Genomic DNA, 55,631 nt, shown 5'->3' on the forward strand with positions numbered 1-55,631 from the left:
GGGGGCGGCCGGGGGGGGTGGGGTCCCCCCCCCCCCCCGCCGACCCCCCGGTGGGGGGGGGGGGGGGGGGGGGCCCCCCCCCCCCCACCCCCGGAGTATTTCCGGAACGATGAAGGAGGGCGGGGCATGACTTTTTCGCTGGTGGCGCGGTGTAGCGCCACGGGAATGTTCGGGGTGGCGATCTCGTCGTCGTCGCCTGCGGTGGCGGCGCGGTGCGCCCATGCGCGGGCGGGGGTGGGCGCGGTGGCCTCGCAGAACGTGACCGATCCGAGGCTCGGGCCGCGCACGCTCGATTCGATGGAAAAGGGTCTGACGGCGGCGGAGGCGGTGGCAGACGTGGTGCGAACGGGGGCGTTCATGGACTACCGGCAGGTGTTGGCGGTGGATGCGGCCGGGGTCACGGCGATCCATTCGGGGGCGAATGCGTTGGGGATCTGGACACAGGCCGAGGGGCGCGACGTGGCGGCAGGGGGAAATCTTCTGGCCAATGACGACGTGCCGGGGGCGATGGTGGCGGCGTTCGAGGTTGCAAGGGGGCATCTGGGCGACCGGCTTCTTGCTGCCCTCAAGGCAGGGCTGGCGGCGGGGGGCGAGGCCGGGCCGGTGCATTCGGCGGGCATGATTCTGGTGGACAAGGCAAGCTGGCCGGTGGCCGATCTGCGCTGCGACTGGACCGAGGACTGTCCCATTGCCGCGCTGGCCACGGCCTGGGATGTCTACAAGCCACAGCTTGACGCCTATGTGCAGCGCGCCCTCGATCCGCGCACGGCCCCGTCCTATGGTGTGCCCGGCGACATGTGAGGCCGCTTTGACAACCGCGGCCCTTGCGCCCAGTCTGGAGCGTGGATGATCCGGGAGAGCGGGATGCTGCGCTACACGCTTCGGCAACTTGAATATTTCGTGGCCGTGGGCGAGGCGGGCAGCATCGCGCGCGCCGCAGAGCGCATCAACGTCTCCTCGCCCTCGATTTCGGCGGCGATTGCACAGCTTGAGGCAGAATTCGGTCTGGCGCTCTTTGTCCGGCAGCACGCGCAGGGGCTGTCGCTGACCCAAGCGGGGCGGCAGATGCTGGAACAGGCGCAAATCGTGCTGCGGGAGGCGGGGGCGCTTTGCGATATTGCCGGCGATATTTCCGGGGTGGCGCGCGGGCCGCTGGCGCTTGGGTGTCTTTTGACCTTCGCGCAACTGGTGGTGCCGATGATGCGCCGCGCCTTCGAGGCGGCGTATCCCGAGGTGCGGCTGCGGCAGGTCGAGATGAACCAGCTCGAGCTTTTCAGCGCGCTGCGCCGGTCCGAGATCGACCTGGCGCTGACCTATGATCTTGCCCTGCCTGCCGATCTGCAATTCACCGCTATTGCCAAACTCATGCCGATTGCCCTGATGGGGGCGGCGCATCCGCTGGCGGAGCGCGCCTCGGTCACGCTCGACGATCTGAAGGATCACCCGATGGTGCTGCTCGATCTGCCGCTGAGTGCGGAATATTTCCTGTCCTTCTTCGAGGTGATCGGTGCCCGCCCCCTGATTGCCGAGCGCACGCGCGACATGGCGGTGATGCGCTCGCTGGTTGCCAACGGCTTTGGCTACTCCATCGCCAATGTGCGCCCGCTCTCGGATGTCTCGCCCGATGGCAACCCGGTGCGCACTGTGCCCATCGAGGGCCATGTGCGGGCGCTGCGCATGGGGTTTCTCACGGCGCAGGATGTGGGGCGCTCGAATGCCGTGCGCGCGCTGATCGAGTTCGGCCGGGGGCTGGCGGCGCGCGGCGCGCTGGCGCGGATCGGTGCCATGCCGCTGGTCGACGGAGGGGGGGAATGAGCCGGACGCTGGCAATCCTCGAGCGGCTGATCGGATTCGATACGGTGAGCGCGCGGTCCAATCTCGACCTGATCGGCTATGTCGAGGACCTGTTGCGCGGGGCCGGCTTTGCCGTAACGCTCCTGCGCGACCCGGAGGCGGCCAAGGCGGGGCTTTTCGCCCGGATCGGGCCGGAGGGGGCGGGGGTGCTTCTGTCGGCGCATAGCGATGTGGTGCCGGTCGAGGGGCAGCGCTGGACGCGCGATCCGTTCCGCCTGAGCGACGAGGGTGGGCGGCTCTACGGGCGCGGGTCGACCGACATGAAGGGGTTTCTGGCGGCGATGCTGGCCATGGCCGAGGCGGCGGCGGCACGGCCTCTGCGCGAGCCGCTGAAGCTGTCGATTTCCTATGACGAGGAGGTGGGGTGCCTTGGACTGGCGCGGATGATCGGCGCGCTGCCGCGCGTTCTGGGCAGGCCGCGCGCGGCCATCGTGGGCGAGCCCACGCAGATGCGGGTGGCCATCGGGCACAAGGGCAAGCAGACGCTGCGTGCGGTCTGTCAGGGGGAGGCGGGACATTCCGCCCTGGCGCCGCGCTTTGTCAACGCGCTGCATGGCGCGGCCGAATTCGTCATGGGGCTGCGGCGGATTCAGGCGGAGCTGGCGGCCACCGGCGCGCGCGATCCGGCCTATGACATCCCCTATTCCACCGTGCATGTGGGGCGGATGAGCGGCGGCACCGCGCTCAATATCGTGCCGGACCGGGCCGAAATCCTGTTCGAGATCAGGCATCTTGCCGCAGAGGCCCCAGAGGCGCTTGTCGCGCGGACCCGTGCCGTGGCCGCCGGTATCGCGGGTGTCGGGATCGAGACCCTCAACCGCTATCCCGGCCTTGACACCGACCCGCAGGCCGGGGTCGTGGAGATGGTGCGCGCGCTTTCGGGCGATGCGCCGGTGACCAAGGTGGCCTTCGGCACCGAGGCGGGATTTTTTGCGGGCCTCGGTATTCCGACCGTCGTCTGCGGTCCGGGCTCCATGGAGGGGCAGGGGCACAAGGCGGACGAATATATCGACCGCGACCAGCTTGACGTCTGCGACCGGATGCTGGCTGCGCTGCTGGACACGCTGTGCTGAGGGGGACGCTCAGCTGATGAGTTTCTTGAACCAACCCTTCTTCTGGTCCTCGGGCTTCTGGTCCTCGGGCGCGCCCTCGTCCGGGCCCTCCGCCGCAGCCCCTTGCGCTTGCGGGCCTTCGATCACCTCCTCGAGCCGGACGAAGAACTGATCGGCCATCTTCTTGGCAAAGCCGTCGACGATGCGGCTGCCAAGCTGCGCGAGCTTGCCGCCGACATTGGCCTCCACGTCGTAATGCAGCCGTGTGCCGCCCTCGATCTCTTCGAGCCGGACATCGGCGGCACCCTTGGCAAAGCCGGCAGCACCGCCCTTGCCCTCGCCGCTGAGCGTCAGGCTCTCGGGCTCGTTCATGTTGGAGATTGTCACGGCCCCCTTGAACGTTGCCTTCACCGGGCCGACCTTTTGCACCACGGTGGCCTCGAAGCCGTCTTCGGGCGTGCCCGTCACCTCCTGCGCGCCGGGCACGCAGTCCTTGAGCACTTCGGGGCTGAGCAGGGCGGCCCAGACCGTTGCGCGGTCTGCCTTGATCTCGCGGCTGTCAGACATTTTCATCGGCGTGGCCCTCCTTCTGCTGTGGGGAACAGGCTAGACCAGAGAAAGCCCCGTGCAAAGCGGTCCTTAAGTCGGAGAGGGGCTGTTGTCGGGCGTGGCGCGGGGCTAGGCTCGGGGCCGGAGAACGGACGGGGGCAGGGAATGCTGCAAGGCACGCGCGTGGTGGAATTCGAGGGGCTGGGGCCTGCGCCCTTTGCCGCGATGATGCTGGCAGAGATGGGGGCCGAGGTTGTGGTGATCCACCGTCCCGGCGCGGCCAACCCGGTCGCGGGGGCGCGCAACCTGCTCGACCGGGGCAAACGCTCGATCGTGCTCGACCTGAAAACCCCCGCGGATATCGCCGTGGCACGCGCGCTTGTTGCCCGCGCCGATGCGCTCATCGAGGGGCTGCGCCCCGGCGTGATGGAGCGATTGGGCCTCGGGCCGGAGGAGATGCGCGCCGCCAATCCGCGCCTTGTCTATGGCCGGATGACCGGCTGGGGGCAGGACGGGCCGCGCAGCCTTGAGGCTGGCCATGACCTTAATTACATCGCCACCTCGGGCGCGCTCTGGTATGCGGGCGCGCCCGGCACCCCGCCGGTCACCCCGCCGACGCTGCTGGGCGATGTGGGCGGTGGCGCGCTTTATCTGGTGGCGGGTGTCCTCGCGGGGCTGATCCGTGCCGCGCGCACCGGGCAGGGCACGGTGGTGGATGCGGCGATTGTCGATGGATCGGCGCATATGATGGCGCTGCTCATGTCGATGCGGCCTTCGGGCAACCTGTCGATGGCGCGCGGCCAGAGTCTGCTCGACGGGCCGCACTGGTCCCGCGTCTATGGCTGCGCCTGTGGTGGCTGGCTCTCGGTGCAATGCCTCGAGCCGCAATTCTATGCCGTGTTTCTGGACCGGCTCGGTCTGCCGGACGATCCCCGCTTTGCCGCCCAGTATGACCCCGCGCAATGGCCAGCGCAGACCGAGGCACTGGCCGAGATCATCGCCGCGAAACCGCGCGCGCATTGGGAAGGGCTCTTTGCCGGGTCCGATGCCTGTGTGGCCCCGGTGTTGCGCCCCGACGAGGCCGCAGCCGATCCGCATATGGTGGCGCGGGGCGTTTGGGGCGCGGGCCTCGTGCCTGCGCCAGCGCCGCGGTTTGACGGGGGCGTGCGGGAGGTGAGCGCATCGCCGGAACGCGGCGCGGACGGGGCGGCGATCCGGGCGGAACTCGGGCTGTGACGGGGGGCGAGCGGCCCGAAGCTGGCTCCGAGCGACGGAATTTTGAAAAAATTCCTGTCAAGAAAGTTTTGAACTTTCTTGGTCCTGCCCGTCGGCAGGGACCGCAAGAGCGCGGCGGCGCAAGACAGCTTCAGGCCGACGCTCCGCCTCAATCCACCCGTCGCACCAGAAGTTGATTGCCTGAGCCCGGCTTGGTCTCGAACACTTTCAACTCGGCAATGAGGTCGCTCAGCTTTTTCTTGCCATAGCTGCGCGTGTCGAAATCGGGCTTGTCGGCCTGGATTTGCTGGCCGATCCGTCCCAGCGGATACCACTCGTCCTCGCTGTCGATCTTTTCCATCGCGTCAAAGATCAGGCGGCGCGCATCGGCCACCCGTGCGCTGTCGAGCCGCGCCTTGGGCGCGCTTGCAGGCGTATCGCCCGCCTCCTCATAGATGTTCTCGATGGCGACAAAGCGGTTGCACGCGTTCTTGAGCGCGTCGGGTGCCTTGGCCTCGCCGATGCCGATGACGGTCAGCCCCTGTTCGCGGATGCGGCTGGCCAGCCGGGTGAAATCGCTGTCCGACGAGACCAGAACGAAGCCGTCGAAATGGCCCGCATGGAGGATGTCCATGGCGTCGATCACGAGGCCAATATCGGAGGCGTTCTTGCCCTTGGTGTTCGCCGTCTGCTGGTGCTGGACGAGGCCCAGCTTCTGCGCCGTCCTGGTCCAGCCGGCAAGCTGCTGGCTCGACCAGTCGCCGTAGACGCGGCGCAGCCCCGGCTCGCCATAGCTCGTGACCTCGCGCAGGATCGCGTCGGCGAATTTCGCGGGCACGTTGTCGGCGTCGATCAGAACGGCCAGAAGAGGGGTGTCGCGGCTGGGCATGAAGGGGCTCCTTTTGCCCCATTCATGCCCGATCCCGCGCGCGGGCGAAAGCGGTTAGGCGCTCTCGCCGATCTTGTCCTGGGTTTTCGTGTCGAAATCCTCGGCCGAATGGCGCTCGTGAAGCTGCATATGCGGTTCGCCAAAGCTGCGGTTGACCATGCGGCCGCGCTGCACGGCGGCCCGCGCGTCGATTTTCTCGGCCCATTTCATCACATGCGTGTAGCTGGCGACGTCGAGGAAGGTCGCGGCACTGTAAAGCCGCCCGAGGCAAAGCTGTCCGTACCAGGGCCAGATCGCCATGTCGGCGATGGAATAGTCCTCACCGGCGATGAAGGGCCGCTCCGCCAATTGCCGGTCGAGCACGTCAAGCTGGCGCTTGGCCTCCATGGCGAAACGGTCGATCGGGTATTGCCATTTCTCGGGCGCATAGGCGTAAAAATGGCCAAATCCGCCGCCGAGATAGGGCGCGCTGCCCATCTGCCACATGAGCCAGTTGAGGGTTTCGGTGCGCGCGAGGCCCGAGGCAGGCAGGAAGGCACCGAATTTCTCGGCCAGATGCATCAGGATCGAGCCGCTCTCGAACACGCGCAGAGGCGCCTCGCCGCTCCGATCCAGCAGCGCGGGGATCTTGGAATTGGGGTTGACCGCCACGAAACCCGAGCCGAATTGATCGCCCTCGCCGATGTCGATCTTCCAGGCGTCGTATTCGGCGTCATGGCCCGCCGCCAACAATTCCTCGAACATCACGGTGACCTTGACGCCATTGGGCGTGGCCAGCGAATAGAGCTGGAACGGATGATCGCCCACGGGGAGATCCTTGTCATGGGTCGCGCCTGCAACGGGGCGGTTGATCGAGGCGAACTTGCCGCCCGAGGGCTGTTGCCAGGTCCAGACGTCGGGGGGGGTATAGCTGTCGTCGCTCATGCTGTCGGTCCTCTCATCGGTTGGACGCAAGGTATATGTGTGCGCGAGCGCCGCAAGGGGGCGGGCCGCACAAGGCGGTGTGCAGCGCCGCGCGACTCGACTCCGGCAATCCTGCATCCTATTCTGGAACAAACAAGGAACATATCTGCTGCCACCATGCCCGCCCGTCGTATCCTGTCCATCTGGTTTCCCCGGCTGGGGGCCGAGCGCCTCATGCGGCGGCGGGGCATTTGCGGTCCGTTCGCGGTGGTTGCCGAGAGGGGGCAGCGGCAGGTGCTCGTCTCGCTCTCGCCCGGGGCCGAGGCGGCGGGGCTCTGCTGCGGTCAGCCGCTGCGCGAAGCGCAGGCGCTTTGCCCCGATCTGGTCACCGCGCCGCAGCATCCCGCCGCCGAGGTGGCCTTTCTGTGCGCGCTGGCGCGCTGGGCGGACCGGTTCTCGCCGCTGGTAGCCTCCGAGGGAGCGGCGGGGCTGATGCTCGATATCACCGGTTGCGCACATCTTTTCGGCGGCGAGGCGGCGCTGGCCGGGAACGTGATCGCCGAGGCGGCAGCCCTTGGCCTTTCGGCGCGCTCTGCCATCGCCGACACGCCCGGTGCGGCCTGGGCGCTGGCGCGCTTCGCGGCGGGGGCGGGGGCTGTGCGGGGCAGCGGCGATGCCATCGAGCAGGAGGCCCGCGCCACCCGTGCCCGCGCGGCAAGGCGTCCGGCACGGCCTCAGGCCCCGCCGCCTGCACAGCCGGTGATGATCGCCCCGCCGGGGCAGGTGCATGGCGCGCTTGCCCCCCTGCCGGTGGCGGCGCTGCGCCTGCCCGAGGGCATGGCCGGGGATCTGGCGCGGCTCGGGCTGCGGCGGATCGGCGATCTGGCCGGGCAGCCGCGCGCGGCGCTCGGGCGGCGCTTTGGCCCGGTGCTGATGCGGCGGCTCGATCAGGCGCTCGGGCAGGTGCCCGAGCCGCTCTCGCCCGCCGGTGCCACGGCCCCGCTTGCCGTCCGGCTGAGCTTGCCCGAACCGATCGGCCATCTCGACGATCTGCGCGCGGGCACGGCGCGGCTGCTGGCGCGGCTTTGCGAGACGTTGCGCATGCGCGGTCTCGGGGCGCGCGCGCTGCGGCTCGAGGCGTTTCGCGCCGATGGCGAGGTCTCAACGCTCGATCTGCGGCTGGCGCGCCCGATGCGCGATGCGGGCGCGATGCTGGCGCTTCTGGCGATGCGGCTGGAGCGGATCGAGGCGGGGTTCGGCATCGACATGCTGCGCCTCGACGCGCCCGAGACCGAGCCGGTGCAGCCTGAGCAACTCACCGGCCCCGAGGGCACGGCGCGCGACGGGCTGGCGGACCTCATCACCCGGCTGGGCGCGCGCATCGGGCTCGAGGCGATCACCCGTCCCCACCCCGCCGAGAGCCGGATTCCGGGCAAGACCGCGCTCACCCTCGCCGCAGCCTGGTCGGCACCCGCGCCCGCGCCCTGGCCCTGGCCCGAGGCCCCGCGCCCGCTGATGCTCTGGCCGCCCGAGCCGGTCACGCCGCGCGCGGGCGGGCGGCCCTGCGCCGCGTTCCGCTGGCGCGGGCGCGAACACGCGGTGGCCGAGGCGCAAGGCCCCGAGCGGATCGCGCCGGAATGGTGGCTCGATGACCCCGACTGGCGCACGGGGCTGCGCGATTACTGGCAAGTGCTGACCACGCGGGGCGAGCGGCTCTGGCTCTATCAGGCGCATGGCGCGGCGCTCTCGGGGGGCTGGTTCTGCCACGGGCGCTTTGCCTGAGCCTTCCTCCTCCTGTGAATTCGCTTGATTTGCGGGGCATTTGGCGCAACTCTTGGCCCATGAACGCGCAACCGCCGATCCCGTTCACACAGACCCGAGGGGCCGAGCAGGTCGCCTTTCAGCGTGACGAGCTGGGTGCGATCCTGTCGCTTTACGGGCGCATGGTGGCGGCGGGCGAGTGGCGCGATTACGGCATTTCCTGCCTGCGCGAGGTCGCCGTGTTCTCGATCTTCCGCCGCACCGCCGAGCAGCCGCTCTACCGGGTCGAGAAGCGGCCCAAATTGCAGGGCAAGCAGGGGCAATACGCGGTCATCGGGCTTGACGGGCGGATATTGAAGCGCGGGCACGACCTGCGCATGGTGCTGCGCGTGCTCGAACGCAAGCTTATCCGCGCGGTGGAGTGACGCCCGCCATCACGCAAAGCGGCTTGAACAGGATCGACGCCCCGCGAAACGCCGCGCCGCCGGAAAGATTGAAGCGCGGCGAGATATTGGCCGGATCGGCCCCGACGATGGTGACGTGATGCACCGAGATGGGGGACACCAATATCGGCCCTGTGGCCTTTACAGAACCAATGAAAGACTGACCGCACCCTGTTGCCCTATGCTTCGCGGCGAACGTTCTTGGCCTGAAGGGGACGTCCGTCGCCTAGCCCCCGCGCGGATTCAAGGCGTGCTTGCACGCCGCCGCGCGAGCGCCCGACCGCCCCCCGGGCGGGCGCTTTTTCAACGTTGAAACCCCCTACAATCGTTCCAGTATTTGGCACCATAAATCGCCCGCCAAGACCGGTGCAGCGCCCACCCGCGGTCGGGCCCTCGCGCGGCTCCACCAACGTCCCCTTCAGGCCATTCACGACGTCTCCCGCACCGCGCTTCGCAGCATGGCGGGCATAATCATCATCGGGCGACAAAGGGCAGATGTTGAACAATAGCGTGATCAATTTCCCTTGAATCGCCTGCGCGCCGTCACTGGCCCGCCGCCTTGCGCCGTGATGCGGGTGATGGCCTGCGATACGGGCTCGTAGGCCACCGCCATGTGATGCGCGTTGGCATGGAGGAGCGTGCCGGGCTCGGACACCCAGGCCACATGGCCGCGCCAGAACAGCAGATCGCCGCGCCGGAGGGGTGCATCTTCGGGCAGGGGATGGCCAAGGGCCGCCTCCTGCGGGCCGCTGTCGCCGGGGCAGGGGATGGCGCAGGCCAGACACCCCGCCTGCACCAGCCCCGAACAGTCGATCCCCAAGCTGGAATTGCCGCCCCAGAGATAGGGCGTGCCGAGCAGGCGTTCGGCCACCGCGACGGGATCGCTCTCGGGGGCGTCGAGCGGTGCGAGATGGGCAAGGGGGACAAAGCCCTGTGGCGTTTCGGCGAAAATGCCGTTTTGCCCGATGACCTCCAGCCGCGCGCCGAGGCTGAGCATCGCACGCTCGCGCGCCTTGATGTCGGGCGCGGGGTAGAGATGGGTGGCGCGGGCGGCGACGCGGTGGGTCACGCGGCCGGTGGTCAGGGCGGCCTCGGGGACGAAGCCCTCATAGCCGTCGCGTGCGGCGCGGACCGCGGTCCAGCCGGACGAGGATCCTCGGGTCAGGCCCGAGGATGACGGCGCGAGGATCTCGACCGCCTCGCCCATCAGCAATTGCCGGTCGCGCGCCCCGTCCGGTGTGCGGCAGAGATCCACCAGCGGCCAGGCGATGAGGCGCGCGTCGCTCACAGCCCCAGCACCTCGGGCAGGGCGGCGAGCAGCGCGCGCGCGCCCATGCCCACCCCGCCTTTGGGGCGCGCGGGCGCGGCCACGGGCTGCCAGGCGTAGATGTCGAAATGCGCATAGGGCAGGCCACCCGCGAAGCGGCGCAGGAACAGCGCGGCGGTGATCGAGCCTGCAAACCCGCCCGAGGGCGCGTTGTCGAGATCGGCGATGCCCGGCTCGATCATCGCCTCGTAGGGCGTGTGAAACGGCATCCGCCAGACCGGATCGGCCACGCGCGCGGCAGCGGTGTCGAGCGCCTGCGCCAGCCCGGCCTCATCGGTGTAATAGGGTGCCAGATCAGGCCCAAGCGCCACCCGCGCCGCGCCCGTGAGCGTGGCCATCGAGATCATCAGATCGGGCGCGCCCTCGGCCCCGAGGCTCAGCGCATCCGCGAGCACCAGCCGCCCCTCGGCATCGGTATTGTTGACCTCGACCGTCAGCCCGTTGCGCGCGGTCAGGATGTCGCCAGGGCGGAACGCGCCTGCGCTGACCGAGTTTTCCACCGCCGGAATGAGCACGCGCAGGCGCAGCCTGAGCCCAAGCGCCATGATCATATGCGCCAGCCCCAAGACGGTCGCGGCGCCGCCCATATCCTTTTTCATCAACCCCATGCTGCTGCCGGGCTTGAGGTTGAGGCCGCCGGTGTCGAAACACACGCCCTTGCCGACGAGGGTGAGGGTCGGCCCCGCGTCGCCCCACGTCATGTCGATCAGACGGGGGGCCTCGGCAGCGGCGCGCCCGACGGTGTGGATGAGCGGCAGGTTCCGCGCCAGAAGCGCCTCGCCTGTGATCACGTTGATCGTCGCTCCATGCTCTTCGGCCAACGCGCGGCAGGCGGCCTCGAGCGCTTCCGGCCCCATGTCATTGGCAGGCGTATTGACCAGATCGCGGGTCAGACATTCGCCCGCCGCGATGATCTCCAGCCGCGCGGCGTCAGTCCCCTCGGGGGCAATGAGGCGCGCCTTGGCGGGGCTTTGTGCGCGGTAGCGGTCAAAGGCGTAGTGCGCGAGCAGCCAGCCGAGCGCCTCGGTCTCGCGCGCCTCGGGCGTCAGCCCCTCAAGCCGGTAAGTGCCCTCGGGCATGGCACCCGCCACCCCGGCAAGGTGAAAGCGACCGCGCGCACGCCCCGCCTCGGTGCCATAGCCCGCCACGGCGAGCGCGATCCCGCCCGCGTCATCCGGCACCAGCGCGACCTTGCCGAGTGCTGCGGCAAAGCCCGTGGCGCGCAGCCAGCCCGCGACGCGGGGCGGTTGTGTCTCATACCAGCCCTCGAGTGCGCCCTCCTCCACCACATGCAGGGGGATGGCGGGCAGGCCGGGGGCGGCGAAACTTGGGCGCATGGCGGGTCTCCTCTGATTTCGGCCCAAGCCTAACGGAGAATGCGCGGCCTGCAAGGCTCAGAACGGGCCTTCGGCCATGTCCCAGATCTCGCAGAGCGAGCGGTCGGCGATCCGCAGAAGCCGCGCGAAGGTGGCGGCGAGCGCCGTGCCGTTGCCCGCGTCGATGCAGCCCGTCACATCGCCCGCCACCCGCGCCAGCATCGCCATGCCGACCTGATCGGCCATGGCAATCAGGCTGCGGCAGCCCTTGCGCATCTCGGGGAACCGCGCGGCTTGATAATCGCGCTCGGCCTGCGCGAGCCGCGCGGCGATTTCTTCCAGTGCGCGGCAGACCACATCCTCGGCCCCCCGGTCGCCCAATTGCCGGTAGAGTGTTTCCAGCCGGTCGGCATCGAGCCGGACCCGCTCCTGCTGTTGCAGAGCTGTCACCTGTTCCACGGTCTCTCACCCGTCCCATGTCCCTCGCACCCCCACAGCGCGCCCCATAATGGCCCGTTCGAGGTTCCCAAAACGTTGAGACGGTCGGGAAAAATCGCTCGAATTCGTCTCGAATAGGGACTAAGGCACCAAGGGTCTTGCACAAGGAGACGAAAGATGGACCAAGCGCGCCCCCTGCCCACCTACCTGGTGCAGCGCTATCACGGGTGGAAGGCAACGGGCTATGCCGAGAACCAGGCCTGGTATCGCCACCTTGCCGATCAAGGCCAGCACCCGCGCGCCATGGTGATTTCCTGCTGCGACAGCCGCGTGCATGTCACCTCGATCTTCGGGGCCGATCAGGGCGAATTCTTCATCCATCGCAATATCGCAAACCTCGTGCCGCCCTTCGAGGCGGGCGGCGGCCAGCATGGCACCTCGGCGGCGGTGGAATTCGCTGTGACCGCTCTCCGGGTCGCGCATGTCATCGTGATCGGCCATTCGGCCTGCGGTGGCGCGAAGGGCTGCCAGAAAATGTGCGCGGGCGAGGCCCCCGAGCTTGAGGAGCGCACGAGTTTCGTCGGCCGCTGGCTGGAAATCCTGCGTCCCGGTTACGAGCGGGTGCAAGGCGTTGCCGACGAGCAAGCCCAGCTTCGGGCGCTCGAGAAACAGACGGTGGTGGTCTCGCTCGACAACCTCATGAGCTTTCCCTTCGTGGCCGAACGGGTCCGCGCGGGGGCGCTCTCGTTGCACGGGCTTTGGCACGATATCGGCTCGGGTGCGCTTGAACAATACGACTCGGTTCAGGACGGCTTCGTGCCGATCTGAAGCGAGAGGCGCGGACTGCCCCCGCGCGCCCATGACGCGCGGGGGATGGCTCAGGCGGCGGCTGACTGACCGGCAAAGCGGGCGTAGAAACTCTGCCCCTTGTCGGCCATTTCGCGCAGCAGTTTGGGCGTTACAAAGCGCGGCCCGAACGTCTCGGTAAGCTGATCGCATCGCTCGGCGGCGTAGGGCGTGCCGATGATGTCGAGCCACGCGAACGGCCCGCCCGACCAGGGCGCAAAGCCCCAGGCGAGGATCGCGCCCACGTCGCCCTCGCGGATGTCTTCGAGGACGCCTTCTTCAAGTGCGCGCACGGCCTCCAGCACCTGCGCGAACATCAGCCTTTGCTGCACCACTTGCAGGTCGGGCTGCTCTGCCGCGCGGGGGTATTTCTCGGCCAGACCCGGCCAATAGCCCTGCCGCTTGCCCTTTTCGTCATAGTCAAAGAACCCGGCATTGGCCTTGCGGCCCAGACGCCCCTCACCCTCCATCCAGAAGATGACCTCGTCCACCGCGCCATCCGGGTAATCGTCGCCCATGGCGGCCTTGGTCGCCCGCGCGATCTTGGCCCCCAGATCAATCGAGGTCTCGTCGACCAGTTGCAGCGGTCCCACCGGGAAGCCCAACTGCCGCGCGGCATTGTCGATGAGCGCAGGTGCCACGCCCTCGGCCACCATGCGGATACCCTCGTTGATATAGGGAATGATGCAGCGGTTGCAGTAGAAGAACCGCGCGTCATTGACGACGATCGGTGTCTTGCGAATCTGGCGCACGTAATCAAGCGCCTTGGCCACGGCGCGCGGGCCGGTCGCCTGCCCCTTGATGATCTCCACCAGCAGCATTTTCTCGACCGGCGAGAAGAAATGGATGCCGATGAAATCCTCGGGCCGGTCGCTGGCCTGTGCCAGATCGGTGATCGGCAGGGTGGAGGTGTTGGTGGCAAAGATGCAGTCGCGGCCCACCTCGGCCAGCGCCTGTTTGGTCACGCCCGCCTTGACGCCGGGGTCCTCGAACACCGCCTCGATGATCAGGTCACAGCCCTTGAGGGCTGCGTAATCGGTGGTGGCGGTGATCCGGCCCAGCACCTCGGCCTTCTTCGCCTCGGTGGCCTTGCCGCGCTTGATCCCCTGATCCATGAAATCGGCGCTATAGGCGCGGCCCTTGTCGGCGGCCTCCTGTTTCTGGTCGATGAGGACAACCTCGATCCCTGCCTGCGCCGAGACAAGGGCAATGCCCGCGCCCATCATGCCGGCCCCCAGAACGCCCAGCTTCTTTACCCGCTGATCCGGCGCGTCGGGGCGGTTCGCGCCCTTCTCCAGCGCCTCCTTGTTGATGAAAAGCGAGCGGATCATCGCGCCCGACGACGGATTCATCAGCACATTGGTGAACCAGCGCGCCTCGATTTTCAGGGCTGTGTCGAACGGCACGAGCGCGCCCTCATAGACCGCCGACAAAAGCGCCTTTGCCGCCGGGAACGCGCCTTGCGTCTTGCCGTTGACCATGGCCGAGGCCCCGACAAAGGTCATGAACCCCGCCGGGTGATAGGGCGTGCCACCGGGCATCTTGTAGCCCTTCTCGTCCCAGGGCTTGACGATGGCGGGGCCCGAGAGCACCCATTCGCGCGCCCTGTCAAGAAGCGCCTCGGCGGGCACCACCTCATCCACCACCCCGGCGGATTTGGCGCGCTTGGGATCGTTCAGCTTGCCCTCCAGCAAGAGAGGCGCCGCCGCCATCGCGCCCAGCTTGCGCGAGAGCCGTGTCGTGCCGCCCGCACCGGGGAAAATGCCGACCATGATCTCGGGCAGGCCGATCTTGGCCTTCGGGTTGTCGGCGGCAAAGATGCGGTGACAGGCGAGCGGAATCTCGAGCCCGATGCCAAGGGCCGTGCCGGGCAGGGCCGCCGCAATCGGCTTGCCGCCCTTGTTGGTCTTGGGGTCCATGCCCGCCCGCTCGATCTTGCGCAGGATGCGGTGCATGTTCATCAGCCCGTCCATCAGGCCCTGTGCGGGGTTGTCCCCCGCCATCTCCTTCATCCGGGCGATGACGTTGAGATCCATGCCACCGGCAAAAGACCCCTCCTTGCCGGAGGTGATGACGATGCCCTTGACGGTGTCATCGGCCAGTGCGTCGTCAATCAGGCTGTCCAGCAGCGGCCAGGCCTCCATCGACATGACGTTCATGGATTTTCCGGGCACGTCCCAGGTGATGATGGCGACGCCGTCGGCGCCTTTTTCCATTGTGAAATCGGTCATTTTGCAGAACTCCCCTTACACGCGCTCGATGATGGTGGCGGCGCCCATGCCGGACGCGATGCACAGCGTGGCAAGGCCGGTGCCCTTGCCGGTGCGCTCCAGCTCATCCAGAAGCGTGCCGATGATCATGGCCCCCGTCGCGCCCAGCGGATGCCCCATGGCGATGGACCCGCCATTGACGTTGACCTTCGAGGCGTCCACATCGAACGCCTGCATGAAGCGCAGCACGACGCTGGCAAAGGCCTCGTTCACCTCGAAAAGGTCGATATCGCCGATCGCCATGCCGCTGTCGCGCAGCGCCTTTTCGGTGGCAGGCACGGGGCCGGTCAGCATGATCGTCGGATCGGTGCCGATCTTGGTGGTCTGCACGATCCGCGCGCGGGGCGTGAGGCCCCATTTCTCGCCGAACGCCTTGCTGCCCACCAGCACACCGGCCGCACCATCGACGATACCGCTCGAATTGCCCGCATGGTGGATATGCTCGATCCGCTCCAGATGCGGATATTTCAGCCTGGCCACGGCATCGAAGCCGGGCATCACCTCGCCCATCGCCTGAAAGGCCGGGGTGAGCGCGCCCAGCGTCTGCATGTCGGTGCCGGGGCGCATGTATTCGTCATGATCCAGAATGGTAAGCCCGTTCTGGTCGCGCACCTCGATGATCGAGCGCGCAAAGCGCTTGTCATCCCAGGCCGCCTTGGCGCGGCGCTGCGATTCCATGGCCAGCGCGTCGGCCTCGTCACGGGTGAACCCGTATTCGGTGGCGATGATATCCGCGCTGATGCCTTGGGGGACGAAATAGGTCTCCATGGCGATCGAGGGATCGACGGCAATCGCCGCCCCGTCGCTGCCCATGGGCACGCGGCCCATCATTTCGACGCCCCCGGCGATATAACCGTCACCGGCACCCGCGCGCACCTGATTGGCGGCAAGGTTCACCGCCTCCATGCCGGAGGCGCAGAACCGGTTGATGGCAAGGCCGGGGATCCGCTCGTCCAGATCCGAGGCCAGAACGGCGGTCCGCGCAAGGCATCCGCCCTGCTCGCCCACTTGGGTGACGTTGCCCCAGATCACATCCTCGACGGCATGACCCTCAAGCCCGTTGCGCTCCTTGAGCGCGTTGAGCACCTGCGCCGAAAGGCGCGCGGCGGTCACCTCATGCAGCGCGCCATCCTTGCGGCCCTTGCCGCGCGGCGTGCGCACGGTGTCGTAGATATAGGCGTCGGTCATATCGGTCTCCTTCATTCAGGCGCGGTCAGCGGGGCTGCCGGGCATCAGGTCATAGGGGTGTTTCCAGCCGGGGGTGGCGCTGAGATTGTCCAGCCAGCGGTCGATATTGGGCCAGTCCTTGCGCTCAAACCCGAAAGGCTCGGGGTAAAAGAGATAGCCGCAGCACGAGAGATCCGCATTGCTGAGGCCCCCGCCCACGATCCAGTCACGCCCCGCGAGATGCGCATCAAGCGCGGTATAGGCGGCCTTGAGGCGGGCCTGGGTAAAGGCGATCACCTCGGCGGGCCGCTTCTCCTCGGGCAGGAAATTCATCAGGAACCGCACCATTCCGGCGGGGCTCGAAAGCTTGTGATTGTCCCAGAACATCCAGCGCAGCACCTCGCGCGCCTCCTGCGGCGTCGCGCCGCCGAACTTGCCGGTCTTCTCGGTGATATACATCTGCATGACACCCGATTGCGTCAAGGTCACGTCGCCATCCACCAGCACCGGCACCTCGCCCATCACGTTGAGCGCGCGAAACTCCGGCTGCCGCGTCTCACCCCCGAAGAAATCGACAAAGACCGGCGCCCAGTCGAGGCCCGAAAGCTCCAGCGCCAGCGCCGCCTTGTAGGCATTGCCCGATTCGCCAAAGCAGTGGAGTTTGATCGTCATGGTGTGGCTCCCGGTTGCTGGGTTGGATTTGGATATTTTTGGCAAGATGAAGCCGGGGGCTGTTCATCATTGATTAAGCTTGATGCGCTTTGATGATCTTGCGTTACAGGCTGGGAAGCCGATGGACGTGCAAGGTGAAGCCCTGTCGTCGCGCCTGATGCCAATCGGCCTGCGCGCGCGGCAGGGTGCGCCGTCGCCCGTTCATCTTGCCCCAAATATCCCCGCCGGAGGCATCCGCCATGTGCCACAAGCGCCAACGCCCCGCCCCTCACAGCGCCCTCGCAATCAGCTCTTTCATGATCTCGTTGGTGCCGCCGTAGATGCGCTGCACGCGGGCATCGGCCCACATCTCGGCGATGTCGTATTCCTGCATGTAGCCGTAGCCGCCATGCAGTTGCAGGCACTCGTCCAGCACCTCGCCCTGCGCATCGGTCAGCCAGTATTTCGCCATCGCGGCCTTTTCTACGCTCAATTCGCCGCGCATATGCTCGGTGATGCACGCGTCGAGAAAGGCGCGGGCGACTGCGGTCTTGGTCCGGCATTCGGCCAGTTTGAACCGGGTGTTCTGGAAATGCAGGATCGGGCCGCCAAAGGCCTGGCGCTCCTTGGCATAGGTGATCGTGCGCGTCACGGCACCTTCCATCGCGCCCTGAGCACCACAGGCGATGATGAGCCGTTCCTGCGGCAATTGCTCCATCATCTGGTAAAAGCCGCGCCCCTCTTCGCCGCCCAGGATGTTCTCGGGCGGGATTTCGACGTTGTCGAAGAACAATTCCGACGTATCGCCCGCGTGCATGCCCACCTTTTCCAGATTGCGCCCACGCGCGAATCCCTGCGCGCCCTCGGTTTCCACGACCACCAGCGAGATGCCCTTGGCCCCTTCCTTGGGGTCGGTCTTTGCCGCGACGATGATCAGATCGGCGTGCTGGCCATTGGTGATGAAGGTCTTCTGCCCCGAGAGCCGGTAAGCGTTGCCGTCGCGCAGCGCGCGGGTCCTGATGCCCTGCACGTCCGATCCGGCGGCAGGCTCGGTCATCGCGAGCGCGCCGACCATCTCGCCCGAGACCATCCTGGGCAGCCACGCCTTCTTCTGCTCCTCGGACCCGTAGGCGAGGATGTAATGCGCCACGATGCCGGAATGGATCGGGTTGCCCCAGCTTGCCAGATTGGCGCGGCCCTGTTCGATGCAGATCACCGCCTCATGCCCGAAATCGCCGCCCGCGCCGCCATATGCCTCGGGGATCGACGGGCAGAGCAGGCCCAGTTCGCCCGCCTCAAGCCATATCTCGCGGTCCATGATTCCCGCCTTGCGCCAGCGCGCGAAATGCGGCCGCCATTCATCATTGATGAATTTAGCGGTCATTTCCGAGAGCATATGATGCTCGTCTGTCATCCATGTCATGCCCGGGCCTCCCTTCCCTGCGGCGTCAGCGCTTGCGCGCCTCAAGCTCCGAATTGAACAGTCGCAGGCGGTGCGCGAACGTGTCCTCATTGATCACGCTGTCGAAATTCTCGAAGAGAAAGGACAGCGCCTCGCCCTCGTCCAGCCCCGCCTCTTGCGCGAACTTACGCAGGCGGCGGTAGCCATCCTCGGTCATCGCCGCGTTGAAGCGGCGGGTGAGGCGAAAGCGTTTCGGCATCTGTCCTCCCTCTCCTCGATCAGAACGCCTCGGCCTTCAGCGCCATGACGGTATCGGCCCCGCTTTCGATGCGCGCGAGGTGCAGCGCGGTCGCGGGCAGGCGGCGTTTCATGTAGTAGCGCCCGGTCGCGAGCTTGGTCTTGTAAAAGCCTTCGTCCGGGGTGCCACTATCAAGCGCCGCATGCGCCGCCTTGGCCATCCGCGCCCACATCAGCCCAAGGCAGACATGGCCGAAAAGGTGCATGAAGTCATACGATCCGGCAAGCGCGGCGTTGGGGTTCTTCATGCCGTTCTGCATGAAGAACATGGCCGAGGCTTGCAGGTCCTTGGACGCCGCCTTGAGCGGATCGAGGAAATCGGCCTTCAGCGCCGCGTTGCCCTCGTTCTCCTTGAGGAAGGTTTTCACCATCTCGAAGAAGGCCATGACATGCTTGCCGCCGTCCTGCGCCAGCTTGCGGCCCACCAGATCGAGGGCTTGTACGCCATTCGCACCCTCGTAGATCATGGCGATGCGGGCGTCGCGGGTGAATTGCGACATGCCCCATTCCTCGATATAGCCGTGACCGCCATAGACCTGCTGCGCGCGCACGGTCATGTCATAGCCTTCGTCGGTGAGGAAACCCTTGATGACGGGCGTCATCAGCGAGATCAGCCCCTCAGCGGCGGCATCATTGCCGCGATGCGAGCGGTCGATGAGTTCCGCGCCCCAGAGCATGAAGGCGCGCGCGCCCTCGATGAACGATTTCTGGTCCATCAGCGAGCGGCGGATGTCGGGGTGCACGATCAGCGGATCGGCAGGGCCGTTGGGGTTTTCCGTCCCCGTGACAGCGCGCCCTTGCAGGCGGTCCTTGGCATAGGCGAGCGCGTTCTGATAGGCGACCTCGGCCTGTGCCAGACCCTGCATGCCGACGCCAATACGGGCCTCGTTCATCATGGTGAACATGGCGCGCATGCCCTTGTGTTCCTCGCCCAAGAGCCAGCCGGTGGCGCCGTCATAGTTCATCACGCAGGTCGAATTGCCGTGAATCCCCATCTTTTCCTCGATCTTGCCGCAGCTCACGCCGTTGCGCGCACCAAGGCTGCCATCCTCATTCACGATGAATTTCGGCACGATGAAGAGCGACACGCCCTTGATGCCCTCCGGCCCGCCGGGGATCTTCGCCAGCACGAGGTGGATGATGTTCTCGGCCATGTCATGCTCGCCCGCCGAGATGAAGATCTTTTGGCCGGTCACCTTGTAGCTGCCATCGCCCTGCGGCTCGGCCTTGGTGCGCATCAGGCCCAGATCGGTGCCGCAATGCGGCTCGGTCAGGTTCATCGTGCCGGTCCAGTCGCAACTGGCCATTTTCGGCAGATATGTCGCTTTTTGAGCGTCGCTGCCATGCACGAGGATCGCCGAAGCCGCGCCATGGGTCAGGCCGTGATACATGGTAAAGGCCTGGTTGGAGGCCGAGAACATCTCGCCCACCGCGGTGCCAAGGATGTATGGCATGTATTGCCCGCCGTATTCCTCGGGCAGGTCGAGCGCGGTCCAGCCGCCCTCGCGGACCTGATCGAAGGCCGCCTTGAAGCCCGTGGGCGTGCGGACCACGCCGTTTTCCAGAACGCAGCCTTCGGTATCGCCCACAGCGTTGAGCGGCATCAACACCTCGGAGGCGATCTTGCCCGCCTCCTCCAGAACGGCACCGGTGAAATCGGCCTCAAGCTCGGCATAGCCGGGCACGTCCTGTTCGGAGACGTTCAGCACCTCGTGCAGCACGAATTGCATGTCGCGGGTGGGGGCGGTGTAGCTGGGCATGTCTTTTCTCCCTTGAAACGGTCAGGCCGCTTATTCGGCGGCTTTTTTCGGATCCCTGAGCGAGGCGAGCATGCGCGCGCCCCATGTCATCTGTTCGCGCAGATCGGTGATGGCGGCGTCGAGCGCCGCGCGCTCGGCCTCCATCGCGGCGAGGCGGGTCTGCGCCACCTCGTAGGCGGCGGTGATCTGCGTGTATTGCTGGTCGCCCTTGTCGTAGAGGTCGAGCAATTGGCGCAGGTCCTCGAGGCTGAAGCCGAAGCGCTTGCCGCGCAGAATCAGCTTGAGCCGGGCGCGGTCGCGCCGGGTAAAGAGCCGCCTTTGCCCCTGCCGGATCGGCGACAGAAGCTCTTTTGATTCGTAGAAACGCAGGGTGCGGGGGGTCACTTCGAATGCCTCACACATCTCGCGGATGGTCATGGTTGTCTCGCTCATGGCTTTGCCCTTGTCGCACAGGATATGCCGACAATCTGAGGGGGCTTGACCATGGTTACAACAGCCGCACGGCTTTACGTAACCGCTACGTCACGTCACTTTTAAATTGACGTAAGATCAAGAAAGGTAAACCGATGCGCGGCGCAATTATCTTGCCGCTACGTCACCCCAGACTCGCCTCGGTGTCGTCGCGCAGCTTGCGCAATTCGTCCATGGCGTCGTCGATCTGGGCGCGCTGTTCGGCCAGCTCGGCAAGCTGCCGGTTGGCCAGTGCGATCCAGTGGCGCATCTGCGCCTCGGTGCCTTCTTTTTCATAGATGAGCAGCCATTGCCGGATCTCCTCGAGCGCAAAACCGAATTTGCGGCCCCGCAGGATGAGCGTCATGCGCGCGCATTCGCGCGGGCCATACCAGCGGGCGCGCCCGTCGCGTTCGGGTCGCAAAAGCTCGATATACTCGTAATAGCGCAACGTGCGCGGCGTCACATCGAAGCGCGTGCACATCTCCTTGAAGGACAGTCGCTTGTCGGACATTCCCCCCTCCCTTTGAAGGAAGGTTAGGGCCAAGTCCCGGTTTGCGCAACAGCCACCCTTGCCCCCGCGCCGATTTGCCCGCCATAAAGGGCGAGAGCGAGGCGGAGGCGAGATGGAAAGCCAGAAGGACAGGATCGCACGGCAGTTCATGGAGGCGCTGCCGCACGCGCGCGCGCTCGGGATGCGGTTGACGCTTCTGGAGGAGGGGCAGGCGCGGATCGAGATGGATTACGATCCGCGATTCGTTGGCGACCCCGAGACGGGCGTGATTCACGGCGGCGCGGTCTCGGCGCTGATGGATACGTGCTGTGGTGCCGCAGCGATGAGCCATCCCGACGCCCCCGGCGGCACCGCGACGATTGATCTGCGCATCGACTACATGCGCCCCGCTACGCCGGGCCAGACGATCCGGGCCGAGGCCGAATGCTATCACATCACCCGCTCGGTGGCCTTCGTGCGCGCCCGTGCGATGGACGATGACGCGGCCCTGCCCGTTGCCACCGCCACCGGCGCCTTCACCGTGGAGGGCAAGTGATGGCGCGGCCCCGTCCCGAACCGGTGCAGGTGGTCAAGCAGCGCCGCGATGCCGCCCTCAAGGCGCTTGTGGATGGCGTCCCCTATATCGGCTTTCTCGGTGTCGGGTTCGAGCGGCGCGGCGACGAGCTGACCGCGATCATGCCGTTCGAGGAAAAACTCATCGGCAATCCGCTGCTGCCCGCGCTTCATGGCGGCGCGACGGCGGCGTTTCTGGAGATCACGGCAATCATCGGGCTGAGCTGGGCCACGCTCTGGGAAGAGATCGAGAGCGGCGCGGTCGATCCCCGGACGCTGACCGAAGGCCGCCTGCCGCGCCTGCCCAAAACCATAGATTTCACCGTTGATTACCTGCGCTCCGGCCTGCCGCGCGATGCCTATGCGCGCGCGCAGGTCAACCGCTCCGGCCGTCGCTATGCCAGCGTCCATGTCGAGGCGTGGCAGGACAATCATGCGCGCCCCTTCGCGCAGGCCACCGGGCATTTCGTCATGCCGCGCCGCGATGGCTGAGGCGGCCCGGCCCGTCACCCATGGCCGGGTCCTGAAAATCGCCATTCCCATCGTCATCTCCAACGCCACCGTGCCGATCCTTGGCGCGGTGGATACCGGCGTGGTGGGGCAATTGGGGCTGGCGGCACCCATCGGGGCGGTGGGGCTGGGCGCGATCATCCTGACGGGCGTCTACTGGGTGTTCGGCTTTTTGCGCATGGGCACGACGGGGCTGACCGGTCAGGCGCTCGGCGCGGGGCAGGGGGGTGAGGTGGCGGCGCTGCTCACGCGCGCGCTCATGATCGGGTTTGCGGGCGGTGTCGCGGTCATCGCGCTGCAATGGCCGCTTTTCGCGGCGGCGTTTCTTGTCGCCCCCGCCAGCGCCGAGGTCGAGGGCATGGCGCGCGGCTACATGGCCATCCGCGTCTGGTCCGCGCCCGCGATGATCGCACTTTACGGCGTCACCGGCTGGCTCATCGCGCAGGAACGCACACGCGCCGTGCTCGGTATTCAGGTGCTGATGAACGGGCTCAACGTGGGCCTTGATCTGTGGTTCGTCCTTGGCCTCGGCTGGGGTGTCGAAGGCGTGGCGCGCGCCACCGTGATCGCCGAATGGGGCGGGCTGGCGCTTGGCCTCTGGTTTTGCCGCGCGGCCTTCGGCGTGCCCGCATGGCGCGACTGGCCGCGCGTGTTCGACCGCGCGCGCCTGCGCAACATGGCCTCGGTCAATGGTGATATCCTGCTGCGCTCGCTCATGTTGCAGGCGATTTTCGTCTCTTTCCTCTTTCTCGGCGCGGGTTTCGGCGATGTGACGCTCGCGGCCAATCAGGTGCTGTTGCAGTTTCTCAATATCACCGCCTATGCGCTCGACGGCTTTGCCTTCGCCGCCGAGGCGATTGTCGGTCAGGCCTATGGCGCGCGCGCGCTCGCCATCCTCCGGCGCGGCGCGCTTTTGTCGAGCTTCTGGGGCTTTGTGATCTGCCTGGGCATCGCGGCGGGCTTCGCACTCTTTGGCGGCGCGATCATCGACCTGATGACAACCGCGCCCGAGGTCCGTGAGCAGGCACGCCGCTTCTTGCCCTATACCGTGGCCGCACCCCTGCTGGGCTTGGCACCTTTCATGCTCGACGGCATCTTCATCGGGGCGACCCGCTCGCGCGACATGCGCAACATGATGGCGTTGAGCCTTGCGGTCTATGTCGCGGCGGTTGCCGCGATGGTGCCGACCTTGGGCAATCACGGCCTCTGGCTGGCGCTGCTCATCAGCTTTGTTGCGCGCGGCATCACGCTGGGCCTGCGTTACCCGGCATTGGAGCGGGGGATGGTCAGTCCACGCTCCTGAGCCGGGTGCGTTGCACCAGCGCCACTGCGAGCAGCGGCAGGGCGACGGTCAGGCCGCTCACGATCAGGATCAGAACGCCCAACTGGCTGTAATCGGCGGGGGTTGTGACCGCGCCGCTCACCGGGTCCCGCACCTCGCGCGTCACCACCAAAACCTGGTTGAGATACTTGGTGAAAAGCGAACTGGCCGACAGCGCCAGATTGGTGAACGACGCCATCACGGCAAAGAATGTGGCCTTGAGATCGGGCGGCGCGTTGCGCGCGATCCAGGCCAGCATCGGGATCATCGCGATCTGGCCCAGGGGCGATTCGAGCGCGGTATCCATGACCGCGATGAAGCGCGCGTCGACCACGCCCCCGGTGAGTGGTGCGGTGATGTCCTGAATGCCGTAATACAGCCCGATATTGGGCAGCGACAGCACCCCGCCCGCCACGGTCAGGATCACGATGATATAGACGATCGTGTGATTGGCGATGAGCGGGCGCAGGATGACCATGCCGACAAGGGTGAGCATCGAGGCAATGAGCGACAGAACCGAAAGGAACTGCTGATCGAACCCCAGTGCATCTATGGCAAACCAGGTATAGCCGTCGCCGACCCGTGGCACCGCGCGATAGATGAAGATGAGGAGCGCCGTGCCGATGAGCGTGCGCGCCTGCGCCACCGGCAGCACCGCCACAAGCTGACGCATGAGCAAGAGCACGATCGCCATCGACCCGGCAAAGATGATCTCCTGCCCGAAGGGAATATCGCTCAGCCCGATGGTGAGAGAGAGCGCGACAAACCCCGCACCGCCGACGAAATACCACGGGTTCGGCGTGGTCTCCTCGCCCGGCTGCTCAAAAAGCGCGTCGGCCTCGGCCTCGGTCAGGCCCCGCCCCAGAAGCCCCCGGCGCGCGCGCCATTTCTGCACGCCCGCCAGGATCACGCCCGAGACCGAGACCAGCGGAATCGCCAGCGCCGCAAGGTAAATACTGGCGTAGACCGCGCGCTTGCCGTCGGCATCCAGCGCCTCGATCCCCGAGAACATCGTGATGTTGAGCAGCGCCACCGCCACCGTGCCGCTGATCAGCGCGAAGCGCCCCAGCGTCTGCATCGTGGTATGCAGCGCGCGCGAGGTCTCGGGGGTGAGCGGCGCGCCGGTCTCGTCAAATCGCGGCACCGCCTCGACCGACATGGCATCGGCCACCGCATCCTGAATCACAAGGCCCGTCGGCGCCAGCAGGTAGGAGGTCACATACCACGCGCCCATCGGCATGATCGCGGTCATCATGCCGGTCTGCGTGAGCAACAGATACATGATGAAAACCGACAGCCCGATCAGCCCCGCGCCCAGATAGACCAGCAGCCATTTCCACCGCCACATGATATCGACCAGATGGCCGAGCGGCATCTTGAGGGCCCAGGGCAGTCCCGCCCAGAAGGCCAGGCCGGCAAGGAAAGCCGCCGAGAGGTCAAGATATTCCTTCACGAAAAAGGTGCCCACGATCATCGTCAGCCCCGAGAACCCGGCGGCGAAATAGACCATCAGCGGCGGCAGGAAGGTCCAGCGCATTTGCCGCGCAAGATCAAAGAGGACGGCATCGATCCAGCGGGCGGCGGCGCTCATGCGGCCCCCCATGTCGCCGGGGCGGCCTGAAGCGCGGGTGCGACCAGGTCGAGTGTCTCGGCGGGCAGGATCACCAGAAGTTTGGGCGCGGTCACCTCGAGCCGCACCGGGCCTTCGGCAATATTCGAGGTGCCGATGCGCCCGTCAGGAGCCAGGCGCAGCCCGCTAATGGGCCAGCGCAACCCGTCCGAGGCCCCCTCGACCGCGCCCATCGGAAAAAGCGACACGCGGCACCCGGCCTCAAGCGGGAGTGACAGGGCAGGCGGGCACAGAAACATGAGATCCACCTCCCCCAGCAGGATGCAGCGCTGCGCGGCGTGGCGCACGAGTGCCGTGCAGGCGGCCATCTGATGATCGAGCCGGTCGCCGGTAAATCCCACCCCGATCAACAGCGGCGCGCCGACATGGGCAAGACATTTCTCGAAATCGGTCGTGTCCTGATCCGCCATCGGGTGCAGGACGCTATCGGGCAGGCGGGCGCGCGCCACCGCACTGATACTGTCGAAATCACCGATCACCGCGCGCAGACTCAACCCCGCCGCCAGCGCGGTATCGGCCCCGCCATCGGCGGCCACCACCTGCGACGCATGGCTCAACGCAGCGCTCAGCCGTTCAGGCGCGACCGTGGCCCCGCCGATAAGCGCAATTGGCTGATTTTCGCGAACAATCATTATCTGATGGCCGTTATCGTTGCCTTAACTCTTCTGATGTCACATTCCGACCACGAAATGATACTGTAAAGATCGAAGAATCGGGCCGCTTTAGACGCGGAGTTCATGGTAAACACTGTCTTTGCAGGCAAGCAAAGCGAGCTATTCACATGGTAGGTTCAAGCAAGATACTTACAGTCTCCTACGGCACGTTTTCGTGCACGTTGGAAGGTTTCGACGATTCATTCGATACGATGAAGGCGATTGCAGAGTATTTCCGCGATCTCGCCGCCGATGACCGCTATTTCGGGGCCGAACCGCCGACACCGGATGCCGAGATGCTGGCGCGCATCGCCGAGCGTGAAATCGCACGCCGGGTCGAGGCGCACGAGCATCAGGGCCGGATCGTGCTCCGGGCGCAGGACGGGGCCACGCCCATGTCTGCCCTTGCGGGCACCGCGGCGCTTGCCCCGTCCGGGTCGCGTCCCGGGGCTGCGGCCGAGACCGACAGTCGGCCCGAGGCTGGCGCGCCCGCGGCGGGGACATCAGAGGCAGAGAAGGCCGCGCCGGACGCTGCGCCCGATGTCGCTGACCTGCCCGCGAATATGGCCGAGGACCCTGCGCAGGACATGACCGACGCCCCCGAAGCCGCCCCCGAACCCGAGGGCGTTGCGGATATCGCTGGTGCGGCTGGCGACGCAGACGAAGATGCGCCCGAGGCAGAGTGGCTTGCCGAGCGCGAAAGCCGCGCCGCGCCGCAGGATCTTGCCGCGAAGCTGGACCTGATCCGCTCGGTTGTCGGTGCGGACGAGCAGTATAGCGAAGATGAGCACGCGCAGGATTTTGTCGAGCCGGACCCGGTGGATACGTCGCTTTGGCCCGATGCGGCCGCGCCGGTCTCCGAGGTGATGGACGCCTCGGAGGACCGCGTGGATGACGAGCCGGAGACAATGGACGGTCCGATCTGGACAGAAATGCCTGACGCGGCCATGACGGATGCGCCGGAGCCGGAGGCCCGTGATCCTCAGGACGAGGCGACCCTGACGGAGGCCGCGCCGGAGGTGTCAGGGGAGGCCGTTCGTTGGGAGAGCTTCGAGGACGAGGATGAGAATGACACGGCGGTGCTGACGGCCTTTGACGATGGCGCGCTCACTGCTGACGATTTGAGCGCGGTCGACGCGCCCGAAACCATGAAAGACCCCGAAGCCGCAGACGATACGGCGTTCGAGGACACCCTTGCCGCGCTCATGGCGGATGCCGGGGTGCCAGCGATCGAAGCGCCAGAGGCCGAACGTGCAGAGGACGACGCAGAGACTTCGTCTCCCGATACCGTGCGCCCTGCGCGTGTGCTCAAGGTCAAGCGATCCGATTTCGAGGCGGCGCGCGCCGAGGGTCTCTTCGAGGAGACGGGCGAGGACGAGATCGACCAGGACGACGGCCCGACGGGCAACATATTCGATGAGGATGACAGCCCGCTCAGCGCCGAGGAAGAGGCGGATCTGCAACGCGAACTGGCCGCGCTTGACGCCGAACTCGGCGATGAAACCGGTGAGGCCGATCAGCCCGACGCCATGCAAGAGCCGGAGACCGTCGCGGACAGATCCGAGCGCGTCAAGTTCGAGGATGTCGCCAGGGAAAACGACCTCGCGCGGATTTTCGACGAGGCCGATACCCAGATGGCCGCCCCCGAGACCAGCCGCCGCCGCAACACCATCCAGCACCTGCGTGCAGCCCTGGCTGCGACCCGCGCGGAAAAGGACGCCGGCGCGGACCTGACCCGCAAGCCGGATGCCAATCCGTATCGCGGCGATCTGGCCGCCGCCGTGCGCCCGCGCCGCCCCGAGGCGCTTGCCGCGCCCGCGCGCAGCGCGCGCCCCGAAGAGCCGCGCGCTGCCCCGCTCAAGCTGGTTGCCGAACAGAGGGTGGACACCCAACGCGCGCCGGTGCAACCGCGCCGCATCACCACACAGAAACCCGAGGTTCTGGAGGCGGTCGAGGGCGGGTTTTCGGAGTTTGCCGAAGAACTTGGCGCCACCGCGCTGCCCGATCTGCTGGAAGCGGCCGCAGCCTATCTCGCCGATGTCGAGGGCCGCACGCAGTTTTCGCGCCCGATGCTCATGGGCAAGCTGAGGGAAGTCGACGAGGAAGGGTTCTCCCGCGAAGAAGGGCTGCGCTCATTCGGCAAGCTTCTGCGCGAAGGCAAGTTGCAAAAACTGTCGGGCGGGCGCTTTGCCGTCACCGAGGAAACCGAGTTTCGGGCCGAGGCGCGTCGCCGGGCCGGATGAGCGCATGAGCGTAAAGCCGATGACGGTCTAGAACAAGGCAGGCCGGGCGCGTTTCCCGGCCTGCTTTACTGTGGTGTTCCCGTGATCAGATGCCGTTCAGGTGGCGCGCGACACCGGGCGTCCGGTGTAGACCCGCGCGCCGACGCGCACCTGCATCAGGCCGTTGGCGAGCAAGCGCACGAAAATGCCCTGAATGGACACGGCCGTGCCGAGTTGGATGGTGCGAAACATGATCTCCCCCCGATCATGGTGAACATATCCCCGTGTGACAGCACGAAACCCCGTTCACCTGTCCCGAGTGTGACAAGTCTGTTGCAATGATCAATACAATTTCGCGCGATGGGACGAATTGACCACGATCAAACAGGCGTGCACTCAAAGCCAGTCGCGCAGAATCGGGATCAGCGGCAGATCGGCGGGGGGCATGGGATAGGTGCGCAACTCCTGCGCGCGCACCCATTTGAGCGCTTGGCCCTCGCGCCCCTGCGGGGTGCCCTCCCATTTGCGGCAGGCGAAAAGCGGCATGAGCAAATGAAAATCGGCATAGCTGTGGCTGGCAAAGGTCAGTGGCGCAAGGCAGGACGCCCAGGTGCCGATCCCCAACTCCTCATGCAACTCGCGGATCAGGGCCGCCTCGGGCGTCTCGCCCGGCTCGACCTTGCCGCCGGGAAATTCCCACAGCCCCGCCATGGATTTGCCCATCGGCCGCTGCGCCAGCAGCACGCGCCCGTCCACGTCGATCAGCGCCACCGCCGACACCAGAATGGTTTTCACGAGCGATAATCCGCGTTGATCTCGATATAGCCGTGGGTCAGATCGCAGGTCCAGACCCGCGCCGTGCCCCCGCCAAGGCCCAGATCGACATGGATCACGATGCTCTCGCTCTTCATGTAGGCGGCGGCCTTTCCCTCGTCATGCGCGGGGCTGACCTCGCCGTCGCGCGCCACTTCGTGGGTGCCGAACCAGATCGAGAGCCTATCCCGGTCGGCCCGCGCGCCGGATTTGCCGACCGCCATGACGACGCGGCCCCAGTTGGGATCCTCGCCCGCGATGGCGGTCTTGATCAGCGGTGAATTGGCGATGGATTTGGCGTGGATATGTGCCTCGGCATCCGAGGCGGCACCGGTCACCGAGACCTCGACGAATTTCGTCGCCCCCTCGCCGTCGCGCACCACCTGATGCGCGAGATCAAGCATGACCCGGCGCAGCGCCTCCATGAAACCGACGTTGTTTTCCGTCGCGCGCACGCCCGAGGCACCGGTCGCCGCCATCAGAAGCGTGTCGGAGGTGGAGGTGTCGCTATCGACGGTGATACAGTTGAAGGTGGTGCGGTTGAGGGCGCTCACCATGTCCTGCAACACCGCCTGCTCCATCGCGGCATCGGTGAAGATGTAGACCAGCATCGTCGCCATGTCGGGCGCGATCATGCCGGAGCCCTTGGCAATGCCGGCGATGTGCACGCTCTGCCCGTCAATGGCGATGGTCTCGCCCGCGCCCTTGGGAAAGGTGTCGGTGGTCATGATCGCGCGCGCGGCGGCGTCGATTCCGCCCGGCGCAAGACGGTCCGCCAGATCGTCGATGCAGGCGGTGATGCGCGCGTGGGGCAGCGGCTCGCCGATCACGCCGGTGGAAGAGGTAAAGACCCGCGCCGCCGGTATCCCGAGCCGCTCGGCCACGGTCCCTGTCACCGCCTCGACCGAGGCCACGCCGCGCCGCCCGGTAAAGGCATTGGCATTGCCCGAATTGACGAGGATCGCCGCACCGGGGCCGGGATCGCCGCCGATCTTGGCCTGACAATCCAGCACCGCCGCCGAGCGCGTGGCCGAGCGGGTGAACACCCCGGCCATGGCCGTGCCCGGCGCGAGGCTGACCAACAGAACATCGGTGCGGCCCTGATAGCGCACCCCCGCCTGCGCCGTCGCAAAGCGCACACCGCCGATTTCCGGCAGGTCGGGAAAGGCGGCGGGTGCCAGAGGCGAAAGCGGCGCGGGCTTGCCCATGGCGTCAGTTCTCCAGAAGGTCGAGCCGGTTGATCAGCTCGGGATTGGCGGCATCGCCTGCGGCGCGCTCGATCGTTGTGCCTGCTTCGAGCGTGGCGAGATAGGCTTCGAAGGCCTGCCGCTGAATCTCGTCCGTCAGATCAAGCCGCACCTCGTCGAGGGTCGGGCGCTCCTTGATCCGGGTCTCGTTGAGTTGAATGACATGCCACCCGAACTGGGTCTGCACCGGGGCCGAGACCTGACCCACCTCAAGCGCGGACACCGCGTCGAAGAATTCCGGCACCATCACGCCGTCGGCGAACCAGCCAAGCTCGCCACCAGAGGGGCCGGAGGGCCCGACCGAATGCGCTTGCGCCAGCGCGGCGAAATTCGCGCCGCCCTCAAGCTCGGTCACAAGCTTTGCAGCCTCTTCCTCGGTTTCGACAAGGATATGGGCGGCGCGATACTCGGTCTCGTCCTCGGCATTGGCGAATTCGGCCTCATAGGCAGCTTGCAGCGCCTCTTCGGTCACCGCATCGCCGGTCACGCGGGTGATCACCTCGGCGGCAAGGATCGCGCGGCGCTCGTTCTCGAGCCGCAACTGCGCAAGTTCCGACGGCTCACCGTCGAGCGCCTGCATCAGCAGGGTCTGCTGCACGAGCTGATCAAGCACGCCCTTGAACAGAACCTCGGGTGGAACCTGATTGTATTGCTCGGGCAGGCTCGCCCGCAGCGCAAGGACATGGCCAAGGGTGATCTCGGTCCCGCCCACCGTGGCCAGCACGGTCTCGCGCGAGGTTGTATCCTGTGCCGTCGCGGGCGCGCCAAACGCGAGCGCGGCAACCGCGACCGTGGAAAGAAACTGTCGGAACATCAGGCCATCCTTTATCCAAAGAGCCGCAGCGCCGTCCAGGCACGCGACGTTGACACTTCTCGGGCTGCCGCTTACATCGCCTTGAGTTGTGGCGCGCGGGGCCGATCCGTGCCCGTTCTAGGGCGCAGGCGCAGGCGGGGCAAGCGATTGCCGGTCACGAACGGATAAAACGGCGGGAACGGACAGAACATGCTGGGTATTGGATCGATTGCCAGAAAGGTGTTTGGCACGCCGAACGACCGCAAGATCAAGGCAACCCGCCCGCTGATCGCGCAGATCAACGCGCTCGAGCCGGAATTCGCGGCGCTGAGCGATGCCGGGCTGATCGAGAAAACCGAAGAGTTCCGCAAGCGCATTGCCGGCGGCGAAGGTCTTGACGCGCTTCTGCCGGAGGCCTTCGCCAATTGCCGCGAGGGCGCGCGCCGCGCGCTCGGCCTGCGCGCCTTCGACGTGCAGCTGAAGGGCGGGATATTCCTGCATCAGGGCAATATCTCGGAGATGAAGACCGGTGAGGGCAAGACGCTTGTCGCCACCTTGCCTGCCTATCTCAACGCGCTTTCGGGCAAGGGCGTGCATGTCGTCACGGTGAACGATTATCTTGCCAAACGCGATGCCGAATGGATGGGCAAGGTCTTTGCCGCGCTCGGCATGACCACGGGCGTGGTCTATCCGCAGCAGCCGGAGCATGAGAAGAAGGCCGCCTATGCCGCCGATGTGACCTATGCCACCAACAACGAGCTTGGTTTCGACTATCTGCGCGACAACATGAAATCTTCGCTCGAGGACATGAACCAGCGCGGGCACAATTTCGCCATCGTGGACGAGGTGGACAGCATCCTCATTGACGAGGCGCGCACGCCGCTGATCATTTCCGGCCCCAGTCAGGACCGCAGCGAGCTTTACCAGACCATCGACACGGTGATCCCCGAGTTGCAGGACGACCATTTCAAACTCGACGAAAAGACCCGCTCGGTCACCTATACCGACGAGGGCAACGAGTTTCTCGAACAGCTTCTGCACGCGCGCGGCCTCTTGCCCGAGGGGCAGTCGCTTTATGACCCCGAGAGCACCACGATCGTTCACCACGTCAATCAGGGCCTGCGCGCGCACAAGCTCTTTCACAAGGACAAGGAATACATCGTCCGTGGCGGCGATGTGGTCCTCATTGACGAGTTCACCGGCCGGATGATGGCGGGGCGTCGGCTGTCGGACGGGCTGCATCAGGCGATCGAGGCCAAGGAGGGCTGCCCGATCCAGCCCGAGAACGTGACCCTCGCCAGCGTCACTTTCCAGAACTATTTCCGCCTCTACGACAAGCTTGCCGGCATGACCGGCACCGCCCTGACCGAGGCCGAGGAATTTGCCGAAATCTACGGACTTGGTGTGGTCGAGGTGCCGACCAACCGCCCCATCGCCCGAATCGACCAGGATGATGCCGTCTATCGCACCGCGCGCGAGAAATTCGAGGCCATTGTCGAAGAGATCCGCGAGGCCCATGTCAAGGGACAGCCGATTCTCGTCGGCACGACCTCGATCGAGAAATCCGAGATGCTGAGCGGACTGCTCACGCAGGCCAGGATCCCGCATAACGTGCTCAACGCGCGCCAGCACGAAAAAGAGGCGCAGATCATTGCCGATGCGGGCAAGCTCGGGGCGGTGACGATTGCCACCAACATGGCCGGACGCGGCACCGACATCAAGCTTGGCGGCAATGTCGAGTTCAAGATCATGGAGGCCATCGCCGCCGATCCGGACGGTGATCCCGAGGCGATCCGGACCCGGATCGAAGAGGAACACGCCGCTGACGAGGAGGCCGTGAAACAGGCGGGCGGGCTCTTCGTGCTCGCCACCGAACGCCACGAAAGCCGCCGCATCGACAACCAGTTGCGCGGGCGCTCGGGCCGTCAGGGCGATCCGGGCAAATCCGCCTTCTTCCTCAGCCTCGAAGACGACCTGATGCGCATTTTCGGCTCTGAACGGCTGGAAAAGGTGCTCTCGACCCTCGGCATGAAAGAGGGGGAGGCCATCATCCACCCTTGGGTGAACAAATCGCTGGAACGCGCGCAGGCCAAGGTCGAGGGGCGCAATTTCGACATCCGCAAGCAGTTGCTGAAATTCGACGACGTGATGAACGAACAGCGCAAGGTGATCTTCAAGCAGCGTCTCGACATCATGAAGGCCGAGGATCTGAGCGGCATCATCGGCGATATGCGCGGCGAGGTCATCGCCGATCTGGTCGATGAATTCATGCCACCCAAAAGCTATGCGGATCAATGGGATACCGAAGGTCTGCGCGACGCTGTGCGCGAGCGGCTCAACATGGATCTGCCGGTGGTGGACTGGGCCGCCGAAGAGGGCGTGGACGACGAGGTGATCATCGAACGGCTCGACCGCGCCGGCAACGAGATGATGGCCGCCAAGGCCGCGCAATTCGGCCCCGAGACCATGCGCATGATCGAAAAGCAGATGCTCTTGCAGACGATCGACGCCAAGTGGCGCGATCACCTGCTGACGCTGGAACATCTGCGCTCTGTGGTCGGCTTCCGCAGCTATGCGCAGCGCGATCCGCTCAACGAATACAAGACCGAGGCGTTCCAGCTCTTCGAGGCGATGCTCGACGGTCTGCGCGCCGATGTGACGCAGAAATTGTCACAGATACGGCCCATGACCGAGGACGAACAGACCGCGCTCATGCGCGATCTGGCGCAGCAACGCGCGGCGATGGAGGCGGCGGCAACGGTGCCTGCGGACGACGCCGCGTTTCCCGATGCGATCCCCGGTTTCGACGAGGCGGATACCGCCACATGGGGCAATCCGGGGCGCAACGATGCCTGCCCCTGCGGCTCGGGCAAGAAGTTCAAACATTGCCACGGGCGGCTTGCCTGACGGCCTGATTGTGTCCGTGATCGTGCCACGGTCAGGCCTTTTTTAACGCCTATCCCTCATGCTGTCCTTTTACAGGCATGGAGGGCATGATGGCCCAGATCAGACGGTATATCGTGGCTGGCGGCACGCTCGCCTGCGCGCTTGGAATAGCTTTTTTCATGCAGTCCGGGCAGGGTTCGGCCCCGGTTGCCCCGCAACAGGCGTCCGTCGTGGTGGAGCCTCCGGTGGAAATCACGCAGATCGAGCTGACCGCCGCGCCGGCCCTGCCGTCGATGCCCGCGCCAGAGGTGTTGCCCGGCGCGTCGGCCACGCGCGTCGTGGCGCGTGACATGCCCCTGCCGGACACTCTGCCGATGGAGGAGGCTGCCCCCGGTTTCACCTGCGAGGTGGCGATGAGCGCGACGGTGCTCGACGCGGCGATGGTGCGTCTCGATATCGAAGCCCCGTGTCAGCCGAGTGCGCGGTTCACCCTGCACCACACCGGCATGATGGTCTCGGGCCTCACCAATGCGCAGGGCTACGGCTGGATCACGGTGCCCGCGCTTGCCGAGGCGGCGGTGTTCATCGCCTCCTTCGAGGGGGGAGAGGGGGCCGTGGCCACGGCGCAGGTGCCGGACCTGTCGGACTATGACCGATTCGTCGTGCAATGGAACGGCGATGCCGAGAGCCTGCGGCTCCACGCGCTTGAATTCGGGGCCGATTTCGGCGATCCTGGCCATGTCTGGAGCGGGGCCGCCTCGAATGACGCAGATGGTGTGCTCGTGCGCCTCGGGGCGGATATGCTTTCCCCTGCCTTTCGCGCTGAAATCTATTCCTTCCCGACGGCGAACGCTCTGCGCGACGGCGCTGTCACTCTGCGGCTGGAGGCCGAAGTGACCGACGCCAATTGCGGCCGCGAGCTTGAGGCACAAAGCCTGAGCCTCGGGGCGACCGGGCGGCTCAGCGTGCTCGATGTCGTTCTGGCGATGCCCGATTGCGCCGCCTTGGGCGAGTTTCTCGTGTTGCAAAACCTCTTTGATGACCTGAAGATCGCGCAGAATTGACGGTGCGGCTTCAGGGGGCAGAGCATGGCGGGACTGCGGGCGGCCAGCCTCGCTGCGGTATTGGTCTGGGTAATGGGGGGGACGCTTGCCGCGCAGGATGTCACGCTGCGGTCGCATGACGGCACGGTAGAGATCGACGGCGATCTTCTCGGCTATGACGGCGAGTTCTACCGCGTGGACACCGCCTATGGCGAGTTGACGGTCGATGGCTCGGGCGTCACCTGCGAGGGGCCGGGCTGCCCGGATCTTCAGGCTTTCGTTGCGCGTCTCGTGGCCTCAGGCGCGCCCAGCATCGGGCGTGTGCTCATGCCGGCCCTGCTCGAGGCTTTCGCCATCCGCGATTCCTATCACCTCAAGCGTCATGATGCCGGGCCGGATCTGCTGCATTTCACCCTGCATCCGGCACAGGATCCCGAGACCGTTCTGGGCGATTTCCGGTTCCGGCTGACCAATTCCGCCGAGGGTTTTGCCGATCTTCTGGCCAACGAGGCCGATATTGCCATGACCCTGCGCGAGGCGCAGCCCGACGAGCGTGCGCATGCGCGCGCGGCGGGTCTCGGCGATCTGACGCAGCCCGGACGCCTGCGTGTGCTGGCGCTCGACGCCCTCATCCCCGTGGTTGCCCCCGCCAACCCGGTGCAAGGGCTGAGCCTGCGCCAACTGCGTGACGTGCTATCGGGCAAGATCGTCAGTTGGGCCGATCTGGGTGGGGTCGATGCGCCCATCGACCTGCATCTCTGGGCCGCCGATACCGGCCTCGGTCAGGCCAGCCTCGATCAGATGCTGGCCATGGACGCGCGCAGCGTGCCGGAACGCACCACCTGGCACCGCGACGGGCCTGCGCTGGCCGAGGCGGTCTCGGCCAATCCCTTCGCACTTGGCCTCACCGCCCGCTCGGAACAGGGCCCGACCTGGGAGGTGTCGCTTACAGGCGCGTGTGGCTTTGCGCTGCGCGCGCATCGCCGCACCGTCAAGACCGAGGATTACCCGCTTACCGCGCCCTTGTTCCTCTACCTGCCCGCGCGCCGGATGCCCAAGCTCGTCCGCGATTTTCTCGCCTATCTGCGCGATCCGTCCGCGCAACTGGTGATCCGCCGCGCGGGTTTTGTCGATCAGTCGCCCGAGGAGATCGAGATCAACGCGCAAGGCGACCGCTTTGCCAATGCCATCGCGCAGGCGGGACCGGAGGTCGGGCTGGACGAATTGCAACGCATGGTGGGCCTGCTCGCGCCGCTCAGGCGGCTGACCACCACATTCCGCTTCGAGACCGGCTCGACCCGCCTTGATGCGCAATCGCGCTCCAACGTGGAGCAACTCGCCGCCGCGCTGGAACTGGGGCTTTATGACAACCGTCGGCTTGTTTTCGTGGGATTTTCCGACGGGCAGGGTCCGGCGGCTGCCAATCGCCAGATCGCCCTGCGCCGGGCAGAGGCGGTGCGCGACGCGGTCACGCGCGCCGCAGAGACGGCGCGTCTCGACCGGATCGACCTTGCGGTCGATGCCTTCGGCGAAGCGATGCCGATGGCCTGTGACGATACGGACTGGGGGCGGCAGGTCAACCGGCGCGTCGAGGTCTGGGTCCGCTGAGGTCACAGATAGCCCGCTGCGCGAAAGCTGACCTCGGCGGATTTACCGATCACCACATGGTCATGCAGCACCAGCCCGAGGGCCTCTGCCGCGCGCTGCACCTCGGTGGTCATCGAGATATCCGCCTGCGAGGGCGTGGGGTCGCCCGAGGGATGATTATGCACGAGGATGAGGGCGCTTGCGTCCAGCAACAGCGCGCGCTTGACCACCTCGCGCGGATAGACCGGAACGTGATCGACCGTGCCGCGCGCCTGTTCCTCGTCGGCGATGAGCACGTTCTTGCGGTCGAGATAGAACACCCGGAACTGTTCGGTGCCGCGATGCGCCATGCTGGCACGGCAATAGGCGATGAGCGCGTCCCATGAGGAAATCACCGGTCGTCCGATCACCCGCGCCTGGGCCAGACGATGCGCGGCCGCCTCTACCACCTTCAACTCGGTCACGACGGCGGGACCGACCCCGGCCACCTCCGACAGGCGCACGGGCGGGGCGGAGATCACGCCGCTGAAATCGTCGAACCGGTCAAGGAGCGCGCGCGCCAGCGGTTTCACGTCACGGCGCGGAATGGCCCGGAAAAGCACCAGTTCGAGCAACTCGTAATCCGGCATCGCCGCCGCCCCGCCGCCGAGAAACCGCGCGCGCAATCGGCTGCGGTGGTCGCGGATATAGGACGGTAGCCGCTCCGGCTCCGGTCCGGCGGGGGCCGCTTCGAAGAGCGGCAAGGACAGGTCGTGAAAGGCGCGCGGCGTGTTCATGACCCGGTTATCGCACCGGGGCCTTAGCAAAACGTTAACGCGCGCCCGTCAGCTTTTCATCGAGTCCCAGAAACTGCGGACAGAGGAAAAGAACGTGTTGCTTTTCGGGTTGTTATCCTCGCTCAACGCTTCGAATTCGCGCAACAATTCCTTTTGCCGCGCGGTGAGGTTCACCGGCGTCTCCACGGCAAGCTCGATCATCATGTCGCCTTGTGGGCCACCGCGCAGCGCAGGCATTCCCTTGCCGCGCAGGCGCATCTGGCGCCCCGATTGCGAGCCCGCCGGGATCGTCACGCGCGAGCGCCCGCCGTCGATCGTCGGCACCTCGATGTCACCGCCGAGCGCGGCCTTGGTCACCGAGACCGGCACGCGGCAATAAAGGCTGGTTTCCTCGCGCTCGAATATCTCGTGCGGGGCCACCTCGATGAAGATGTAGAGATCGCCCGCCGGACCGCCGCGCATCCCGGCCTCACCCTCACCCGAGAGACGGATGCGGGTGCCGGTCTCGACGCCCGCAGGGATATTGACGCTCAGCGCGCGTTCCTTCGCCACGCGGCCCTGGCCCTGGCAGGACGTGCACGGGTTCTTGACGATCTGACCAAGCCCGCCGCAGGTGGGGCAGGTGCGCTCGACGGTGAAAAAGCCCTGCTGCGCGCGCACCTTGCCCATGCCTGAACATGTCGGGCAGGTTACGGGCTGTGCGCCGCCCTCGGCCCCTGTCCCGTCGCAGGCGTCGCAGGTTGCGGCACTTGTGACCTTGATGGTTTTTTGCAGGCCCGAGAATGCTTCTTCCAGCGTCACGCGAAGGTTGTAGCGCAGGTCTGCGCCGCGTGCCGCGCGTTGTCGCCCGCCACCGCGCCCGCCGCCCATGAAATCGCCGAAAAGATCGTCGAACACGTCGGAAAAGGCCGAGGCGAAATCGCCCTGGCCGGGTCCGCCGCCGAATCCGCCGCCGGGCCGCGGACCGCCACCTCCCATGCCCCCCTCGAAGGCGGCATGGCCGAATCGGTCATAGGCGGCCTTCCTGTCGGGGTCCTTGAGCACGTCATAGGCTTCGCCCGCCTCCTTGAAGAGACGTTCGGTGTCGGGGTTGTCCTTGTTGCGGTCGGGATGCAGGTCCTTGGCCTTCTGGCGGTAGGCCTTCTTGATCTCGTCCGCCGAGGCACCCCGCTTGAGCCCGAGCACCTCGTAATAATCGCGTTTGGCCATCGGGGAACTCCTTCAAACGATGCCGGGGCCGCGTGGGCCCCGGCTCGCAGGCTGTGGCCTCAGCGGCGCTTGTCGTTGTCGAGATCCTCGAAATCGGCGTCTACGATGTCGTCCTCGCCGGGGCCTGCATCGGTGGCCTTGATCTCGTCCTCGTCCATCTGCTGACCGGCCTTGTAGATCGCCTCGCCCAGCTTCATCGACGCCTCGGCGACGTTCTGAATGCCGGACTTGATCTTGTCGGCGCTGGCATCCTCTTTCTCGAGGTCATCCTTGAGCGCGGCGATGGCAAGTTCGATCGCCTCGACCGTGGTCGGGTCAACCTTGTCGCCATGCTCCGCGATGGATTTCTCGGTCGAGTTGATGAGGCTCTCTGCCTGGTTGCGGGCCTCGACAAGCTCGCGCCGGGCCTTGTCGGACTCGGCGTTTTCCTCGGCCTCGCGCACCATGCGTTCGATATCCTCATCCGAAAGGCCGCCCGAGGCCTGGATGGTGATCTTCTGTTCCTTGTTGGTGCCCTTGTCCTTGGCCGAGACCGAGACAATGCCGTTGGCGTCGATGTCGAAGCTCACCTCGATCTGCGGCATGCCGCGCGGGGCGGGCGGGATGTTTTCAAGGTTGAACTGGCCGAGCATCTTGTTGTCTGCGGCCATCTCGCGCTCGCCCTGGAAGACGCGGATCGTCACGGCGCTCTGGTTGTCCTCGGCGGTGGAGAAGATCTGCGACTTGTTGGTGGGGATCGTCGTGTTGCGGTCGATGAGCCGCGTGAATACCCCGCCCAGCGTCTCGATCCCGAGCGAAAGCGGGGTCACGTCGAGCAGCACCACGTCCTTGACATCGCCTTGCAGAACGCCGGCCTGAATGGCGGCGCCCATGGCCACCACCTCGTCAGGGTTGACGCCCTTGTGCGGCTCACGTCCGAAGAACTTGGTGACTTCCTCGATCACGCGCGGCATCCGTGTCATGCCGCCCACGAGCACGACCTCGTCAATCTCCGACGCCGTGATCCCGGCATCCTTGAGCGCAGCCTTGCAGGGCTTGAGCGAGGCGGCGATGAGATCGCCCACCAGGCTTTCAAGCTTGGCACGGGTCAGCTTGACGACCATGTGCAGCGGCTGACCGTTGGCTCCCATCGAGATGAACGGCTGGTTGATCTCGGTCTGGCTGGCGCTCGAGAGTTCGATCTTGGCCTTCTCGGCGGCTTCCTTGAGCCGTTGCAGCGCCATCTTGTCCTTGGTCAGATCGACGCCATGCTCTTTCTTGAACTCGTCGGCAAGGTAGTTGACGATCCGCATGTCGAAATCCTCACCCCCGAGGAAGGTGTCCCCGTTGGTGGATTTCACCTCGAAGAGGCCGTCGTCGATTTCAAGAATGGTCACGTCGAAGGTGCCGCCGCCAAGGTCGTAGACCGCGATCGTGTGCGTATCCTTCTTGTCGAGGCCATAGGCCAGCGCGGCCGCCGTCGGCTCGTTGATGATGCGCAGCACTTCAAGCCCGGCGATCTTGCCTGCGTCCTTGGTGGCCTGACGCTGGGCGTCGTTGAAATAGGCAGGCACGGTGATGACGGCCTGCGTCACCTCTTCGCCAAGATAGCTCTCGGCGGTTTCCTTCATCTTGCCGAGAATGAAGGCGGAAATCTGGCTTGGCGAATATTTCTCGCCGCGCGCCTGAACCCACGCGTCGCCATTGCCGCCATCGACCACGGCGAAGGGCATGTTCTTCTTGTCCTTGGCGAGGTCGACATCGTCCGCACGCCGACCGATCAGGCGCTTGACGCCGAAAATGGTGTTCTCCGGGTTGGTGACGGCCTGCCGCTTGGCGGGCTGGCCGACGAGCCGCTCGCTCTCGGTGAATGCGACGATGGAGGGGGTGGTGCGCGCCCCTTCGGAATTTTCGATCACGCGGGCCTGGCTGCCATCCATGATGGCGATGCAGCTATTGGTGGTTCCGAGGTCAATACCGATGACTTTGGCCATGTTTTCGATCCCTTCTTCTTCAGGCGATGTGGCGAGGAGCGGACCCGTTACGGCATCCGGCCCCCGGTTGGCAAGCGGCGGCGATATGGCCTCGCCGTCGCGTATCCCGGCGTATATAGGCGGGGGGTCTGGCCCCTGCAAGCACCGCAAGCCGCGCCTTTCGCTCAATTTTGGCGAAACAGTCCTGCAAAGGGGTGCGTCCCGCGCGGCCCCGTTCTGTGACCGATGTGCCATAGCCGAGCACACCCCCTCGTTTCGATCAACTTCACGTGTTCCAATCCGTGAAGTTTCTGCTAAGCCGTCGCCATGGGTTGGACGCAAAAAACCAGTGTCGCCGGGGCGATGATCGGAGCGCTTTGCGCGACCGCTGCTATTCCCGAGGAGAAATCGCCACGCGTAGACACCGGCTACAACAGCTACGGCTATCCGGGCATGATCGACATGCCTGTGGCCCACAGCCGCCCCGATGGCGAACTGGCCTTCAGCATCAGTTCCTTTGCCGGTCAGACCCGCAACACGCTCACCTTTCAGATGACGCCCCGGCTTTCGGGAAGCTTTCGCTACAGTCGCCTGGAGGACTTCCCGGTCACCGGCGGCACGACGACCAATTTCGACCGCAGTTTCTCGGTGCATTTCCGCTTTGCGGATGAAACCGATTGGCGCCCGGCTTTCGCGGTCGGGCTGAACGATTTTCTGGGCACCGGTATCTACTCTTCGGAATATATCGTGGCGACCAAGACAATCGGAGAGCGCCTGCGCGTCACCGGCGGTCTTGGTTGGGGACGTTTGGGCACCGACGGTGGTTTCAAGAACCCTCTTTCCATCTTCAATGACCGTTTCGAGACGCGTCCCGCGCGTGATACCGGGCAAGGCGGTGATGTTGATTCGCAGCAATTCTTCCGGGGCGATGCCGCATTTTTTGGCGGCGTCGAGTGGCAGGCGACCGACAAGCTCAAGCTGACGGCGGAATATTCCTCGGATGCGCACCCGGACGAAGACCCGTTCGCCTTCGAACGGGAAAATCAGTTCAATTTCGGAGCGACCTACAAGATCGGGCCGATGACGGATGTCTCGGTGCGCTGGCTTTACGGCAGCGAATTCGGTGTGCAGCTCTCGACCGCCGTAAATCCGAAAAACCGGCCCAATGACGGTGGACGGGATCCCGCACCGCCGCCGGTGCTGCTGCGGGACGCCGCCCCGGTTGCGGCCCTTTCCTGGGCGGGCAACATCGAGCAAAGCGCGGGCTACAGCACCCGGGTCGCAGCGGCGCTTGAAGGGCAGGGGGTGCGGCTGCACGGCTTTTCCATGGCGGGCAAGACCGCGCGCGTCGAGATCGAGAACCTTGCCTATCCGCAGGACGCACAGGCCGTCGGACGCACCGCGCGTGTGCTCTCGCGGCAATTGCCGCCACAGATCGATCAGTTCGACATCGTGCTTGTCACCAATGGAATGCCGGTCACGTCGCTGGCCATCGCGCGCGCCGACATGGAAACGCTTGAACACGATCTCGACGGCGCATGGAAGAGCTTTGCCCGCGCGCGGCTCTCCTCGCCGACCGATCCGGTCGCGCCGCTCGATGAGCGCTATCCCCGCTTTGAATGGAACCTCAAGCCTTACCTGATGACCAGCCTATTCGATCCCGATGACCCATTGCGCGCCGATGTCGGGGCAGAGTTGCGCGTGCTTTTCGAGGCGGCCCCGGGGCTGGAATTCGGCGGTGCGCTGCGCAAGCGGGTCGTCGGCAATCTCGACGAATCCACCCGGCCGTCCGACTCGGTCCTGCCGCGTGTGCGCAGTGAGTTCAACCGCTTCGATCAGGAGGGCGACCCGACGATCCCCGATCTGACGGCGGCCTACTACTTCAAGCCGGGTGAAAATCTCTATGGTCGCGTGACCGGCGGGTATCTCGAACGGATGTTCGGTGGAATTTCCGGCGAGCTGCTGTGGAAGCGCACGGACAGCCCCTTCGCCCTCGGGGCCGAGATAAACTACGTGAAACAGCGCGATTTCGATCAGCTTTTCGGGTTTCAGGATTATGACGTCGCCACTGGCCACGTGTCCGCATATCTCCAATTGGGGGGCGGGTTTCACGCGCAGGTCGATGCCGGACGCTATCTGGCCAAGGACTGGGGCGCAACATTCTCGCTTGACCGCGAATTCGGCAACGGATGGAAGGTTGGGGCTTTTGCGACCTTCACGGAGGTGTCTTTCGACGATTTCGGCGAAGGCTCTTTCGACAAGGGCATTCGCATCACGATTCCCATTTCATGGATCACCGGCGAGCCGAACAAGACCGATTACAGCACGACGATACGCCCGCTGTTGCGCGATGGCGGGGCGCGGCTCGATGTCGGCGGGCGGCTTTACGAGCGGGTGCGCCCGCTGCAAAAGCCGGCCCTTCAGGATGGCTGGGGGAGGTTCTGGCGATGATGGCGCGTTCTCCCTTGCGCGCGGGCGTCGCGGCTCTGGTGGCCGCGCTGGCGCTGGGCGGCTGCGACCAGGCAATGCGCGGGGCGCTGGGTTCGCTCGATCTGGCCGGCAATGTCGCCGCTGTGCAGCCGCAGCTTATCGGAGACGAGCGGCTTGACGTGGTCATTCCCGCAAGAGAGGCACGGGCGCGCCTCGGTCCGGTTGCGCGCACCGGCGATGTCACGGTCTGGCAGACGCTTGACGGGATCACCCTCGCCATGCGGCAAGGTGTGCTGGTCGCCACGCGCGGGCTTGGCGATGATCTGATGTCGGCGGAGGTGGATGGCGTTCTGGCGCTGTTGCGCGGTGCGGCGGGCGAAGGCCCGGTGCCGCATATCCGCTCGCGCCTCGATGGCGAGGACCGCACCGAGTTCCGCAGCTACCAGTGCAAGCGCGATGCCGGGGTGCCCGATGCCGGGCTGCGCCGCGTCGAGGTGCTGTGTATTTCGCCACAGGACCGCTTTACCAATACCTACTGGCTGAATTCCGCCGGTGCCGTGATCCGATCGCGCCAATGGATCAGCCCCGCGTTGGGTCATCTGGAATCGACGCGGATATCGGGATAAACAAAGTCATGGATTGTCGGAGAATGCATATGGGACAGGTTGAGGCGCAGGCCACTAAACGGGGCGCAATCGTTGTGGCACTTGCCATGTCGCTGGTCCTGTCGGCATGTGGGGTCGTCTATCAAAGCCCCAAGGTGAGCCGCAACGTCGGCACCGGGCTTGACGTGCGCGAAATCAAGGTCACGCCCGAAACCGTGCTTTTGGCCAATCGCAGCGCCTACAGCCCGCGCAACCTTCCGCAGGAGTTCTATTCGGTGGCCTCCGCGTCGCAAGGCACGGGCCTGGGGGCGCTGCCCGCCGCGCCGGAAGCGCCGGACAGACGCCCCGGACGCCTGGAATTGCGCCCGCCGCAGGATTTGCCGCGCCAGCCCTACCGCATCGGGGTGGGGGATGTGGTGTTGCTGGCCACCAAAAGCGGCAGCAACAGTTCGCTCGAGCAACTGTCCGGCCTGCTCGCGGCCCAGCAACAGCGTCAGGGTTATGTGGTGTCGGATGACGGCTCCATTTCCATTCCCGATATCGGGCGTGTCGAGATCGGCGGGCTGACGCTGACCGAGGCACAGGACCGGATTTTCCGCTTCTTGCTGGACAATCAGGTCGATCCTGCCTTCGCGCTGGAAGTGAGCGATTTCAACTCGCAGCGCGTGACAGTCGGCGGCGCGGTGCGCAACGCTGCGCGCGTTCCGATCACGCTGGTGCCGCTTACGCTGGGCGATGCGCTGACCGCGACCGGCGGGGTCGAGGTGCAGGACGCGGAATTCGCCTCGATCCGCATCTATCGCGACGGCACGCTCTACCAGATCCCCTATGAGGACTATCTGGCGCGCCCCGAAATGCGGGAACTGACGCTGCGCGACGGCGATGCGGTGTTTGTGGACATCAATTACGACCTCGACCGCGCGTTTGAATTCTATCGGCAGGAGGTGGATGTGATCCGCCTTCGCAGTCAGGCGCGCAAGGACGTGCTCGACATGATGGAGACCGAAATGTCGATGCGCCGCGGCCTGCTCGCGGAACAGCGGTCCAATTTCCAGGCGCGTTCGGATCTGGGCGCGGAAAAACGCGATTACGTCTATCTCGCGGGCGAGGTCACGCGGCAAAACCGCGTAGCCCTGCCCTATGCGCAAAAGGCGATGCTCGCCGATGTGCTTTATGGTGAAGGCGGCTATCCGAACATGTCCGGCAATCCGGCCAATGTCTACGTCCTGCGCCCGTCGCAGGATCCGGCGGAATTCGGGGCCGTGACAGCCTGGCATCTGGACATGCGCAATGCCGCCAACATGACGCTGGCCACGCGGCTGGAAATGCGCCCCAACGACATCATCTTCGTCGAGGAGCAGCCCATCACCAAGTGGAACCGGGTCGTTCAGCAGTTCATTCCTTCGCTTTTGACGACACCCGCAGCGATCGCCGCGAACTGATTGCATGACGGTGGCAGGACGGTCCACGCCCTGCCACCACCGCCTTTTGTCTGTGTCGGAATGTCGCGGACGGGGCTTGCCCTTCTCGAAAACCGGGATACCCTCTCAACCGGGAGTCGTCGCGTGCGTCGGCCCCTGCTCCGGTGTGCGAAGGGGAGAGCGCGCGCCACTTCAGTTGATGTAACGAGGCTGAAGCACCGCCCGCCAACTCTTGGGCGGCAACGACCAGACGTTCAACCGGGAGGACCAAATGAAATATCTTCTGTCATCCATCGCAACGCTTGCCCTCAGCGCCGGGCTGGCTCAGGCGCAGGCCGCCAACGTGCCTGACAATCTCGAAAAGCTGTCGAATTTCCAGAGCACCGGCGTCACCGAGTTTACCTTCATCGACCAGACCGGCCCCTATGCCGACGGCATCCGCGAGACGCTGAAGCGGATCAAACTGCCCGATGGCTTCAAGATCGAGCTTTACGCCGTGGTGCCCGATGCGCGCCACATGGCCGTGGGGCCGCAGGGCATCGTGACCTTCGTGGGAACGCGCAAGGACAAGGTCTGGTCCGTCACCGACCGCAACAAGGACCGCGTCGCCGACGAGGTCAAGGATTTCGCGCCCTCGCTGCGCTTTTCCATCCCCAATGGTCCCTGCTTCTCGCCGGACGGGTTTCTTTATATCGCCGAGCAGAACCGCGTCCTGCTCTTCCCCGCCGCCGAGTTCTTTTATGAAAGCCCCGATGTGGCGGCCTTCAACCTTGTCGCCAAGGGCGATCTGATCCCCGAGGACGAGGAAAGCTTCAACCACACCGCGCGGGTCTGCGATATCGGGCCGGATGGCAAGATCTACATCTCGCTTGGCCAGCCCTTCAACGTGGCCCCGGCGGACCGGCTGGAAAAATACAAGAAATGGGGGATCGGTGGCATCATCCGCATGAATACCGATGGCACCGGCCGCGAGGTCTATACCTACGGCGTGCGCAATTCGGTGGGTCAGGATTTCCACCCCGAAACCGGCGAGCTGTGGTGGACCGACAATCAGGTGGACGGGATGGGCGACGATATCCCGCCGGGTGAACTCAATCGCCAGACCGAGATGGGCCAGCATTTCGGTCACCCCTGGTATGGGGGTGGATCGGTGCGGACCAATGAATACAAGGGCGAAGAGGTGCCGGTCGAGGTGGTCATGCCCGCCGTGGAAACCGTGGCCCATGCCGCCGATCTCGGGATGGTCTTCTACACCGGCAAACAGTTCCCGGCGCATTATAAAAATGCCATCTTCTCGGCGCAGCACGGATCGTGGAACCGCACCGAGCCGGTCGGCGCGCGCGTCATGGTCACCCATATCGACGCCGACGGCAACGCCACGATGGAGCCTTTCGCCGAGGGCTGGCTTGACGAGAACGGTGAATATCTCGGGCGGCCGGTCGATGTGGCGCAGTTGCGCGACGGCTCGCTGCTGGTCTCGGACGATCTGGCCGGGGCGATCTATCGCATCTCCTACGAGGGGAACTGATGCTGAAAGCCTCTATTCTGGTTCTGGGCGGGGGTTTCCTCGCCCAGACGGCCTTGGCGCAGGAGGGGCCGGGCGATCCCGCCTCGGGGCGCGACCTGGCGCGGCAATGCCGCACCTGCCACGGCATCGAGGGCTATGCAAAAATGCCCATCGTGCCGCATATCGGCGGTGAGAACCCGGCCTATCTCCGGCATCAGCTGACCGCGTTCCGGGACGGCACCCGTGTGCATGAGATGATGAGCGTGGTGGCGGCGGGGCTGAGCGATCAGGCGATTGCCGATCTGGCGGCCTGGTATGGCGCGCAAACCCCGGTGGCCACGCTCGGCCCCGGTCAGGAAGCGGCAGGCGCGCCCGAGGCTTGCGTTGCCTGCCACGGCGCGGATGGCATCGCGCGCATCGAGGACGCCCCCAATCTGGCGGGCGAGACGGTGATGTATCTCGACACGCAGCTCAAGGCGTTCCGCTCGGGCAAGCGCGTCCATGACATCATGAGCGGCATCGCGGCGGAGATGACCAACGACGAGATCCGCGTCGTGTCGGAGTGGTATTCCTCGGTGCAGTTCGAGGTGATCCCCGCCGAGTGACCAATTTTGCGGCGAATTTTTGCGGTCACGATCCTGTGACACGCAGATTCCCACTGTTAAACCGCGTGCGGCCTATTATATTCTGTTTTGAATATATGTTGGTGGCACCATGTGCGACCGGATCGAAGGGAGAGACGTCATGACCGGATTGGAAACCGCTTTCACCCCGCTGCAATCCCTGGCGGGCGGTGTGCTGATCGGCCTGTCTGCCGTGATGCTGATGTTCCTGCAAGGGCGCATCATGGGCGCGACCGGGATCCTCGCCGGGCTTGTCACCGGCACTGCACCCGGCGAGCGGAGCTGGCGCGCGGCGATGGTGGCGGGCATGATCGCGGGGCCGCTTCTGGTGCTGGCCGTTACCGGGCAAATGCCCGCCGTCGATGTGCCGGTCAGCCTGCCGATGATCCTTGTCGGCGGCTTCATCGTCGGCATCGGCGTGACCTATGGTTCGGGCTGCACCTCGGGGCACGGGGTTTGCGGCATGGCGCGGCTTTCGCCACGCTCGATCGTGGCCACGCTCACCTTCATGGTGGTCTGCTTTGCCACGGTCTATGTCATCCGTCACGTGCTGGGGGTCTGAGCCATGCGTCTTTTGTCTGCTTTCATTGTCGGTCTCATCTTCGGTGTCGGCATCGCCATATCGGGCATGATCAACCCCGCCAAGGTGCTCAACTTCTTCGATATCGCCGGGACATGGGACCCGAGCCTTGCCTTTGTGATGGGCGGCGCGCTGATCACCACCTTCATCGGCTACCGTTTCGTGCTGCGCCGCCCCGCGCCGGTGATCGAGGCGAAATTCCTGCTGCCGACCGCGCGCGACATCGACGCGCGGCTTGTTGGCGGCTCGGCGGTGTTCGGCCTTGGCTGGGGCATCGCCGGGTTCTGCCCCGGCGCGGCGCTCCCGGCGCTCGGCTCCGGCAAATGGGAGGTGGCGGCCTTCATCGCGGCGCTGGTCGCGGGCATCTGGGTTGCCCGCATGGCACAGGCGCGCGGCGCGCCGCGGGCCACGGCATGACGAGCCTTCCCCTCGACATGGGTGTGCATCCCGAGGTCACGGGATTTTTCGACGCAGACACCAACACCATCAGCTATGTGGTGAAGGATCCCGCCTCCGACGCCTGCGCCGTGATCGACCCGGTGATGGAGATCGACATGGCCGCGGGCCGGATCACCCATGCCGAGGCCGACAAGATCATTTCTCATATCGAGGCGCAGGGCCTGCGGCTCGAGTGGATCATCGAAACCCATGTCCATGCCGACCATCTCAGCGCCGCGCCTTACATTCAGGACCGTCTCGGCGGCCAGATCGGCATCGGCGAGCATATCCTGATCGTGCAGGACACGTTCGGCAAGATCTTCAACGAGGGCACCGAGTTTCAGCGCGACGGCAGCCAGTTCGACCGGCTGTTCAAGGACGGCGACACCTATCACGTGGGCGAAATGCCCTGTTTCGCGCTGCACACGCCCGGCCATACCCCCGCCTGCATGACGCATGTGATGGGCGATGCGGCCTTTGTCGGCGATACGCTCTTCATGCCCGATGGCGGCTCGGCGCGGGCCGATTTTCCCGGCGGCGATGCGGGGCAGCTTTACGATTCGATCCAGAAAGTTCTCTCGCTCCCCGACGCCATGCGCCTTTTCATGTGCCACGATTACGGCCCCAACGGCCGCGACATCGCGTGGGAGACGACCGTGGCCAACGAGAAGGCCCACAATATCCATGTCGGCGGAGGCAGGACGCGGGAAGAGTTCGTCAAGTTCCGCACCGAGCGCGACGCCACGCTTGCCGTGCCGCGCCTGATCCTGCCGTCCTTGCAGGTCAACATGCGCGGCGGCGAGGTGCCGACCGATCCCGATGGCCGCCCCATGCTCAAACTGCCGCTGAACCGCCTCTGAGGCCGCTTTGCTGCTGATTTCCCCGTCGGAATCGGCTAGGCAGGGACAGGATCACCGCCCGAGGCCCCGCCACATGGACAGCCCCACCTATCTTACCACCCGCGAGGTTGCCGACCTCCTGCGCGTCAAGGAGCGCAAGGTCTATGACATGGTGGCCACCGGCGAGATCCCGCATCGCAAGATCACCGGCAAGCTGCTCTTTCCCCAGGCCGAGATCATGGGCTGGATCGAGGGCGAGGGTGGCGCGCGCCCCGCCGAGCGCCCCGCGCTCGTCACCGGCTCGCACGATCCCTTGCTTGACTGGGCGCTGCGCGAGAGCGGGGCGGGCATGGCGACGCTCTGGAATGGCAGCCGTGCGGGGCTTGCAGCCTTCGCCGAGGGGCGCGCGGCGCTTGCGGGGCTGCACATCCCCGGTGCGGAGGGCTGGAACACCGAGGCCGTGGCGGAACAGGGCCTGCGCGACGCGGTGCTGATCGGCTGGGCGCGGCGCACGCGCGGCCTCATCCTCGCGCCCTCGGTCGCCGAGATGGTGAAGGGCTTTGCCGATCTGCGCGGGCGGCGCGTGATCCTGCGGCAGGAGGGGGCGGGCACCACCGCGCTCTTTGCCCGGCTGATGGCCGAGGCGGGGATGACCCCCGCCGATCTCATCACCCCGCCAAGCCCGGCCCATACCGAAAGCGATGCGGCGGCGGCCGTGGCGGCGGGCGAGGCCGAGGCGACGCTGGGGATCGAGGCCATGGCGCGCCAGTTCCGCCTCACCTTTCGCCCGCTCCTGCGCGAGCGGTTCGACCTGCTGATCGACCGCCGCGCCTATTTCACCGAGCCGGTCCAGCGCCTCGTGGCCTTCATGCGCTCCGACACGGTTGCCGCCAAGGCCGCGGCCTTCGGCGGCTATGACGTGAGCGGTATGGGCACGGTGCGCTGGCTCTCGCCATGAAAAAGGCCCCGGATTGCGCCAACCCTTTGCAGTAAATGATGCGCGTGAGTACCCGCAGTGGGTTCGGAGCAAGATGACCGCTTCGAGCCCTTTACTGCCATTTGGACCTATCATAGTGTTTCCCTGTTGTTCACTTGGTAGGGGAGAAACAATGGCGGTTGTGCGCTGGACGGACTGGGAGGGTCGTGGGCTTGAACATTGCGTCTGCCGTCAAGATGCCGAGGGATTGGTGCTTGAGGGAGTAGTCGCAGGAACCCGTCACGGAGCATATGGTGGGCACTACTTTGTCCGCACCACCCCTGATTTCAGGACGCGTGAGATCCGTGTTGAATATGTCGGTGGTCCATGCCTGCATGTGCAATCCGATGGTGACGGAAATTGGCACGACGTGATCGGAAACAGGGCGCTTCCAGCCTTGGATGGTTGCATTGATGTTGATATCGGGATTACCCCGGCCACGAACACTCTTCCCATCAAGCGCCTGAAGCTAAAGGCGGGGGAGAGTCGTGATATTACGGTTGCCTATGTTCCTCTACCCGATCAGATCGACGGTAATTTTCTGCCGCAACGGGCAGATCAGCGATACACCTGCCTGACGCCAGATCAGCGCTATCGCTACGAGGGCCTATTCCGAGCTTTCACCGCAGAGCTAGAAGTTGATGAAGCGGGTCTCGTGCTCGATTATCCCGACACTTTCAGAAGAATTGCCATTTCTACATGACCGGACGGCAACTTGGTCCGAACAGCCGACATTCATCGCATCCAGCTCCCAAAGAAATCTTCGGGAGCTGGATCTTTGTCATCGCGTTATCCTGAACGACTCTCAGTTCCGTGCTGCATCATTTACTGCAAAGGGCTCGCGGATTGCGGGGCCCTCTGGTGCCGTGGGGGCAGAAAAGGCAGAGCGCGCTCAGCCCCCCGCGTTGGGAAAGAAGAGTTGCTGGCCGTCCACCTTGTAGCTGGCAATCGCGGCCTGCCCCTCGTCCGAGAGCACCCAGTCGATGAAGGTCTGTCCCGCTTCGGCCTTGACGCCCGGGTGCTTCTCGGGGTTCACGAGGATGATGCCATACTGGTTGAACATCCTCGCGTCGCCCTCGACCGCGATCCGGTAATCGCCCTTGTTGCCGAAGGCGATCCAGGTGGCGCGGTCGGTCATGACATAGGCGCCCATGCCGGTGCCGGTGTTGAGCGTGGCCCCCATGCCCGAGCCGGTTTCACGATACCAGCCGCCCGAGGCTGCCTGCACGTCGATCCCGGCGGCCTTCCACAGGCGCAGTTCGGCCTTGTGGGTGCCGCTGTCATCGCCGCGCGAGGCGAAGGGGGCTTCGGCCTCGCTGATCCTGGTTAACGCGGCGGTCACGTCGCTCATGCCTGCCACACCGGCGGGATCATCCGCCGGACCGACGATGACGAAATCATTATACATCACATCCGCGCGGCTGACCCCGTGCCCCTCGGCCACGAATTTCTCTTCCGCCGCCTTGGCATGGACGAAAAGCACGTCGCCATCGCCGTTCTCGGCATTCTTGATCGCCTGCCCCGTGCCGACCGCGACAACCCGCACCTCGATGCCGGTCTTGTCCTGAAAGATCGGCAGGATATGGTCAAAGAGGCCCGAATTCTGCGTCGAGGTGGTGGATTGCACCAGGATGAACTCCTGCGCCCGGGCCGTTCCGGCCCCAAGCGCAAGCGCCGCCCCAAGCGCAAGCGAAAGCAGATGACGTCGAAGCATAGTGGTCTCCTTTTGAGTGTCAGAAATCGGTTCGGGTATAAAGCCGCCCGGCCATCCAGGCCCGGGCTGCCTCGGAGCGGGGCGCGTCGAGCAGCTGATCGCGCGGCCCCGTCTCTGCCACGCGCCCGGCATGGAGAAAGATCACATCGTCGCCCATGCGCCGCGCCTGCCCCCGGTCATGCGTGACCATGACCACCGTCACGCCGCGCGTATGGGCCGCGTTCACCAGATCCTCGATCATCTGGGTCGACGCCGGATCGAGGCTCGATGTCGGCTCGTCCAGAAACAGCAATTCCGGCTCGCAGACAAGCGCGCGCGCCACCGCCAGCCGTTGCTGCTCGCCGCCCGAAAGAAGCCGCGCAGGCTGGTGCGCCTTGCCGGTGAGATGCGCCATTTCCAGCGCCTCTTGCGCCCGCGCCGCGCGCGCGCGCCATCCCAGACCCTGCACCCGGAGCGCAAAGCGCAGATTGGCGAGGGCCGAGCGGCGCAGCATCACCGGACGCTGGAACACCATCGCCTGAGCGCAGCGCGCGCCCTGCCAGATCACCTCGCCCGAGGAGGGCGGCAGAAGCCCGTGCAACAGCCGCAACAGAAGGCTCTTGCCCGCCCCGTTCGCGCCCATGATCATCGTGCGCCGCCCGCGCGCGATCTCCAGATCGACGCCCTGCAACAGCGCCTGCCCGCCCGCGCAAAAGCCCAGCCCGCGCGCCGTCAGGATCGGGGCGGCACAGTCCTGTGCGCTCTCCATCACCGTGTCACGCATAGGCCGCCCTCACCGCCGAGGCCCGGAGCGCCATCACCCCGGCATTGACCACCACCGCAAGGCCAAGCAGGATCACGCCGAGCGCCAGCGCCAGTTGCAGATTGCCCTTGGAGGTCTCGAGCGCGATGGTCGTGGTCATCACGCGGGTGACATGGTTGATGTTGCCCCCCACGATCAGCACCGCCCCCACCTCGGCCACCGCGCGCCCGAACCCGGCGAGCGCGACGGTCAGCAGGCTGTAGCGCGCATCCCAGAGAAGGGCCGCGACCCGCCCGCGCGCCGAAACACCGAAAGAGGCGAACTGCTCGGCATATTCGCCGTGCAGATCCTCGACCACCTGTTTCGTCAGCGCCGCGACGATGGGGGTGACAAGGATCGTCTGCGCGATGATCATCGCCGTGGGGGTGTAGAGCAATTGCAGCGGCCCGAGCGGCCCCGAGGCCGAGAGCAGCAGATAGACGAAGAGCCCTACCACCACCGGCGGCAGCCCCATCAAGGCATTCAGCGCCACGCTCGCCGCGCCCCGGCCCGGAAACCGGAAGGCGCCGATCAGCGCGCCCAGTGGCAGCCCGATCACACAGGCCAGCGCCACCGCCGAGAGCGTCACCCTGAGCGACAGCACGACGATCGCGCTCAGCTCCCGGTCCCATGCCAGGATCAGGCCAAGCGCTTCCGCAATCATGTCGCCAAAGCTGAACAAAAGCGATTTCTCCCCCTTGTGGGAAAAAAAGCATAAAAACGCACGATGCGCCAGAGTGAAATCAAGCCCGCGTCCAACGGGCCGGGCGGAGGTGCTCCGCACGGTCGGAAAACCGCCACAAAACCTTCGTGTTCCCGCTCAATCCCTCTGGACACCCCGCGTCGCCTCGCCTAAGAAACGCCCACCCAAAGGCCATGTCCTTTCCCCGTTGCCCGGGTAGCTCAGGGGTAGAGCAGTGGATTGAAAATCCTCGTGTCGGTGGTTCGATTCCGCCCCCGGGCACCATCTAACAAGCTGAAATGGTTGGGTTTTGTGGTCATGTCTGTCCTTACTCGGATCGGGTTTGACGCTTTTCGGCGGAAGGTTTGACAATCTCCGCCCACCTTGCGTTCTCTTTTTCCAGCGTCGCCATCGTCTCGCGGTTCTTGTCGGCAAGGTTGTGCGGGGTGGCTTATCTGGCTAGCTGGGCGACGGTGATGCTGCTTGGGGCTGAGGCCATGGCGATGGTGGCCGTCGCGGCGGTGTCTGCGGGTGCGCTGGTGCTTGGTGCTCCGGCTTTTTCGTTGGCGATCGGGGTGGAGCGGTATCTGCGGGGGCGATTGGAGAAGGTCTGACGAATTCGAAGGACCTATCATGAGTTTCGGCGCTAAAGCCGCTCATGAACCCGCATCCTTCTCGCCGATTTCAATGAAAGATCCGCCTTCGAGTATCCAATCCGCCAATTGCTCGACGGTGAGATCAACATTGGCCTGCTTTTTCAGCGCGCATTCCCAGACAATCGCGATCCGCCAGCCATTTTCCGACAGCGCTGTCACGACTTTCTGATCGCGCCGGATATTGGCTGCGAACTTTGCCGCCCAGAATTCGGGGCGCGTGGCAGGCGTCGATGCAAATCGACAGCCTTCGTGCCGATGCCAGAAGCATCCATGCACGAAGACTGCGACCCTGTGTTTGGTCAGGACCATATCCGGTCGGCCGCGCATGGTCTTGGGGTGAAGTCGGTAGCGGAACCCGCGCGCATGAAGGGCGCGGCGCAGCAACAGCTCGGGCCGCGTATCCTTGCCGCGTATTCCCGACATCATCCGGGAACGGGTCTCCTTGTTGACAATATCTGCCATTTGGCTCCTGGCATCGTCCTTCTCACCTGGTATACAGGCATCAGTCCCCTGACGAGAGGTCCCTGATTTGCCAGCCAAATTCGGCATTGTCGATCTGTTTGCCGGTCCTGGCGGGCTGGGCGAGGGTTTCTCCTGCCTCAATGTGGGTGACCACGCGCCCTTCCACATCGGCATCTCGGTCGAAAAGGAAGCCTCGGCGCACCGGACGCTTCGGTTGCGGGCGTTTCTGCGGGAACATCAGGCGCGGCACGGAACGCTGCCGCAAGCCTTCATCGATTTTCATGCGGGGCTTTCGGACGAACCGGACTGGCACGAGGTCGATGCCCATGCATGGGCGCGGGCCGAGGCAGAAGCGCGCTGCCTTGAGCTCGGGACCGAGGACGCAGCCAAGGCCATGGACGCAGCCATCACGAGCCTGCGCCAGGGCTACGACGACACGATCCTGATCGGCGGGCCGCCCTGCCAGGCCTATTCTCTGGTCGGCCGCGCCCGGTCGAAGGGGAAGGTCGGCTATGTGCCCGAGGAGGACGAGCGGCACTACCTGTTCAGGGAATACATCAGCGTTCTCGACCGCCTGCGCCCGGCGGCCTTCGTGATGGAAAACGTAACGGGCATGCTGTCATCGACTATCGAAAGCCGTCTGGTGTTCGAGATGCTGATGGAGGACCTGGCATCGCTCGGCACAGGCAAGGGCCACCAATACGAGTTGCGCGCGATCCATGTCGAAGATGGCAAGGCAAGCTTGCGAGAGGCAGCGCAGCCATCCGATTTCATCGTGCGGGCAGAGCGCTTCGGCGTGCCGCAGCGCCGTCACCGCGTCATCATCATCGGGATACGCTCCGACCTTGCAAAGGGCGCTAGCGGTGCCGAAGTCCCGGTGTCGGATGTTGCCCGAACGGTCGATGACGTGATCGGGAACATGCCGATGCTGCGCAGCGGGATCAGCCGGGGTCAGGATGATCCGGACGCATGGCGGACGGTTGTCGCCGATGCTGCCCGGCTGCTGGCCAATCTTCATGGCGGCAAGGCGAATTCGCAGATCCGGGGCGTCTTCAAGGATGTCGCGAAACGGCTGAAGGCGGGCGGCCCGGCGGTTCGCTCGGCGTCACGATTGCCAGAGGGGTATGGCACCTCCAACGACGCTCTGCTGCAGTGGCTGGAAAGGCCGGGGCTGCGCGGGCTGGCGCAGCACGAGACGCGGGGGCACATGGCACCGGACCTTGGCCGCTACCTGTTCGCGGCTGTGTTCGGTGACGTGCATGGTTACAGCCCTAAGGCCGCCGACTTCCCGTATCTCATCAGCCCGGACCACAAGAACTGGGACAGCGGGAAGTTCAACGACCGGTTCCGGGTCCAACTGGCGGGCGAGGCCTCCACGACCGTTACGAGCCACATTTCGAAGGATGGTCACTACTTCATCCATCCGGACCCCATCCAGTGCCGCAGCCTGACGGTGCGCGAGGCCGCGCGCCTGCAGACCTTCCCTGACGACTATCTGTTCATCGGCAACCGGACGCAGCAATACGTGCAGGTCGGGAACGCCGTGCCGCCGTTCCTTGCACGGCAGATCGCGGATCTTGTCCATGCTGCGCTGACAAACAAGGGTAAACTAGAGCCCT

General features: G+C 65.5%; 54 protein-coding genes and 1 tRNA gene (1 of these 55 running past the window's edge). 27 read left to right on the top strand and 28 right to left on the bottom strand.

Annotated features, from left to right (window positions below):
• Positions 1–126: 126 nt before the first annotated feature.
• Genes ABIE57_RS16655 through argE form a run of 3 tightly spaced genes read left to right on the top strand, consistent with a single transcriptional unit; the run spans position 127 to position 2,927 of the window.
• A complete protein-coding gene (locus ABIE57_RS16655) occupies positions 127–801 on the top strand; it encodes a DUF1028 domain-containing protein (protein WP_354540155.1) in 675 nt (224 codons plus the stop codon).
• A gap of 45 nt (positions 802–846) precedes the next feature.
• The gene (locus ABIE57_RS16660) at positions 847–1,815 is read left to right on the top strand and encodes a LysR family transcriptional regulator (RefSeq protein WP_354540156.1); all 969 of its coding nucleotides are present in this window, start codon (positions 847–849) and stop codon (positions 1,813–1,815) included.
• The gene (gene argE / locus ABIE57_RS16665; protein ID WP_354540157.1) at positions 1,812–2,927 is read left to right on the top strand and encodes an acetylornithine deacetylase; all 1,116 of its coding nucleotides are present in this window, start codon (positions 1,812–1,814) and stop codon (positions 2,925–2,927) included. The genes ABIE57_RS16660 and argE overlap by 4 nt, the downstream gene beginning before the upstream one ends.
• A gap of 9 nt (positions 2,928–2,936) precedes the next feature.
• On the opposite strand, the gene ABIE57_RS16670 is transcribed toward argE, so the two are convergent.
• Entirely contained in the window at positions 2,937–3,479 is a 543-nt protein-coding gene (locus ABIE57_RS16670) for an SRPBCC family protein (RefSeq protein WP_354540158.1), read from the bottom strand.
• 141 nt (positions 3,480–3,620) lie between these two features.
• Here ABIE57_RS16670 and ABIE57_RS16675 point away from each other — a divergent pair, with 141 nt between their 5' ends.
• Positions 3,621–4,691 carry a CaiB/BaiF CoA transferase family protein gene (locus tag ABIE57_RS16675; protein ID WP_354540159.1) on the top strand — a complete coding sequence of 357 codons (1,071 nt, stop codon included), beginning with the start codon at positions 3,621–3,623 and terminating at the stop codon, positions 4,689–4,691.
• 148 nt (positions 4,692–4,839) lie between these two features.
• Here ABIE57_RS16675 and ABIE57_RS16680 read toward each other — a convergent pair whose 3' ends face one another.
• On the bottom strand, positions 4,840–5,559 hold the full coding sequence (locus ABIE57_RS16680; RefSeq protein ID WP_354540160.1) for an NYN domain-containing protein: 720 nt from the start codon (positions 5,557–5,559) through the stop codon (positions 4,840–4,842).
• Between the two features lie 54 nt (positions 5,560–5,613).
• Complete coding sequence (gene yghU / locus ABIE57_RS16685; RefSeq protein ID WP_354540161.1) at positions 5,614–6,483, bottom strand: glutathione-dependent disulfide-bond oxidoreductase; 870 nt, start codon at positions 6,481–6,483, stop codon at positions 5,614–5,616.
• Between the two features lie 156 nt (positions 6,484–6,639).
• Here yghU and ABIE57_RS16690 point away from each other — a divergent pair, with 156 nt between their 5' ends.
• Entirely contained in the window at positions 6,640–8,244 is a 1,605-nt protein-coding gene (locus ABIE57_RS16690) for a Y-family DNA polymerase (protein ID WP_354540162.1), read from the top strand.
• Positions 8,245–8,303: 59 nt separating this feature from the next.
• Positions 8,304–8,648, top strand: a complete 345-nt coding sequence (locus tag ABIE57_RS16695; RefSeq protein ID WP_354540163.1) for a DUF2794 domain-containing protein — start codon at positions 8,304–8,306, stop codon at positions 8,646–8,648.
• On the opposite strand, the gene ABIE57_RS16700 is transcribed toward ABIE57_RS16695, so the two are convergent.
• From ABIE57_RS16700 to ABIE57_RS16715, 4 genes are all read right to left on the bottom strand, one after another.
• Positions 8,629–8,787 (bottom strand): hypothetical protein, encoded by a 159-nt coding sequence (locus tag ABIE57_RS16700; protein ID WP_354540164.1) that lies wholly within the window; start codon positions 8,785–8,787, stop codon positions 8,629–8,631. The genes ABIE57_RS16695 and ABIE57_RS16700 overlap by 20 nt on opposite strands.
• 393 nt (positions 8,788–9,180) lie before the next feature.
• Positions 9,181–9,954: a C40 family peptidase gene (locus tag ABIE57_RS16705; RefSeq protein WP_354540165.1), complete on the bottom strand. Its 774-nt coding sequence runs from the start codon at positions 9,952–9,954 to the stop codon at positions 9,181–9,183.
• Positions 9,951–11,330 carry a leucyl aminopeptidase family protein gene (locus ABIE57_RS16710; RefSeq protein WP_354540166.1) on the bottom strand — a complete coding sequence of 460 codons (1,380 nt, stop codon included), beginning with the start codon at positions 11,328–11,330 and terminating at the stop codon, positions 9,951–9,953. The genes ABIE57_RS16705 and ABIE57_RS16710 overlap by 4 nt, the downstream gene beginning before the upstream one ends.
• A gap of 57 nt (positions 11,331–11,387) precedes the next feature.
• Positions 11,388–11,768 carry a hypothetical protein gene (locus ABIE57_RS16715; protein ID WP_354540167.1) on the bottom strand — a complete coding sequence of 127 codons (381 nt, stop codon included), beginning with the start codon at positions 11,766–11,768 and terminating at the stop codon, positions 11,388–11,390.
• A 156-nt stretch (positions 11,769–11,924) separates the two neighbouring features.
• On the opposite strand from ABIE57_RS16715, the gene ABIE57_RS16720 reads away from it, so the two are divergent.
• Positions 11,925–12,575 (top strand): carbonic anhydrase, encoded by a 651-nt coding sequence (locus ABIE57_RS16720; RefSeq protein WP_354540168.1) that lies wholly within the window; start codon positions 11,925–11,927, stop codon positions 12,573–12,575.
• Between the two features lie 50 nt (positions 12,576–12,625).
• On the opposite strand, the gene ABIE57_RS16725 is transcribed toward ABIE57_RS16720, so the two are convergent.
• The 8 genes from ABIE57_RS16725 to ABIE57_RS16760 all read right to left on the bottom strand — a co-directional run bounded on the left by ABIE57_RS16725 (position 12,626) and on the right by ABIE57_RS16760 (position 21,104).
• Entirely contained in the window at positions 12,626–14,824 is a 2,199-nt protein-coding gene (locus tag ABIE57_RS16725; RefSeq protein WP_354540169.1) for a 3-hydroxyacyl-CoA dehydrogenase NAD-binding domain-containing protein, read from the bottom strand.
• Positions 14,825–14,839: 15 nt separating this feature from the next.
• Positions 14,840–16,051, bottom strand: a complete 1,212-nt coding sequence (locus ABIE57_RS16730; RefSeq protein WP_354540213.1) for an acetyl-CoA C-acetyltransferase — start codon at positions 16,049–16,051, stop codon at positions 14,840–14,842.
• A 15-nt stretch (positions 16,052–16,066) separates the two neighbouring features.
• Positions 16,067–16,702, bottom strand: coding sequence for a glutathione S-transferase family protein (locus tag ABIE57_RS16735; protein ID WP_354540170.1), 636 nt, complete (start codon positions 16,700–16,702; stop codon positions 16,067–16,069).
• A 268-nt stretch (positions 16,703–16,970) separates the two neighbouring features.
• Positions 16,971–18,104: an acyl-CoA dehydrogenase family protein gene (locus tag ABIE57_RS16740; RefSeq protein WP_354540171.1), complete on the bottom strand. Its 1,134-nt coding sequence runs from the start codon at positions 18,102–18,104 to the stop codon at positions 16,971–16,973.
• Positions 18,105–18,129: 25 nt separating this feature from the next.
• The gene (locus ABIE57_RS16745; protein ID WP_354540172.1) at positions 18,130–18,342 is read right to left on the bottom strand and encodes a hypothetical protein; all 213 of its coding nucleotides are present in this window, start codon (positions 18,340–18,342) and stop codon (positions 18,130–18,132) included.
• Positions 18,343–18,361: 19 nt separating this feature from the next.
• Positions 18,362–20,140, bottom strand: coding sequence for an acyl-CoA dehydrogenase C-terminal domain-containing protein (locus ABIE57_RS16750; RefSeq protein ID WP_354540173.1), 1,779 nt, complete (start codon positions 20,138–20,140; stop codon positions 18,362–18,364).
• Between the two features lie 30 nt (positions 20,141–20,170).
• Entirely contained in the window at positions 20,171–20,572 is a 402-nt protein-coding gene (locus ABIE57_RS16755; protein ID WP_354540174.1) for a MerR family transcriptional regulator, read from the bottom strand.
• Between the two features lie 163 nt (positions 20,573–20,735).
• Positions 20,736–21,104 (bottom strand): MerR family transcriptional regulator, encoded by a 369-nt coding sequence (locus ABIE57_RS16760; RefSeq protein WP_354540175.1) that lies wholly within the window; start codon positions 21,102–21,104, stop codon positions 20,736–20,738.
• Between the two features lie 112 nt (positions 21,105–21,216).
• On the opposite strand from ABIE57_RS16760, the gene ABIE57_RS16765 reads away from it, so the two are divergent.
• Genes ABIE57_RS16765 through ABIE57_RS16775 form a run of 3 tightly spaced genes read left to right on the top strand, consistent with a single transcriptional unit; the run spans position 21,217 to position 23,469 of the window.
• Positions 21,217–21,639: a PaaI family thioesterase gene (locus ABIE57_RS16765; RefSeq protein WP_354540176.1), complete on the top strand. Its 423-nt coding sequence runs from the start codon at positions 21,217–21,219 to the stop codon at positions 21,637–21,639.
• Positions 21,639–22,148: a PaaI family thioesterase gene (locus ABIE57_RS16770; RefSeq protein ID WP_354540177.1), complete on the top strand. Its 510-nt coding sequence runs from the start codon at positions 21,639–21,641 to the stop codon at positions 22,146–22,148. Before ABIE57_RS16765 ends, ABIE57_RS16770 begins: the two co-directional genes overlap by 1 nt.
• Positions 22,141–23,469: an MATE family efflux transporter gene (locus ABIE57_RS16775; protein ID WP_354540178.1), complete on the top strand. Its 1,329-nt coding sequence runs from the start codon at positions 22,141–22,143 to the stop codon at positions 23,467–23,469. Before ABIE57_RS16770 ends, ABIE57_RS16775 begins: the two co-directional genes overlap by 8 nt.
• On the opposite strand, the gene ABIE57_RS16780 is transcribed toward ABIE57_RS16775, so the two are convergent.
• Positions 23,453–25,078: an MFS transporter gene (locus ABIE57_RS16780; RefSeq protein ID WP_354540179.1), complete on the bottom strand. Its 1,626-nt coding sequence runs from the start codon at positions 25,076–25,078 to the stop codon at positions 23,453–23,455. The genes ABIE57_RS16775 and ABIE57_RS16780 overlap by 17 nt on opposite strands.
• Positions 25,075–25,749, bottom strand: a complete 675-nt coding sequence (locus ABIE57_RS16785; protein ID WP_354540180.1) for a thiamine diphosphokinase — start codon at positions 25,747–25,749, stop codon at positions 25,075–25,077. Before ABIE57_RS16785 ends, ABIE57_RS16780 begins: the two co-directional genes overlap by 4 nt.
• Before the next feature lie 233 nt (positions 25,750–25,982).
• Here ABIE57_RS16785 and ABIE57_RS16790 point away from each other — a divergent pair, with 233 nt between their 5' ends.
• A complete protein-coding gene (locus tag ABIE57_RS16790) occupies positions 25,983–28,013 on the top strand; it encodes a hypothetical protein (protein WP_354540181.1) in 2,031 nt (676 codons plus the stop codon).
• Between the two features lie 96 nt (positions 28,014–28,109).
• Here ABIE57_RS16790 and ABIE57_RS16795 read toward each other — a convergent pair whose 3' ends face one another.
• The 4 genes from ABIE57_RS16795 to ABIE57_RS16810 all read right to left on the bottom strand — a co-directional run bounded on the left by ABIE57_RS16795 (position 28,110) and on the right by ABIE57_RS16810 (position 30,866).
• Positions 28,110–28,244, bottom strand: coding sequence for a hypothetical protein (locus ABIE57_RS16795; protein WP_354540182.1), 135 nt, complete (start codon positions 28,242–28,244; stop codon positions 28,110–28,112).
• A gap of 144 nt (positions 28,245–28,388) precedes the next feature.
• The gene (gene mutT, locus ABIE57_RS16800) at positions 28,389–28,787 is read right to left on the bottom strand and encodes an 8-oxo-dGTP diphosphatase MutT (RefSeq protein WP_354540183.1); all 399 of its coding nucleotides are present in this window, start codon (positions 28,785–28,787) and stop codon (positions 28,389–28,391) included.
• Positions 28,784–30,013: a bifunctional glutamate N-acetyltransferase/amino-acid acetyltransferase ArgJ gene (gene argJ, locus ABIE57_RS16805; protein ID WP_354540184.1), complete on the bottom strand. Its 1,230-nt coding sequence runs from the start codon at positions 30,011–30,013 to the stop codon at positions 28,784–28,786. Before argJ ends, mutT begins: the two co-directional genes overlap by 4 nt.
• A gap of 4 nt (positions 30,014–30,017) precedes the next feature.
• Positions 30,018–30,866, bottom strand: coding sequence for a peptidylprolyl isomerase (locus tag ABIE57_RS16810; protein WP_354540185.1), 849 nt, complete (start codon positions 30,864–30,866; stop codon positions 30,018–30,020).
• Positions 30,867–31,055: 189 nt separating this feature from the next.
• Between ABIE57_RS16810 and secA the strand changes: the two genes are divergently transcribed.
• The 3 genes from secA to ABIE57_RS16825 all read left to right on the top strand — a co-directional run bounded on the left by secA (position 31,056) and on the right by ABIE57_RS16825 (position 36,382).
• The gene (gene secA, locus ABIE57_RS16815; protein WP_354540186.1) at positions 31,056–33,752 is read left to right on the top strand and encodes a preprotein translocase subunit SecA; all 2,697 of its coding nucleotides are present in this window, start codon (positions 31,056–31,058) and stop codon (positions 33,750–33,752) included.
• A gap of 89 nt (positions 33,753–33,841) precedes the next feature.
• On the top strand, positions 33,842–34,795 hold the full coding sequence (locus ABIE57_RS16820) for a hypothetical protein (protein ID WP_354540187.1): 954 nt from the start codon (positions 33,842–33,844) through the stop codon (positions 34,793–34,795).
• A 24-nt stretch (positions 34,796–34,819) separates the two neighbouring features.
• Positions 34,820–36,382, top strand: coding sequence for a substrate-binding domain-containing protein (locus tag ABIE57_RS16825; RefSeq protein WP_354540188.1), 1,563 nt, complete (start codon positions 34,820–34,822; stop codon positions 36,380–36,382).
• Positions 36,383–36,384: 2 nt separating this feature from the next.
• Here ABIE57_RS16825 and radC read toward each other — a convergent pair whose 3' ends face one another.
• The 3 genes from radC to dnaK are packed head-to-tail and all read right to left on the bottom strand — an operon-like array spanning position 36,385 to position 40,319.
• Complete coding sequence (gene radC / locus ABIE57_RS16830) at positions 36,385–37,137, bottom strand: RadC family protein (protein WP_354540189.1); 753 nt, start codon at positions 37,135–37,137, stop codon at positions 36,385–36,387.
• Positions 37,138–37,185: 48 nt separating this feature from the next.
• Positions 37,186–38,346: a molecular chaperone DnaJ gene (dnaJ, locus tag ABIE57_RS16835; RefSeq protein WP_354540190.1), complete on the bottom strand. Its 1,161-nt coding sequence runs from the start codon at positions 38,344–38,346 to the stop codon at positions 37,186–37,188.
• 59 nt (positions 38,347–38,405) lie between these two features.
• Complete coding sequence (gene dnaK, locus ABIE57_RS16840; RefSeq protein WP_354540191.1) at positions 38,406–40,319, bottom strand: molecular chaperone DnaK; 1,914 nt, start codon at positions 40,317–40,319, stop codon at positions 38,406–38,408.
• Between the two features lie 342 nt (positions 40,320–40,661).
• On the opposite strand from dnaK, the gene ABIE57_RS16845 reads away from it, so the two are divergent.
• The 10 genes from ABIE57_RS16845 (at position 40,662) to ABIE57_RS16890 (ending at position 50,420) form a co-directional block, all read left to right on the top strand.
• Positions 40,662–42,749: a YjbH domain-containing protein gene (locus ABIE57_RS16845; protein WP_354540192.1), complete on the top strand. Its 2,088-nt coding sequence runs from the start codon at positions 40,662–40,664 to the stop codon at positions 42,747–42,749.
• Complete coding sequence (locus tag ABIE57_RS16850) at positions 42,746–43,354, top strand: YjbF family lipoprotein (RefSeq protein ID WP_354540193.1); 609 nt, start codon at positions 42,746–42,748, stop codon at positions 43,352–43,354. Before ABIE57_RS16845 ends, ABIE57_RS16850 begins: the two co-directional genes overlap by 4 nt.
• A 29-nt stretch (positions 43,355–43,383) precedes the next feature.
• Complete coding sequence (locus ABIE57_RS16855) at positions 43,384–44,775, top strand: polysaccharide biosynthesis/export family protein (protein ID WP_354540194.1); 1,392 nt, start codon at positions 43,384–43,386, stop codon at positions 44,773–44,775.
• A 250-nt stretch (positions 44,776–45,025) separates the two neighbouring features.
• Positions 45,026–46,282 carry a PQQ-dependent sugar dehydrogenase gene (locus ABIE57_RS16860; protein WP_354540195.1) on the top strand — a complete coding sequence of 419 codons (1,257 nt, stop codon included), beginning with the start codon at positions 45,026–45,028 and terminating at the stop codon, positions 46,280–46,282.
• Positions 46,282–46,866 (top strand): c-type cytochrome, encoded by a 585-nt coding sequence (locus tag ABIE57_RS16865; protein WP_354540196.1) that lies wholly within the window; start codon positions 46,282–46,284, stop codon positions 46,864–46,866. The genes ABIE57_RS16860 and ABIE57_RS16865 overlap by 1 nt, the downstream gene beginning before the upstream one ends.
• 139 nt (positions 46,867–47,005) lie before the next feature.
• On the top strand, positions 47,006–47,446 hold the full coding sequence (locus ABIE57_RS16870) for a YeeE/YedE family protein (protein ID WP_354540197.1): 441 nt from the start codon (positions 47,006–47,008) through the stop codon (positions 47,444–47,446).
• A 3-nt stretch (positions 47,447–47,449) separates the two neighbouring features.
• Entirely contained in the window at positions 47,450–47,881 is a 432-nt protein-coding gene (locus tag ABIE57_RS16875; RefSeq protein WP_354540198.1) for a DUF6691 family protein, read from the top strand.
• Positions 47,878–48,762: an MBL fold metallo-hydrolase gene (locus tag ABIE57_RS16880; RefSeq protein WP_354540199.1), complete on the top strand. Its 885-nt coding sequence runs from the start codon at positions 47,878–47,880 to the stop codon at positions 48,760–48,762. The genes ABIE57_RS16875 and ABIE57_RS16880 overlap by 4 nt, the downstream gene beginning before the upstream one ends.
• Before the next feature lie 73 nt (positions 48,763–48,835).
• Positions 48,836–49,699: a substrate-binding domain-containing protein gene (locus tag ABIE57_RS16885; RefSeq protein ID WP_354540200.1), complete on the top strand. Its 864-nt coding sequence runs from the start codon at positions 48,836–48,838 to the stop codon at positions 49,697–49,699.
• Positions 49,700–49,850: 151 nt separating this feature from the next.
• Positions 49,851–50,420: a putative glycolipid-binding domain-containing protein gene (locus ABIE57_RS16890; protein ID WP_354540201.1), complete on the top strand. Its 570-nt coding sequence runs from the start codon at positions 49,851–49,853 to the stop codon at positions 50,418–50,420.
• A 189-nt stretch (positions 50,421–50,609) separates the two neighbouring features.
• Here ABIE57_RS16890 and ABIE57_RS16895 read toward each other — a convergent pair whose 3' ends face one another.
• Genes ABIE57_RS16895 through ABIE57_RS16905 form a run of 3 tightly spaced genes read right to left on the bottom strand, consistent with a single transcriptional unit; the run spans position 50,610 to position 52,876 of the window.
• Complete coding sequence (locus tag ABIE57_RS16895) at positions 50,610–51,431, bottom strand: ABC transporter substrate-binding protein (RefSeq protein WP_354540202.1); 822 nt, start codon at positions 51,429–51,431, stop codon at positions 50,610–50,612.
• A gap of 19 nt (positions 51,432–51,450) precedes the next feature.
• A complete protein-coding gene (locus tag ABIE57_RS16900) occupies positions 51,451–52,194 on the bottom strand; it encodes an ATP-binding cassette domain-containing protein (protein WP_354540203.1) in 744 nt (247 codons plus the stop codon).
• Positions 52,187–52,876: an ABC transporter permease gene (locus tag ABIE57_RS16905; RefSeq protein ID WP_354540204.1), complete on the bottom strand. Its 690-nt coding sequence runs from the start codon at positions 52,874–52,876 to the stop codon at positions 52,187–52,189. Before ABIE57_RS16905 ends, ABIE57_RS16900 begins: the two co-directional genes overlap by 8 nt.
• A gap of 228 nt (positions 52,877–53,104) precedes the next feature.
• Here ABIE57_RS16905 and ABIE57_RS16910 point away from each other — a divergent pair.
• A tRNA-Phe gene (locus tag ABIE57_RS16910) sits at positions 53,105–53,179 on the top strand.
• Positions 53,180–53,340: 161 nt separating this feature from the next.
• Entirely contained in the window at positions 53,341–53,508 is a 168-nt protein-coding gene (locus ABIE57_RS16915) for a hypothetical protein (RefSeq protein ID WP_354540205.1), read from the top strand.
• Between the two features lie 42 nt (positions 53,509–53,550).
• On the opposite strand, the gene ABIE57_RS16920 is transcribed toward ABIE57_RS16915, so the two are convergent.
• Entirely contained in the window at positions 53,551–54,012 is a 462-nt protein-coding gene (locus ABIE57_RS16920; protein WP_354540206.1) for a very short patch repair endonuclease, read from the bottom strand.
• A gap of 67 nt (positions 54,013–54,079) precedes the next feature.
• Here ABIE57_RS16920 and ABIE57_RS16925 point away from each other — a divergent pair, with 67 nt between their 5' ends.
• Positions 54,080–55,631, top strand: the 5' portion of a protein-coding gene (locus ABIE57_RS16925; RefSeq protein WP_354540207.1) for a DNA cytosine methyltransferase. Its footprint extends 2 nt past the window's final position; only the first 1,552 of its 1,554 coding nucleotides appear in the window; the start codon lies at positions 54,080–54,082; the stop codon is cut by the window's right edge — 1 of its three bases falls inside, at position 55,631.

The organism is Roseovarius sp. MBR-6 (assembly GCF_040547525.1).
Classification (GTDB): Bacteria; Pseudomonadota; Alphaproteobacteria; order Rhodobacterales; family Rhodobacteraceae; genus Roseovarius.

Excerpts from the sequence above, each read along its gene's own strand:
- ABIE57_RS16780 (WP_354540179.1), bottom strand. The coding sequence starts at position 25,078 with ATGAGCGCCGCCGCCCGCTGGATCGATGCCGTCCTCTTTGATCTTGCG.
- ABIE57_RS16890 (WP_354540201.1), top strand. The coding sequence starts at position 49,851 with ATGGCGGTTGTGCGCTGGACGGACTGGGAGGGTCGTGGGCTTGAACAT.
- argE (WP_354540157.1), top strand. The coding sequence starts at position 1,812 with ATGAGCCGGACGCTGGCAATCCTCGAGCGGCTGATCGGATTCGATACG.
- ABIE57_RS16730 (WP_354540213.1), bottom strand. The coding sequence starts at position 16,051 with ATGACCGACGCCTATATCTACGACACCGTGCGCACGCCGCGCGGCAAG.
- ABIE57_RS16845 (WP_354540192.1), top strand. The coding sequence starts at position 40,662 with ATGATCGGAGCGCTTTGCGCGACCGCTGCTATTCCCGAGGAGAAATCG.
- ABIE57_RS16745 (WP_354540172.1), bottom strand. The coding sequence starts at position 18,342 with ATGCCGAAACGCTTTCGCCTCACCCGCCGCTTCAACGCGGCGATGACC.
- ABIE57_RS16710 (WP_354540166.1), bottom strand. The coding sequence starts at position 11,330 with ATGCGCCCAAGTTTCGCCGCCCCCGGCCTGCCCGCCATCCCCCTGCAT.
- ABIE57_RS16870 (WP_354540197.1), top strand. The coding sequence starts at position 47,006 with ATGACCGGATTGGAAACCGCTTTCACCCCGCTGCAATCCCTGGCGGGC.
- ABIE57_RS16855 (WP_354540194.1), top strand. The coding sequence starts at position 43,384 with ATGGGACAGGTTGAGGCGCAGGCCACTAAACGGGGCGCAATCGTTGTG.
- ABIE57_RS16765 (WP_354540176.1), top strand. The coding sequence starts at position 21,217 with ATGGAAAGCCAGAAGGACAGGATCGCACGGCAGTTCATGGAGGCGCTG.
- ABIE57_RS16885 (WP_354540200.1), top strand. The coding sequence starts at position 48,836 with ATGGACAGCCCCACCTATCTTACCACCCGCGAGGTTGCCGACCTCCTG.
- argJ (WP_354540184.1), bottom strand. The coding sequence starts at position 30,013 with ATGGGCAAGCCCGCGCCGCTTTCGCCTCTGGCACCCGCCGCCTTTCCC.
- yghU (WP_354540161.1), bottom strand. The coding sequence starts at position 6,483 with ATGAGCGACGACAGCTATACCCCCCCCGACGTCTGGACCTGGCAACAG.
- radC (WP_354540189.1), bottom strand. The coding sequence starts at position 37,137 with ATGAACACGCCGCGCGCCTTTCACGACCTGTCCTTGCCGCTCTTCGAA.
- ABIE57_RS16895 (WP_354540202.1), bottom strand. The coding sequence starts at position 51,431 with ATGCTTCGACGTCATCTGCTTTCGCTTGCGCTTGGGGCGGCGCTTGCG.
- dnaJ (WP_354540190.1), bottom strand. The coding sequence starts at position 38,346 with ATGGCCAAACGCGATTATTACGAGGTGCTCGGGCTCAAGCGGGGTGCC.
- ABIE57_RS16920 (WP_354540206.1), bottom strand. The coding sequence starts at position 54,012 with ATGGCAGATATTGTCAACAAGGAGACCCGTTCCCGGATGATGTCGGGA.
- ABIE57_RS16905 (WP_354540204.1), bottom strand. The coding sequence starts at position 52,876 with ATGATTGCGGAAGCGCTTGGCCTGATCCTGGCATGGGACCGGGAGCTG.
- ABIE57_RS16760 (WP_354540175.1), bottom strand. The coding sequence starts at position 21,104 with ATGTCCGACAAGCGACTGTCCTTCAAGGAGATGTGCACGCGCTTCGAT.
- ABIE57_RS16865 (WP_354540196.1), top strand. The coding sequence starts at position 46,282 with ATGCTGAAAGCCTCTATTCTGGTTCTGGGCGGGGGTTTCCTCGCCCAG.
- ABIE57_RS16675 (WP_354540159.1), top strand. The coding sequence starts at position 3,621 with ATGCTGCAAGGCACGCGCGTGGTGGAATTCGAGGGGCTGGGGCCTGCG.
- ABIE57_RS16680 (WP_354540160.1), bottom strand. The coding sequence starts at position 5,559 with ATGCCCAGCCGCGACACCCCTCTTCTGGCCGTTCTGATCGACGCCGAC.
- ABIE57_RS16720 (WP_354540168.1), top strand. The coding sequence starts at position 11,925 with ATGGACCAAGCGCGCCCCCTGCCCACCTACCTGGTGCAGCGCTATCAC.
- ABIE57_RS16750 (WP_354540173.1), bottom strand. The coding sequence starts at position 20,140 with ATGCCCAGCTACACCGCCCCCACCCGCGACATGCAATTCGTGCTGCAC.
- ABIE57_RS16900 (WP_354540203.1), bottom strand. The coding sequence starts at position 52,194 with ATGCGTGACACGGTGATGGAGAGCGCACAGGACTGTGCCGCCCCGATC.
- ABIE57_RS16725 (WP_354540169.1), bottom strand. The coding sequence starts at position 14,824 with ATGACCGATTTCACAATGGAAAAAGGCGCCGACGGCGTCGCCATCATC.
- ABIE57_RS16790 (WP_354540181.1), top strand. The coding sequence starts at position 25,983 with ATGAAGGCGATTGCAGAGTATTTCCGCGATCTCGCCGCCGATGACCGC.
- ABIE57_RS16820 (WP_354540187.1), top strand. The coding sequence starts at position 33,842 with ATGGCCCAGATCAGACGGTATATCGTGGCTGGCGGCACGCTCGCCTGC.
- ABIE57_RS16875 (WP_354540198.1), top strand. The coding sequence starts at position 47,450 with ATGCGTCTTTTGTCTGCTTTCATTGTCGGTCTCATCTTCGGTGTCGGC.
- ABIE57_RS16755 (WP_354540174.1), bottom strand. The coding sequence starts at position 20,572 with ATGAGCGAGACAACCATGACCATCCGCGAGATGTGTGAGGCATTCGAA.
- ABIE57_RS16825 (WP_354540188.1), top strand. The coding sequence starts at position 34,820 with ATGGCGGGACTGCGGGCGGCCAGCCTCGCTGCGGTATTGGTCTGGGTA.
- ABIE57_RS16670 (WP_354540158.1), bottom strand. The coding sequence starts at position 3,479 with ATGAAAATGTCTGACAGCCGCGAGATCAAGGCAGACCGCGCAACGGTC.
- ABIE57_RS16880 (WP_354540199.1), top strand. The coding sequence starts at position 47,878 with ATGACGAGCCTTCCCCTCGACATGGGTGTGCATCCCGAGGTCACGGGA.
- ABIE57_RS16795 (WP_354540182.1), bottom strand. The coding sequence starts at position 28,244 with ATGTTTCGCACCATCCAACTCGGCACGGCCGTGTCCATTCAGGGCATT.
- secA (WP_354540186.1), top strand. The coding sequence starts at position 31,056 with ATGCTGGGTATTGGATCGATTGCCAGAAAGGTGTTTGGCACGCCGAAC.
- ABIE57_RS16740 (WP_354540171.1), bottom strand. The coding sequence starts at position 18,104 with ATGACATGGATGACAGACGAGCATCATATGCTCTCGGAAATGACCGCT.
- ABIE57_RS16775 (WP_354540178.1), top strand. The coding sequence starts at position 22,141 with ATGGCTGAGGCGGCCCGGCCCGTCACCCATGGCCGGGTCCTGAAAATC.
- dnaK (WP_354540191.1), bottom strand. The coding sequence starts at position 40,319 with ATGGCCAAAGTCATCGGTATTGACCTCGGAACCACCAATAGCTGCATC.
- ABIE57_RS16695 (WP_354540163.1), top strand. The coding sequence starts at position 8,304 with ATGAACGCGCAACCGCCGATCCCGTTCACACAGACCCGAGGGGCCGAG.
- ABIE57_RS16735 (WP_354540170.1), bottom strand. The coding sequence starts at position 16,702 with ATGACGATCAAACTCCACTGCTTTGGCGAATCGGGCAATGCCTACAAG.
- ABIE57_RS16810 (WP_354540185.1), bottom strand. The coding sequence starts at position 30,866 with ATGTTCCGACAGTTTCTTTCCACGGTCGCGGTTGCCGCGCTCGCGTTT.
- ABIE57_RS16850 (WP_354540193.1), top strand. The coding sequence starts at position 42,746 with ATGATGGCGCGTTCTCCCTTGCGCGCGGGCGTCGCGGCTCTGGTGGCC.
- ABIE57_RS16785 (WP_354540180.1), bottom strand. The coding sequence starts at position 25,749 with ATGATTGTTCGCGAAAATCAGCCAATTGCGCTTATCGGCGGGGCCACG.
- ABIE57_RS16690 (WP_354540162.1), top strand. The coding sequence starts at position 6,640 with ATGCCCGCCCGTCGTATCCTGTCCATCTGGTTTCCCCGGCTGGGGGCC.
- ABIE57_RS16770 (WP_354540177.1), top strand. The coding sequence starts at position 21,639 with ATGGCGCGGCCCCGTCCCGAACCGGTGCAGGTGGTCAAGCAGCGCCGC.
- ABIE57_RS16655 (WP_354540155.1), top strand. The coding sequence starts at position 127 with ATGACTTTTTCGCTGGTGGCGCGGTGTAGCGCCACGGGAATGTTCGGG.
- ABIE57_RS16660 (WP_354540156.1), top strand. The coding sequence starts at position 847 with ATGATCCGGGAGAGCGGGATGCTGCGCTACACGCTTCGGCAACTTGAA.
- ABIE57_RS16860 (WP_354540195.1), top strand. The coding sequence starts at position 45,026 with ATGAAATATCTTCTGTCATCCATCGCAACGCTTGCCCTCAGCGCCGGG.